Below are 57,671 nucleotides of genomic sequence, written 5' to 3'. Positions count from 1 at the left end.
AGTACATGGGTTTGTGTCAGGTTATTGGTAAGCGAGACCAATACAAGCGCTCGCTCCCAATCTTTTTTCTCATCTCTATGATGCTGTATTAGGCGAGCGCCTACTTCACCCGACTGACCAATATACAACTCATCTTTGTTTTCCCCAGAGACTAAAAAATACAATCCGACCTGTTTAGCCTCAGGCAGTGCTACAAACTCAGCAATATCGCTTCGGGGTACTTCAATCAACCTGAGTATCGAAGTTGTTTGTTCTGCAATACGAATACCGGCTGGATCACCGCTAGGTAGAAATATCTGAATAGTACGAGGCTGTTTATTTGATGTCATGCGGCCTCCATGTCGTCAGTTTTCACCCGGCGTTTACCCGTGAGTAGCTGCTGCATCAGAGCTTTTTTCTCTTGTTTCAGGTGATCCAGCTTCTGCTGCAGGATGGTGATTTCCTGATCGGCGGTGGAGAGAACAGCAGCGATTTTTTGTTGCTCCTCTTGTGAAATAGGATAATCAACCGATAGTGCCTCCAAATCTTTCTTTTGGATATTAGGAAGACCAGATCCAACTCGAAGTCTCATGATTTTGGATTGATTGAATTTCAAAAGTTGGTATGTGAAGTTCAAGTCAATTTTAAGGTTCTTAATGGCGTAGCAATGACCGCCACACCAAAATCTGGTCGATTGGAATCCTACAAAACCACAAGAATTTCCACCTTCGCTGACTGTGGTGGTGTTGGCTTCCGTATTATATTTACTCGTATATCCAGAAGGCTCAATGCCGCCATTTATCACCGCATATTCGCCAGATTTTGAAAGAGTGTCTTTATTAAGTTGATTCCCTTTTGATATTTGGAGGAGCTTTTTGAGATGATGGCTTTCCCACTCCCCGCTAAACCTCTCTCCATTCTTATCCAGCAGGCGTTTTTTCCCTGTCAGTAATTGCTGCATCAGCGCTTTTTTCTGCTGCTGACTGTTGGCAAACAGTTGTTCGGTAGTGGTAATGGCCTTATCCCAAGTAAACAGGATTTGGGCGATTTTCTTTTGCTCAGAGAGAGGGGGGAGGTTAACCGGATACTCTTGAATTAGAGTTGTATCCAGCCGTCCCGTACCATGACCAGCTGTACTCACGAGCTGGCGGATTTTGTGCTTTTCCGCAACTAGCAGGAAAGATAGAAATAATCCATCCACGGATGAAACAGGTATAAGTGCCTTCACATCCTGATTAAACGCCACCTCTCTGGTTGCATAGCCAACAGGAAAGTTTTTCAACAAAGTCATCCCTCTAACAAGAATCAGAGACGAACCTTGTGGAGCTTTCTTCGCAACGTTAAACCCCTCACGACTCAAGGTATCAATACTATCTACCAAGTAGTGTGTTTTCAGATCCTTGCCTGAGACCCAAGGCTCTGATCCGCCCCAATATTCAGCTTTTTGTTTGCTAGGAGTTCCGCCAGACATAAATTTGGCCAGATCTCCTATTTGGGCTGGCTTCCACCCCTCAGGCACCATAACCCAGCTCCTTTAGGTACTCAGACCATTCCGCTTTAAACCATTCCATCAACATACAATCACTCATGGGCATCATCTCCCAAACCCAGTGCATCAGGATTTTTAATGGACTTTTTCTCTGAAGAAGCCAAACGACGTTCCACTTTTTTAACATCTTCCGCTGGTGGCAGGTGTTCAGGTCGAATGCCGCGATTTAGTAAGGTATCGCGTACAGCCTGATTATTGGTAACGTGCTCATGGGAGATTTGTTGTTCCCGTGTCATCTGTTGCCCTCGGGCATTGTGAATAGTGATCTCGGTAGCAAAGTCTTTTGCTTTAAGAATAATGGTCGGTGCAAAATCAGCTAAGGGACGATTATCCGGCACCTGCCACTGGGCTTTCATCGCTTTGGTATTTCGTCCAAACAGGGCAGTATCACCTTTGCTGCGGATCAAAGCGAAGTTGTTATTGCCTCCAGTTTGTTCATAGATCACATCGGAAAGCTCTTTTTCAGTGGCTGACAATTTCTGTCTGGCCTGAACCCGCTCTGCTTCTAACAGACGCTGTTCGATTAACTCGGCTTTGCGGGTTTGCATGGCGAAATAGGTTTGGGCGAAAGCAATCTGCTGCTTACGGGAATCACCATTCTGAGCAATCAGGTAGCAGGCGTAGCGGGTGAGCATCACATCGTCGATTTCACGCTGGCTGCCGGAGCCAAGCTCGACCATTTTCCCGACGTCAGCAAAATGGTCGGGCACCTCATGGCCGCTGACTTCACAGGCGGTTTTGGCTTTGGATATCACGCTGACAAAGTTGTCCCACTTGCCATAGCCCAGCAGGTGCTGAAGGTCTCGCGCTAGCCAGTACTCCACACCGCCTTCTGTTTGCTGGGCATGGCCCTCAAAGGTTGCTGTAAGGGACTGAATTTGTTGCTGTTCCATAGCCTATGCTCCTTGTTTTTCAGCTGCCGAATAGCCTAGTTCGGCTAGGTACTTATCCATCTCACCTTCCAGTTCATTCAGCTGTGCTTTCAGCTTCTCACGCTCGGCGCGCACGGCCATCAGGTCGATCTCTTCCTCTTCCTCGAAGGTATCCACGTAACGGGGGATATTCAGGTTGTAGTCGTTCTCTTTGATCTCATCAAGAGTGGCTACATAAGCGTACTTACCGACGTTTTCACAGTTGCGGAAGGTGTCCACAATTTTGCTGATATTGGCTTCGGTCAGTAGGTTCTGGTTTTTGCTGGCTTTAAACTCGCGGGAGGCATCAATAAACAAGACATTCTGTGTGGCTCTTTCCTTTTTAAAAATCAGAATCGCGGCGGGAATACCGGTGCCGTAGAAGAGTTTTTCCGGTAAGCCGATCACGGCATCCAGCAGGTTTTCTTCAATCAGTTGTTTGCGGATTTTACCTTCGCTGGAACCACGGAACAAAACGCCGTGTGGCACGACGACCCCCATACGGCCCCCGGGTTTACCTTGAGAAGCAGGTTTGAGCGTTTCGATCATATGCAGGATAAAGGCGTAGTCGCCCTTGGTTTTAGGCGGCACGCCACGGCGGAAGCGGCTGAACTTGTCGTTGGCAGCTTCATCATGGCCCCATTTATCCAGCGAAAATGGCGGGTTGGCGGTGACAAGATCAAACAGCTTGAGGTTACCGTTCTGATCCAGCAGCTTAGGGTTGCGGATGGTATCGCCCCATTCGATTTTATGATTGTCCTCGCCGTGCAGGAACATATTCATTTTTGCCAGCGACCAAGTGGAGCCAATCGCTTCCTGGCCGTACAGGGCGTAGTTTTTACTGTCGTGATTTTTGCGGATTTTGCTGGCGCACTTCATTAACAACGAGGCCGACCCACAGGCTGGGTCGCAAATGCTGTCGCCCGGTTGTGGGTCTAACAGCTCGGCAATCAGGTCAGACACTTCCGGCGGGGTATAGAACTCACCGGCTTTCTGACCGCCGCTAGCGGCAAAGTTTTTAATCAGGTATTCGTAGGCGCTGCCGATCACGTCCAGCGTGCCAACGCGGCTGGGTTTCAGATTCAGGTCATCTTTGGCAAAGTCTTCCAGCAAGTGACGCAGAATGGTGTTTTTCTGCTTCTCTTCGCCCAGCCGATCGGTATTGAAGGAGATATCCTGAAACACGCTTTTACCAGCATCCTTTAGCTTGGTGCCGTTGGCTTCTTCAATGGCATGCAGCGCCTGATCGATGCGCTCACCGTTACCCGGCTCGTGACGCTTTTCGTAAAGGCTGTAAAAGCTGGCAGAAGATGGCAGAACAAAGCGCTCGTTCTTCATCATCTCTTCGATCAGCTCCGGCTCGTCACCGTATTCCGCTTTGTAACCATCGTAGTGATCCTGCCAAACGTCTGAAATGTACTTCAGAAACAGCATGGTCAGGATAAAGTCTTTGTAGGTATCGGCGCTGATAGTACCTCGGAAGGTGTCGCAGGCGTTCCAGAGGGCTTTGTTCACTTGCTCTTGGCTGATGGCTCGGTCTTGATTGATCTTATCGGTACTCATTTATTTTGATTCCTTAAGCAATTGCTGAAACATGCCTTGCATTTGGGTTTCACGATTTTTTAGCAGGGCCTGTGTCAGCGCCTGTTCCTGCTCCCACAGTTGATTGATATGCAGGATTTTCTGTTGCGTTTCCAGACTGGGAATATCCAGTGTTAACTCTTTTGCCATTTTAGCGGTCAGCATCACAATACTGCTGCCTTGGCTACCGGCACCTTCTGCCAGCCAGTATTGCATGGCGGGTTGATTCAGAGACCAGCAGAGAAATTCAGGCAATACAGCGTTATTGGGTGTAATAACTAGAAACTGGCCGCTGACGGCAATGGGTAACGCATCATCATGCTTTCTGGCGATACATGATGCCCGAAAATACCCACCTTTAGACCCTCTGGCTGGTAAAATAACGGAACCCGCGCCGACAAAGACTTTATCTTTCCCTTCCCACTGAATTCTGGGCAACTGCTCGGCACACAAAACAGCGGTATTTGTCGCCTCCCACGCACGGCGGGCATCTTTAATTTGAGCGATATGTGCATTACCGCCGTCTGTCAGCTCCGTCACCTTGCCACGAAAGGTGTAGCCGGTACGGATCGTTGCGATCTCAGCTAATGTTCTTTGATTAGTGATAGGCACCACTACTTTCTCCTGTATCAATCAGGTGCAGCATAGAAAAATATTGCAGTAGAGAGCTAATAGCTTTTAGATAATAGCCGAGAAACCTTTTCTTCTTCAATTCTTTTTTTACAGTACAGTTTCTATGAAATTTTTATATTGTTGACTAAAAATATGGTAAGGCAGGGCTATCTAGAGAATGAATCTAGCGGGTAAGGTACTGCTATCACCTAACCTCCGCTAAAGAAGAAAGGTGTTAATCGCAAGTAGATGGCGTTAATCACAAGTAGACGGTATTAACTGCCGGTATAAAAGCGACATTCTATGCCGCGCAGGCAGCAGCGGATGCTTTTGGCTGAAACGGCATAAAACGTACTTGTGCAGAGCTGAAGTCATGATCCGTATCCAGTAACAGGGCATCTGCGGCTTGCTGTTGGATTAGCAGAACACCCTCGGCAGAAAGTCGGGCTGGGGCTAAAACCACGCGATAGTGTTCCGCTTCACCGTTGCTGAGCATAAAGAGTGCATCACCATCTTTAACATGGGCGCTGATACGCACATTGCCGGTGACGCTTTCCCGTACGGTGTGAATCTCATCCCGAGCACACTGCACCGATGGCCCGCCATCAAATAGATCCACGTAGCCGGTAAACTGGAAACCCTCTTTTTTCAGCATATGTAACGCTGGCGCTGAGGAGTCGTTTGGCTTGCCGATTACGTCCCGAGCTTCTTGCGGTAGCAAGTTGATATAGATCGGATATTTGGGCATCAGATCAGAGATAAACTGGGTGCCTTTAAGAGCCACGGTGTGAACCGCTTCTTGAAAATCAATACCGAAAAACTGCCGCCCAAGATTTTCCCATAGGGGCGAATCACCGGCCTCATCTTGCCAGCCACGCAGTTCAGCCATAACGGTATCGCTAAAGCGTTCAGGGAAATCAGCCATCGCCAGAAAGCGAGCACGGGATAAAAACTGCCCCATACCCGGCTTACGATATTCTGGGGAAACAAACAGAGAACCCACTTCGGTTGCGCCGGTGTAATCATTCACCATGCTGAGCACACGGGACTGACGGGTCACAGAGAGGTCACTGCAACTGCTGACCAATGTCGATATTTTATAAGAGTAGAAAGGGCGATCTAAACCAATGCCGGTGTACACAGCCGTTGAGCCGATGACACGACCTGAAGCAGGATCTTCCAGCACCATAAAGTAAGTGCTCATCGGATCGTTTTTACCTTGCGCTGAAAACGCACGCTCGGTGGCTGTAATCTTGTTCAACCAAGCTTCACGGTCTGCTGGCATAGAGGTCATTCCCCGTCCCACGGCTTGAGACAGTGCCATTAGATCATCAAGATCTGCCAATTGGCATGGACGAATAATCAACATAAGCCTTCCTACCCTAAATAATGGATTAAGCCAGTCATCAATTTTGCTAAAAAAAGCAGCTGTTTAGCACTTTAAAAGTGGCTATTTAATGGCTTAAGTTTAGTGTCGAAATTGCAAAATAGGCTGTTTGATTTCAGTCAAAAAATGCAGATATTGCAGAAAAACATCCAACCTACCAAATAAAATTCGGTGACAACAAAAAAACTTGCACCGACCCCATCACAGCCGCAAACTAGCGTCTAAGCTGCAAAAACTGCGACAAAGCTGACTCTATTAAGGAAGTTCAAATCTGATTAGAGTTAAAAAGAGGGTCGCCCATCATAAAAACAAGCCTAAAAGAACCGATAACATGCAACTGGACAATATTAGCCAAAAGATTCTTTCGACTCTGCAAAGCGAAGCCCGTATCACCAATCAAGATCTTGCTGACCGCGTGGGTTTGTCTCCTAGCTCTTGTCTTAATCGGGTACGAAAACTGGAAAGTGCTCAGCTGATTGGGCCTTATTTAGGCACGCTGAATTTGCCGAAGATCTGCCGTAGTGTAGAGGTTATTGTCACGGTAAGTTTAAAAGACCAAAGCACTGAGGCTTTTCGTACCTTTCAAACCGCAGCCCAAGGCCATCCAGAAGTGGTCGAATGCTATACCGTTAGTGGTAGTTTTGACTTTTTTCTACGTATTGTCGCACCAGATATGGCCCGCTATAACGCGATAAATGATCAACTTTTAGATATACTACCCGGCATGGTGAATATCAGTAGCCATGTGGTGCTCACCACCGTAAAGCCGTTTCGCGGCTATCCTCTTGATACCTTAATTGAGGAATAGAGTACCTATAAAAACAACCAAGAAAGAATCCGAAAAATAGCCAAAAAAATAGACACGGAGGTTCTATTGCGATGTCCCATCAAGCAATAATCTATTCAAGTCAAGCTGTAACCCATTCAACTCAAACGATAAATTTGGCCATTCAAAATATGACGACTTATACCGTCGTATAAATTGATTTACATCAAAAGAATGCTAAGTGCGCCAGATCGACAATTGTTGCAAACCCCGTAAACTTAGCCGGATTCACCCGTCTGTTACAGGTAACATCCTTGAAGATTCATTCGTTTGACATTTCTAAGCAATATCAAAACACTCTTATTTGGATTACATCCTTATTTGCGATCTCATTTTTGCTGATTATTACTCTTGTCTGGGCCGCTGCAAAAACGATTGACGCTGAAGATATAAAGTACACCCAAGAATCGATTCAAAACACCGTTGAACGTGCTCAAATCCAGCTACTGAGTCAAGTCAAAAAATATGCGATTCAAAATGAGGCCTATACCCAATGGGTATCTCTTCCACAACCTAACCCGGGATGGATTGCCAGCAATTTTAGCAACCACCTGTACAGCGGGCTATCGGTCGGATGGGTTATTGTCAGAGATGATCAACAGCATCTGATTTTTAGCAGCTACGAAGGAAAAGCCAATAGTCTGCCACCTAATTTCTCAGATATAGAAAAAGCCGTATTATCCATTCCAGCGTTATCTACTCGATTACGGGTTATCAATGATGAACTTTGGGCCTTCGCATCTCACCCTATTATGCGGGAAAATTCATCAAGCTTAGTGCAAGATCAACGCCATTCTTTTATCTTTGCCCAGCGGTTGGCTCCTTTGCTGTCAGAGCGTATTAGAGCGCACACTAAAATCGAGGATTTTTATCTATGGCAAGAACCCATTGCCGTGCTGCACTCCTATCCCATTCTTGATCATAGAGGCATAACCCAAGCTCATCTATCATGGGAGCCAGCAAATCCTGGCACCAAACTGTTACTGCAGCTATTACCCTGGGTATTTCTTATGCTGCTGTTCTTGGGCGGTGCAACTATATGGCTAATCAGGCGCATATCCTCCCAAGGCAAGCAAAGCCTTCAAGAGATGGAGGAGTTTGCAGAGACCCGTAAAGCGTTATCGGATCAGCAAAATAGCATTCAGAAATTGCGCCAACGCTTTCAAGAACAGCCAGACCAACACGCATTTTTAGAGGAACTTATTGTTGAGGGCCAGCAGCTAATTCACTCGGAAATAACCTCTATTTGGCTGATCGATGAAGATGAAAAGTACGCTATCTGTGAAGCCAGTAACTCATCCATGAACGGTGAACAACTGCCGGTAAGCGTGATCGAATACTGCCTTTCCCAATTACAAGAAAAACCCGTTATCACCTTCAATTTAACATTAGAGCTTACCCAGCAATCGCCTAATAATGCTAAAGCTATTCTCGATTTTTTTGCCGACTACCATGTGCAATCGGTTGCCATGGCCGCTATTTATCTGGGTGGAACCCTTAGGGGTGTTTTAACCTTTGGCAGCCTGCATTATAAAAGCTGGAGCGATGCTGAAAAAAGCGCCTGTTCGGCACTTGCCGGTGTTATTGCCCAATATGCCGAGGCTTTTCAGCGGCGTACAGTTGAGGAAGATTTTTATCAAAAAACCTGCTTTGATGATGTCACCGGTCTTCCCAGAATTGCGTATATCCACAAGCACTTTTCTTCACAGTTAAAAAGCAGTTATGGCTATATGGCTATTTTTCGCGTTCAAGGGCTGCACATTATTAATGAACTACATGGCCTTAAAGCGGGAAATGAAGCTTTCCAACAGCTCGCTGAATTTATGCTTAAATTAGTGTCCAGCCAAAATAAAGGCGCAATCCTAGTGCGCTTACCAGCCAATAGATTAGCGTTATTTTCGGAAGATAGTCGAGAAAACACCCTGCAGTTTATTAGCCACCTGATTTATACCGTCAATGATAAATCATGGCTGGTTAACCGTAAAAACTACAGCTTGCAGCTACAGGTTGGCTTGGCTTGCTACCCAGAAGACGGCTCCGATATTGAAACCCTACAGCACAGAGCCAGACTGGCACTACAGCATGTGCGCCGTTCAACGTCAGGCATCAACTTTGCCCTTTACTCCTCTGATGTTCACCTTGGCTTAAAAGAGCGCACCAGTGCCATACGGGAACTGAAAACGGCGATTGACAAAAAACAGTTTGAATTATTCTTACAGCCCCAGTTTGACCTGCAAGGTCAGGTCGCTGGAGCAGAAGCACTGATTCGCTGGAACCACCCCGCGAAAGGTTTGCTAACACCGTATCACTTTATTGATCTAGCAGAAGAAACGGAACTTATCTTACCCATTGGCGACTGGGTTCTGCATAAAGCCTGCTCTTTGCTAGAAACCCTGCCTATTTCTCTATCGGTTAATATATCCGTATTACAGCTAAAACAAGATAACTTTGTTGATCAACTTGAAGCCCTGATGAAGCGCTATCATGTTCCACCCCAGAAGTTAATTTTAGAAGTTGTTGAGTCTCTATTAATCGAGCAAGAGATCAAAAACAAGCTAGTTAAGATTCGTGCTTTAGGTGTACAGCTTTCATTGGATGATTTTGGTACCGGCTACTCATCCTTAAGCTACCTCCACGATCTCAAATTTGATGAACTTAAAGTGGATCGTAGCTTTATTCAAACATTGGATACTCAAGACGATGCCCCGCTAGTGCGTACCATTATTGCAATGGCCCATACACTTAATATGCGCGTGGTGGTTGAAGGGGTTGAAACAGAAAAGCAGCTTGAATTTGTGCGCCAGCAAGAAGCCGAATTGACTCAAGGTTTCCTCCTTGCAAGACCAGAACCGTGGGATCATTTTATCGCCCGTATGAGTATTCCCATACTGTCGTTAAGCTCTAAAAAAACCTAAACCCCAAAAAGGCTCTAATCCTTGTAGGCCATTACACAACTAGCCCTTAATAAGAACAAGATGAGAACAAAATGTCCCAAGATAAACAGCTAATTATTGAAGACCTTACCGAAGGCACCGGTACCGAAGTGAAAAAAGGCGGAGCCTTGGTGACGACTCACTATCGCGGCTGGCTGGAAGACGGCACCGAGTTTGATAACTCCTACGACAAAGGCCAACCATTTCAGGTAGTGCTGAGCCGTAAGAAAGTAATCGCCGCTTGGGTAGAAGGCTTAAAAGGTATGAAAGTCGGCGGAAAACGCAAACTACAGGTACCTGCCGAGATGGGTTATGGCGAACGGGGCTTTGGTGATAAGATTCCACCTAACAGCCATCTGATTTTTGAGATTGAACTGCTGGAAGCGCTGAATCGGGAGTAAGTCCCTCTGCACAAAAAGCCCCGACCTTTTCAGGTCGGGGCAAGAAAGCTCGCAAAAAAGCTGCGCACAAGAGGCTTAAAATGAATCTTCGCAGGGAAGATCAGGGGTCGATCAAGCCCGCTGGAACGGGTACACAGATCCCAGCTTCAGGATCTGAGTCAGCTCATCCAGTGCGGTACGGGATTCGATCAGCAGCTGAGGATCAGCCAGATCGGCGTCCACAATGCGATCACGATAATGACGCTCTACCCAGTTGTTCAGCGTATCAAACAACTCATCACTCATACGGGTGGCCGGGTTGAATGCCGCCAGTTCCGCTTCGTTCATTGCCACACGCAGACGTAAGCAAGCGGGGCCACCGCCGTTGCTCATGCTCTGTTTTAGATCGAATACTTTGAGTTCATCGATCGGGCTACTGCCATTGAGCAGCTCAGACAGATAACTCCAAACCCGTTCGTTGTTCTTACACTCCTCCGGTATCACCAGCAGGGTGCGGCCATCCGGTAGGCTCAAGAGTTGGCTGTTAAACAGATAGCTCTGAACCGCATCTTCTACGGATACACGGTTAGCGGGAACTTCAATAATATTAAAGCGTCCACCCATCGTATCGGTTAGTTGTTGCTTAACCGCCGCCTGATCCAGAAACGCCTGTTCATGGCAAAACAAGGTGTCACGATTACCCACAGCGATCACATCGTTGTGGAAAACCCCCGCATCGATCACATCCGGATGTTGCTGTGCATAAACCACATGACTATCACTCAGACCGTGCAGGCGGACGACGGCCTGAGAGGCTTCCAGCGTATGACGCGCCGGGTATTTTCTGGGTTCTGGACAGTTCTTGGCTTCTGGATAACGACTGTCGAAAGCACTACGACCGAAAACAAAAAACTCAACCCCCTGCTCGCCGTACGCGTGGCAGAAACGGGTATGGTTCGCTGCACCTTCATCACCAAAGTGCTCCACACCCGGCAGCGCCGGATGGTGGGCAAAGTGATTCTGGTCTGCAAAGGTCGCCTGCAAAATACGGCCTGTGGTTTCATGCTCAATCGAGCGATGAAACTTATTGGTCAGGTTAGCCGGTGTAAAGTGCACCTTGCCATCTGCAGTATCAGCACTTGGAGATACCGTAGCGGCGTTGGCCGTCCACATGCTGGATGCGGAACAACAGGCGGCCAGAATACGTGGCGCTTCTTTTGCTGCCTGCGCCAGCACATCGGCATCGGAACCGGTAAAACCCAAACGGCGCAGGGTAAACAAATCAGGACGCTCCTGAGGTGCTAGCACCCCCTGAACCATGCCCATATCGTGCAGGGCTTTCATTTTTTGCAAGCCCTGCAACGCCGCCAGTTTTGGGTTAGATGCATGGGTTCCGTTGCTCTGGGAAGCAACGTTACCGAAAGACAAACCACTGTAGTTATGAGTTGGCCCGACCAGACCATCAAAGTTTGCTTCAAATGCTTTCATCATCCACCTGCTATTGAATACGTTTTATTTGAGGGTCAGGCCTGGAGATAGGTTCTCCGGCAATACCAGATGATCCGCTTCCATCCCCGCTACAGGGTAAGAGCAGTAATCCGCTGCGTAGTATGCACTTGCGCGGTGGTTACCGCTGGCACCGACACCACCAAACGGAGCACTGCTTGCTGCGCCGGTCAGCTGTTTGTTCCAGTTGACGATGCCGGCACGGATACGGTCGTAGAAGTAATTAAAGCGCGCTTCACTATCACTGAATAACCCAGCAGACAGGCCGTATTGGGTGTTGTTGGCCTGACGGATCGCCTCATCAAAATCGCTGAAACGGATCACCTGTAGCAGCGGGCCAAAGTACTCCTCATCAGGTAACGTATCGGCCTCAACCAAGGCAGTCACATCGATCAGACCCGGTGAAAGAAAACCAGTACCCGGCTTCAGCTTTTCAAGCTTAACCAGAGGGCTGGCCCCTAGAGACAACAGATTCTGTTGTGCGGCGACCATACCATCAGCGGCAGTTTCGGAGATCAGGCTGCCCATAAAAGGTGCGTCTTCATCAAACTGACCGCCCACTTTGATCAGGCTAACCGTTTCCTGCAGCTGAGCAATAAACTGATCGCCCCACTCACCAACAGGTACAAACAGGCGACGGGCACAAGTGCAGCGCTGACCACTGGTGATGTACGCAGACTGAATCGTCTCGTGTACCGCAGCTTTCATATCAGCCACTTCGTCGATGATCAGCGGGTTGTTGCCGCCCATCTCCAGTGCCAGAATCTTGCCCGGATGTCCGGCAAACTGCTCATGCAGAATATGACCCGTGCGGGAGCTACCGGTGAAAAACAAACCATCAATACGGTCGTGGCCGGCCAAGGCGATACCGGTATCTTTCTGCCCTTGCAACAGGTTAAGAACCCCCGCTGGCAGACCGGCTTTCTCCCACAGCTGCACCATAAATTCTGCAACATGAGGGGTCAGTTCACTGGGCTTCAGCAGCACGGTATTACCCGCCAACAGTGATGGTACGATATGACCATTCGGCAGATGACCGGGGAAGTTATAAGGGCCAAACACCGCAACCACACCATGAGGCTTATGACGCAGAACCGCACGAGCACCGGCAACGTCACTCACACGGCTGCCGGTACGTTCGTTATAAGCGTTTACCGAGATCGCGATTTTGCCGATCATGGCGCCTACTTCGGTACGGGTTTCCCAGATCGGTTTACCGGTTTCCGTGGCGATAATCGTCGCCATCTCTTCTTTGTTATCACCCAGCAGCTCAGCAAAGCGACGCGCAATCGCTTCACGGTCAGCAAAAGGCGTCATCGCCCACTCGACAGAAGCGTCACGGGCTGCGTTGACCGCCAGCTCAACCTGTGCCGCAGAGGCCTCTTTACCCTGCCAAATCACCTCGCCGGTTGCCGGGTTCAGGGAGGTAAATTCTAAACCTTCACCGACAAGCCATTGGCCATTAATCAGATGTGATGCAGTCATTTCAAAATCTCCTTCCAGAGGCCATAGGTACAATACGTACGGTGGTGCCTTCTGTAATCTGAAGTGCGTCGGCAACCGCTTGTGGCAGGCCGACAATATGGTTTCCAAAACTGTGCGAGCCAAAACTCTGGCTACCTGCTGCATCCACAGCGGTCATGCAGCAGCGAAAATTCGTAAAATCAGTGGTACTAACTAAATAGAGCTCACCCTGCGGCTGGTGTTCGGCTTTCGCATCCAGAATATGGGCTTTTACATAACGGCTCTCCTGCACCGCCCGCACATCATTGGTGCGGGAAACGAGGGTAGGGCCGCCGTCAAAAATATCGATATAGCCGGTATAACGCAGGCCTTCTGCCTCCAACAGCTTACGGGCTGGGGTGGTTGCGTCGTGGGTTTTACCGATCGCTTCCTGAGCATCCTTTGGCAGCAGATTGGTGTAGATGGTGTTCTTCGGCATCAGCTCAGCAATAAACACCTTATCCATAGAAGACAGTGTGTCCGCTTCGGCAAAATCTAGAGAGAAGAAGTGACGACCCAAACCCTCCCAAAATGGAGACACACCCTTGTCGTCGGAATAACCGCGCATCTCAGCAATAAGGTACTCGTTAAAGCGCTGAGGAAATTCAGCCAAAAACATAAAGCGAGACTTAGACAGCAAAGCACCATTTTTACTATGGCGGGCTTCAGGGCTTAAAAATAATGTACACAACTCAGAGTAGCCGGTGTGATCGTTGGAGATGGTCAGGGTATGAATCTGGTTATAGACATTCAGTTCACGGGACGCGTGTACCAGTGTACCAACTCGATAGTTATACCAAGGATCGCTTAAACCAACGGCAGCATCAATGCCGCAAATCCCAACCACTTCACCGGTATCGGTATCTTCCATGACAAACAGGTACAGGGCTTCATCGGGAATAGCACTGGGCTTAAATGCTTCCAGAGCACTTTCAATTTTACCCGTGACCTGCTCATCGTTATCCTGCAAGGAGGTAAAGCCTGCACCAGTTTTGCGAGCAAGTTCTCGCAAGGCATTATGATCATTAGCCTGAATGGGACGAACCACCATCATGGCGGGGTACTCCTCAAAATCTTAGAAAGAAGCTCGATAGAAAGTTCGAGCAAGTTATTATTATTGACCTGACTTTAAAGCCATAACACGCTTGCGTTATCGCCGGATTTTAGCTCTAGCGCTGCAGCTTGATCCGCTGAAATAGTCGGTTTATCCGAGTTCAGCGAGCCTAAAATACAGCGGTAGTTTTGTAGCTGATTGTTGCTAATTAAGGCGAGGGGCTGGTCGTTATTAGCGACAGCAAGATCATTCTTTATATCACCATCCTCTATACCATTACCCTCGATAGAAACAGCAAGAGTATGGCTTTGATTGACGCTGCGTACAGATTCCGTTCGAGCTTCTAATGTGGGGCCTGCATCAAAGATATCCACATAGCGGCGGTACTCAAAGCCCTCATCTTCTAGCAAGCGTTGCACATCGCGCATATCATTACGCGCTTGCCCTAATGCGGCTTGAGCATCAGGGTGCAGCATAGGTACATACACCGGATAGTGGGGCATCAGATCGGCAATAAAGCCTTTGGAATTAATACCGGTGAGATAATTGGCCTTGTTGAAATCCATATTGAAGAAATGACGACCGAGGCACTCCCAGAACGGTGACTGATTTTTCTCATCCGCCACCCCCTGCAGTTCCACAATCAGGCGAGGAGAGAAACGCTCAGGGTGTGCTGCGATAAACAGCATACGGGCACGGGAAAGCAGATGAATCGTCTCTGATTGTCGATGTTCTTTGCCTAAAAGCCGGTCATCCATAAACAAGGTATAAAGGCGAGAAGCTCCCGTGTAATCCTGACAAAGATGCAGCGCCGGTACTCGGTTATGGATCTGTAGCTCACTGGAAGCATGGACCACATCATCAATACGGTAGCTGTAAAACGGCGACGTAATCCCAACCGCCGCCTCAATACCAGAAACCCCCACCACTTCACCGGTTTCCGTATCTTCCAGCGCAAAGTGATAGCTCTCACCCGCCGGACGCTCAACCTCTTTACGCAACGATTGCTGGGTATTGCTGATCAGCTGACTCAGATGATCACGGTTATCCGGCAGCGTGGTCATGCGGCCGCCGGAGATCACTGCAAGGCGTTCAAGCCCTGCCAGATCGTGAAACGCTAAAGGACGCAGTACCAGCATCAACCTTTCTCCTTCTGAACACCCAGCCAGCTCAGATCATCTGAGGTGGCCAGTTTCATTAGCATCAGAGCGCTCAGCTTGGCCCGCTTGGTAAAGCTGGCGACTTTGACATACTCATCAGCGGAGTGAATTTTTCCACCCTGTACCCCCAAAGTGTCGATATTGGGAATACCTGCCGCCGCCAAATTATTTCCATCGCAACAGCCACCCGTTGGCAGCCACTGAATTTGCATACCTAAATCTGCACCACACTCTTTAGCCAGTTGAAACAGCTTTTTATTAGCAGGGGTCAACACCTTAGGCTTACGGGTAAAGCCACCGTGCAGCTCAATAGTGATACCGTCTCGATGGTTGATCTGCTCAAGAATATCCGCTAACTGTTGCTCACACCAAGCCTCATCCTCTGGCTGCTCTAGGCGGATATTAAATTTAGAAACGCACAGATCCGGCACAATATTGACTGCCCCGCCGCCTTCGATAAAACCAGGGTTGATCGTCACGCCATCACGCTGACCGTTCAGGTCATCCAGCATGACGATAAAGTCCGACATAGCACGAATCGCATTACGCCCCAAATGATGTTCACGCCCCGCATGTGCCGCACGGCCACGAATCACAACACTGAAGTTACCGCTGCCTTTACGCTCACCAGCCAAATTGCCATCGGGGAAACTTGGCTCGTAGATCAAACCTAAATTAACGCGCTGTGCCGCTTCGGCAATCAAAGGGGCAGACGCGGCAGAGCCGATCTCTTCATCGGAGTTAAACAGAATCTCCCAACCGATAGACTCAGCAAACGGACTGCGCTCCAAGGCCTGAATTGCCGTCAACATCACCATCAGGCCGCCTTTAAGATCAGCAACACCGGGGCCATTCAGCGTATCGTCATCCAGCCAGGTGATGGTCTGGAAGTGGTGATCAATGGCAAATACGGTATCCATATGGCCGCAGAAAAAAATCTGCAACGGCGCTTCCGGACGCTTACGAATACGGATCGCATCCCCTAGGGGAAACTCTTCAGCAACACCTTGATTGTTTACACTCTGATAAGGCGCAACCTTAATACGCTCAACCTCGCCACCTAAAGGCTCGCAAATACGGATCAGCTCATCGCCCACACGGTTTACACCGGCGGCATTCAGACTGCCTGAGTTGATTTCAGAAAGGGCAATGGTATTGGCCAGCATGGTGTCGTGCTGTGAATCGATCCACTCAAGCCATTGGGTAAAGTCGTTACTCATCTCAAGACATCCTATTTTGCGTTGTCTCCATTATTGTTGAAGCAGGCAAGAGTTTCTGTCCGGGATGCGACCTTTTTTTTAGATTGGGGGCCTAAATCACTCTAGATTTTGCCGAGCTTATGGGTAAAGATATCCTCAGTAATCCATTGAAAATACAGGACGTAATATGTCACTAAAAAGTCACGAATTAGCCTTACACAAACTCTTCAGTAGTGATTACTCTTTTGAAATCCCAGACTATCAACGTCCGTACTCATGGGAAGAAGATCAAGCAAATCAGCTTTTTGACGATCTTTTCGATGCATACAACAGCAAAGAAGATGAGTATTTCTTAGGTAGCATTGTAGTAATTAAGAAAGAAAACATTGCAAAATCAGAAGTTATTGACGGTCAACAACGCCTGACCACATTGACTATTTTACTAGCTGAATTGAGAAACTCTCTATCAGCAGACAGCGAGTTTCAAAGAGGAATTCAGTCATTCATTATGCAGCCTGGCGATCTATTAAGAGACATTCAAGCACAACCCAGGCTTAAAATAAGACAAAGGGACAGCTCGTTTTTTTCTACAGAAGTACAAAACCCATTAGACCTAGATAGGCCTTACAGCCCTCCTGTGAACGATGCTCAAAAACGAATAGATGCAAACAAAAAATTATTCATAAAGCTATTAGATAGCAAGCCTATTGAAGAAAAAAAATATTTCACACAGTTTATAATCAACAAGTGCCATATTGTATTAATATCAAGCGACAACTATGAATCCGCTTATAGAATATTCTCCATCATGAATAGCAGAGGGCTAGATTTAACTCTTGCAGATATCCTTAAATCAGAGCTCATAGGCAATATTGAAAGCCATTATCGTGATGAGTACACTAACCGATGGGAAGAAACTGAAGAGCGTCTAGGAAGGGAAGTATTTAATGATCTTTTCTCTCACTACAGAATGATTGTGAAAAAACAAAAATACGAATCATCAATCATTAAAGAGATCAGAGAGCATATAAGCAGCAAAAAAATAAATCCCATCGAGCTTCTCAGAGATCAAATATTTCCTTATGCAGATATTCTTGACGACATAATAAAAGAAAGATTCGATAACAAAAAAATAAACAACCATATAAAATGGCTAAAAAAATGCAACAACAAAGACTGGATACCGGCTGCCATATTAATAATAAAGAGAATGAATGAAAAAACCGATTCCGAAGAAATAGCAACAAAAAACATGGCAGAACTAGAAAAAATAATGTTCAGTATGTTCTTGACCTCAACCTATGCATCAAAACGAATAAGAGCAATAGGAAAAATAATATATAAAATCGAGTCTGGAGAAGCTATTAATTTTGACCCCACAGAAAAGGAAAGCACATTAAAAGCACTTAAAGAAGATGTCTATAAGTTGCAGCCACGGCTACGAAGACTAGTTATGACAAAAGCTGACTCTCTTCATGGAGATCAAGATAGGAGCTATGACAATATTACAGTCACTATCGAACACATCCTTCCTCAGTCACCAAAACAGAATTCACAGTGGGTTAATGAATTCGATTGGAGTGATGATGAAAGAAACGAATGGGCACATAAAATAGGCAATCTAGCTCTTCTTAGTAGAAAGAAAAACTCCTCAGCAGGAAATAAGGAATTCCGAGATAAACTTGACACATATTTCCGTTCAAACAACCAGGCAACTACATTTCCTATAACACTAGGCCTTTTTGATAAACAAATGTGGACTCCAAACGATGTTAAGGAACGACAAGATCAAATAATCCTTAAATTTGATGAATGGTTGAGTTAACGCTTTGCAATTTTCTTAAGGAGAAGCTTATCTCCTTCAGAGGACTCAATATCGCTCTCTATGCGACCTTCTCGATCTTCATTAATATGCACGACCATATCTTTAAGCATATCCCGTACATGATCATCCGCCAGTGCGTAGAACACATGACGGGAGCAGCGCTCACCGACAACCAGTCTTTCCCCGCGCAGCAAACGTAGGTGGTGGCTGACCAGGGTCTGGGACAGCTTCGATATCCCCCACGGATTTCGGCTCGTTCAGGCAGTAGAACAGAATTCGTAACCGACTGGGGTCGCCCAGCAGGCGGAAGGTTTCTGCCAGAATGGTGCTGTCCTGCAGGGACAGGGTGTCATGATGATGTGGTGTCGACATAGTCTCTAACTCCTCACTTAATGTTGATGCTGAAGTGAATGATCATGGTCGTGCTCATAGTTGTCGCCAGAAGGCTCCGATAAACTGCAAACACTGGAACTGCCTTCATTCCAGTCTACGGCGACGGTCACGTGTTCAATCCGGAACTTGTTTTTTAGCTCCTGCTCCACCGCCTGAGTGACCTCACGTGCCATGGCATCGCTCTCAGGACGCAAGCGCACGTCCCGGAGTCGCGTTGTCCGGTGCGCCTTCCAGCAGGATATACAGGGATTTCGCCAGCAACGCCCAGGCACTGCGCAGAATCAGCAGGGAGACCACCACCGACAGAATCGGGTCGATAGGTGTCCAGCCGGTAAAGTGAATAATCACCGCAGCGGCTACTGCGCCGATGGAACCTAACAGATCGCCCAGCACATGCAGCGCAGCACCCTTGATATTGACGTGTTCGCTGTCATCCCGGGGCAGAATCCAGAACACCAGAATATTGACCACAAGACCTGCAATCGCCACCGCCATCATAGGCCCAGCCAGTACTGGCTGAGGCTCGCTGAAGCGCTCCCAGGCTTCAAATAGAATCCAGCCGACAATCAAAAACAGAGTAATAGCATTGATAAAACCGGCAATCACTTCAAAATGCAGATAGCCAAAGGTGCGCTTGGTGTCGGCTGCTTTGCGGCCAAAGAGCCTGAGACCAGGCCACCGATCACCTCGACGATCATAAAGCTGAAAAATTAGAAAGAAAAAGAGCAGTATCTTGCACTCGTTAGCCCCGGAAACTTCCGGTGCATGGGAATGATGATAGTGCGAGTGATTATGAAAGCGGGGCATAAGTGACCCTTAACGCAAGGGGCGCTAAAACCCGATTAAGGCCATCAAAACAAACACAAAAAAACGGCCATGGGTTTTCACCCATGACCGTTTTAGCATTTTTAGCATTACCGCTTTATTCGGGCTAGATTCTTACGCCTCAGCAGCTTCCACTACCTTAGCAATGGCATCACCCAGCTTCGCCATACCTTCGCGGATATCCACTTCTGGGATAATCAGTGATGGGGCAAAACGAATCACGTTAGGGCCGGCGACCAGCATCATAAGGCCTTGCTCACGGGCTGCGGCTAAGAATTCACCCGCCTTGCCGTGCCATGCTTCGATCAGTTCTGCACCGATCAGCAGGCCGCTGCCACGGACTTCTTTGAAGATACCAAAGCGCTCATTCAATTTGTTCAGTTCTTCATTGAAAAGCGTATTACGGGTCGCAACGCCTGCCAGCACTTCCGGCGTGTTGATGATATCCAACACTTTCTCAGCGACCGCGCAAGCCAATGGATTACCACCGTAGGTGCTGCCGTGAGTACCAAAGCCCAGACTTGGAGCCACTTTATCGCTGCACAGCATCGCGCCGATTGGGAAGCCACCACCCAGAGATTTAGCCGTTGTCAGTACATCCGGCACAACGCCACTTTCCATATAGGCATACAGATGACCTGTACGGCCTACGCCGGTTTGCACTTCATCAAATACCAAGAGGGCATTGTGCTGGTCACATAACTCACGCACCCCTTTCAGGAATTCAGCATCACCTGGAATCACACCGCCTTCACCTTGGGTTGGCTCAAGCACGACTCCACAGGTTTTATCGGAGATTAGCGCTTTAAGTGAGTCCAGATTATTAAACTCAGCATGCTCAATAGCACCCGGAGCCGGTTCAAAACCTTCACGGTATTTTGGCTGACCGCCCACAGAAACGGTAAACAGCGTACGACCATGAAAACCCTGTTTGAAAGAGATAATCTCGTTCTTCTCGGCACCAAAGTTATCGTAAGAATACTTACGTACCAGTTTGAAAGCGGCTTCGTTAGCTTCCGCACCGGAGTTACAGAAGAAAACCTTGTCCGCAAAGGTCGCATCGGTCAGTTTTTTCGCTAAGCGCAGTGCTGGCTCGTTAGTGAATACGTTGCTCAAATGCCAAAGTTTATCCGCCTGTGCCTTTAGAACCGACACCAGTTCAGGATGACAATGCCCCAAGGCATTTACCGCAATGCCACCGGCAAAATCGATATATTCGTTGTTATCCTGATCCCATACGCGAGAACCTTCGCCGCGCACCGGCACCATCTGCTGCGGGTTGTAGTTCGGTACCATAACGTCATCAAACAGTGCGCGTGTAACCTGCTGTGTAGTCATATCAATCTTTACCTTGTTAACTCGAATGCCATAATCGAACGAGCTGTTTTATCATTTACGGCGCAGTCACTTTGAGGTTAATCCATGGCAACCAAGCACTGCGCTAAGTTATTTTAAAGCACGCTTTTAATATCCCGTGCCCTTTGGCTTAGTCTAAATAGGCTTAATCTAAACCGGCTATGCTCTTTCCAGATAAAACCAAAGAATCTGTTATTTACAGTATCGGCAAAAGCGCTTTGGGATAACATAGCCAGATTTGTTATAGAGCGACACAAACTTGCTCTAAGCTGACATTTCGTATTTTTCAGGCGGTCATCAATCGCGGAAACCGCTATTCTTAACCGATTCAAGCTCCCCAGAATTATTCTGTCTGAGACGAACATTCAGGAGACAAGCCCTTTGCAATCTAGCCAGTCAGGATCCACCGCTGGAGAATCAAGCAAACCAATAGGACAAACCGCCAAGGCAAAGCCAAAACGCTATGGTTTTTTATTGGTGCCAAACTACTCCTTAATCGCCTTTGCATCAGCGATTGAGCCGCTACGTATGGCAAACTGGATCACAGGTGACGAGCTCTATGAAACCACGCTAATCAGCCATGATGGCGAAGCGGTCGCCAGTAGCTTTGGTGTGCAAACCTTGGTCAATTACGGTCTGGATGATTTACCTGAACTGGATGCCATTTTTGTCTGTGGCGCAAGCCCTATTGCCAGAACCGGTAATGATGCCATTATCGCGTGGTTGCGTCAGCAGCGTAGTAATAAAATTGCTATCGGGGGAATCGGGACAGGTTCTTATATTCTGGCCTGTGCTGGGCTTTTAAACAACCATAAAGCGACGATTCACTGGTGGGATATCGACAGCCTGCGAGAAGATTTCCCCCATACCCAAGTTACGAATAATCTATTTGAAATCGACGACAAACGCTATACCTGTAGCGGTGGCACGGCGGCAATGGATATGATGTTATTTCTGATCCGCCAACAGCATGGTATGGAGTTAGCCGCGTCAATCTCGGAGCAGTTTGTTTGTGAGCGTATACGTACCGGCGATGACCCTCAACGTATCCCGCTGAAAACCCGAATTGGTGCCAGCCAACCTAAGCTAATCGAAGCGGTTCAGCTGATCGAAGCGAATATTGAAGAACCGTTAAGTGCGGATGACCTCGCTCGTCATGTGGGTGTTTCCCGTCGACATCTAGAACGACTATTTAAAAAACATCTGCAAACCGTACCCTCTAAATACTATCTGGAGCTGCGTTTAGAGCAGGCTCGAAAACTATTACGGCAAAGCGATAAACCGATTCTACAGGTAGGCTTAGCCTGTGGTTTTGCCAGTGCCTCTTATTTTAGCACCGCGTACCGCAATCATTACGGACTTACCCCGCGGGAAGAGCGTAAGCGATTGCAGGAGCAAGAAAGCTCTAGCCCATCCTACCCTGTTGTAACGCAGCGCTCCCAGCTAATCTAGAGATCGCGACTTAAGCGATGCCCTAGTGAAATGGTGCCTGAGCTAAATAAAACATCAGAATAAATCGCTTTACACTCGAAACTGTTGCGTCAGTTTTTTTAGTAGTTCGGCACTACGCGCCAAGGCGTCGCTCGCGGAAGAGATCTCTTTAATCGAAGTGCCCGTTTGGTTAGACAAAGTATGAATCTTAGCCACGTTCTGATTAATATCATCGGCTACTGCGTTTTGCTCTTCAGAGGCACTAGCCACCTGAAGCATCATACCGTTAACATCAGTAACCGTCTGGGCTACTTTTTCTAAACGAGATACCGTAAGCGTTGCCCGATTCGACACCTGTTCTGCCTGTGTCACACTGTCACCCATCACATGAAGGGCTTCATCGGACATTATTTGTAAGGTTTCAACAATAGCGGAAATCTGTGCGGTTTCTCTGCTGGTACTCTGGGCCAGCACCCTCACCTCATCCGCCACGACCGCAAAGCCACGGCCTTGCTCTCCTGCTCTGGCAGCTTCAATGGCTGCATTTAGCGCCAGCAAATTGGTTTGGTCAGCAATCTCTCGAATGGTGCTGACGACTTGAGAAATATCATGGGCATGCTGATCCAACTGCTCAATTTTTTCACGGGTTGAGTTAAGGCTAACCACAACATTTTGCATCTCTTGAACCGCCGAGCCGACATCGTTTACACAATGACTCAACTCATCTTTAGCATGTTGAGAGCTATTGGCTGCACTAACAGTATTACCTGTTACCTCACCCACCGATGCTGTCATTTCTTGCACCGCTGTGGCTACCTGAGAGGTGCTGTCATGCTGATGATGGATTAACTGGGACGTTGCTGCGGCAACCTGTGACAACTGTCCTGAGGCCGCTGCCTGTTCATGGGCTGCTGTTGCTATCTCGCCCACCACACCGTGCAGTTGACGACTCATCTCACGCATGGAGGCATAAACACTGTCCTCATGTCCTTGCTCAGTAAATGAATAAGTAAGATCGCCATGGGCAACACGATGGGCAATAGCAGCCATCTCCTGCGGCTCACCACCTAAAGGCCGAGTAATGCTGCGGGTGATAAAAAGGGCAACGGCCACAATAATTAACAGGGAAACCGCTAGAATACTGCCGATAAAAGCCACTTGTTTATCAACGGATGAAAACGCTTCACTTTGTTTAATCTCAGCCAAAATAAGCCAATCTAAGCCTTTAAAACCCAAGGGCGAAAAGGCGGACAAGACCATGTCACCGTTAAAATTTTCAACCAAATCAACACCTGACGCGCCCTGCTTTGCTCGTTCAACCGCTACGGTTTTTACCTGCCCCATTCCTGGCTTAGTAAAGGATGTCGCTACGCTATAGGCCTCAGGGTAAAGCGCAGAATCTGAGCGCATCAGTCCGTCGCTACCCACTAAAAAGGTTTCTCCTGATTCACCCATTCCGGTGCGCTCATTCATAATGCTATTTAGGCGAGCCAGTGGAAACTGAATAGCCAAAACGCTCACGATACGTCCGTTAGTATCAAATACTGGCTGAGCAACAAAAGCGGCTGGAGCCATATAGGAGGGTAAATACTGCGAGAAATCGATAAAGACAGGGGTATCACCAGCCTTATTTTTCAGTGCCGCACGATATGCTCTAGCCAAACCACTATGGGAGTAAGGCCCTGTATTTAGGGACGTGGCAAAGTCGATCTCTTTATAAACGCTATAAACGATATTGCCACTATCGGGGTCAATCAGAAAGATATCGTAAAACTCAAATTGCTGGCGCACTTTGCTTAAATAGGGATGAACCGTCCCATGGATTTGATCGTAACGGCTGCCAGTATCAGCACGAATCAATTTATCTTTCTGGCCTAATGGATTTGGGTTGTTACGAATATAAGTGTTTTGTAGCACCAGCTCTTCATTTGACAGGGGTTGTACTAGGGATTCTACTAAGGGAGGCTGTTCTCCACTAACCTGACGTTCTAGCTCAACCATAAAACCGGTTTGATATGATTGCTTAAGTTGCTGACGAATCCTAGACAGTTCATTATCGTCAAGATTACCAGCCACAAATGTAAAAGCGATACTCAGCTGGGCAGCATTAACGGCCACAAAGGGGTTCTCCGCAATCGCCATCACTTGATTTTCTATGGAGTGAAGGTAGCGTTGGACTGCTGACTTTTTAATCTCACGAATCGATTCTAACTGGCTTGCATTCGATACTTTAAGGGCTTCAGAGCTGGTATTAAGGCTTAGTCCACCGATAAGTAAAGCTGGAATAATTCCAGTCAAACACGTTAAGGCAAGCAGCCTCGTTTTAAGAGACATTTTGGTGATTCTCCCTGAATATAATCGATATTCCATTGTTGGATTCGCACAACTAAAGCGCACTCAAAAAAAACAATGCACCACTGTTGCGCCTTAGCTAACAGCAAAGCACTGTAAATGAGTCATTAAGTCGTGACTAAAGGGCTACAGGGGGGCAAGACAAACAAATGCAGCAAGCATCCTGCCAACTGGCTTTATTCTGAGAATAAAGCCAATCAGATAATGACAGTTTGATGGCTATTCAGTGATAGTTTAATGATGATTTGATGAGGATTTTTGATCCATAGGCAGATTAATGGACACTCTACGGATGATCCATAAAGCCGACGATATCCTGCACCATCTCATGGTAGTAAGGGTTCCATGTTAGTCGAGCATGTACTTTGTCTTTTTCCTGATAACCCCAAGCGGAATACCAAACGTCAGCACCCTGACGACAATTTAACTCCGCCTCATCTTCTTGGCCGTTATTACACTGCCGCTGAAGCCCGCTAACCCCGTAGAGTGGGTTTTCAGGGCTGAACAACAGACTCATATGAGAGCCATTGCTGATACGGTATTCAGGTAGCCTCATGGACCTTAGGGTCGATTTTAAGGTGGCATCGGGTGAAGCCTCACCAAACCATGTCAGCATTTTTGGCCCATTAAAGCGGGTTTTATAACGCTCAACCGCCAGCGGAGTATCCACCACGCTATCCGCTTCACTCAAGGCCATAAAAACGGGTATCGTCAAGGTATGCTCGTCTAGAAGAGCGATAACCCGCTCCGATGTTTGATAAAAAACACCCGCACCATTCATCGCTAAAGAATCATACTTCACCAGATTTTCTTCTAGGTCTTGATCTGCCCAATCGACAAAATATTTCACCCACGGGGCCAAGGCGACCATCTTACTTTTAGCCTTAAATGCAGGTGCAAACAGTAATAAGCCATCAACTTCTGGGTTCTCAATCGCCTCACTGGTGACTAGGTTTGCACCAGTGGAATAACCACCTAACCAAACGTCGTCATACTCAGCGGCCAATAACTGAGTGTGATGGTGAACCGCAGAAACCCAATCCTCAAGCTTAGGGATCATAAGATCCTCAGGCTTAGTGCCATGCCCTGCCAGCAAAATAGTGCGCACAACATAGCCTTTTTCAACCAAACTATCCGCAAGATCGTTAAAGGAATACGGCGAATCACTAAGCCCATGCACCAAAAGTACCGCTTTATTCGATGGCTGGTCAGGCTTGCGTTCAAAGGGGCTGTTTAATAACACCTCTTGTTCGGATTGGTCTGATATAAAGTGACGGTTAGCGCGAATCCATGCTTGAGTTTGTTCAACATACTCTGCAAACGTGCTCTGTTGGAATTCAGCTTGCGGTACGGGATCTTTGGCACAGGCGGTTAAAATAGGCAGTATAAAAAGCGCTAAAAGATAGGGTCTAAACATCATCGCGGTAGTGTTCCTTGGTCGACGTGTTGAAGGAATTCAAATAAAGACTAGAAGACAGCCACACCAAAAAAGCCGCCAGATACGACTTTACTCTTTCTCTAGGTCTCGGTGCGATTGATTAGCCTCTTGTCGAATCTGCTCTAATCGCTGTTTAGACTGCTGATCACGGGCAGCTTCAGCCCTAGCCTCTGCAGCAAAATTATTATTAGAATCAGATACACAGCCGGTAAGCGCTATAAAGAAAAAAATGGTTAAAAATCGAATCATGATAACTTCCTATCAATACGTTAAAGTCATATCTAACACGTTAAGGTCACATCTATTATTAATTTGGCAATACGTTCACTTCACCTATCATCCAAGTAGACCCGCCCTGAAAATCATCGATCGAGTGCCGATTAATGATTTAAGTTCCCACAATGATTTCCGCCGCTTTACTGGCAATCGCTAGCGTTGCAGCAGTCGTGTTACCACTAACCAGTGTTGGCATCACAGAGGCATCGACTACCCTTAAATTATCAATACCATGGACTTGAAGCGCTAAGTTAACGACGGCCTTATCATCTTGCCCCATTTTACAGGTACCTACGGGATGATAAATACTCTCTGCGTATTGGCGGATATAGGCTTCTTTATCCGCACGAGTTTGGCATATCTTACCCGGTAACCACTCTTTTCGGCCAAATCGAGCCATTTCAGGCTGATTAAGTAATTCTCTAGCGCTATCTAGTGCTCGAATCATACCCGCCATATCTTCAGGTTCGGCCAGATAACAGGGCTGTAACCGTGGGGCGTCTGCTGCGTTGCTGGATCTTAATCCAATATAGCCTCGGCTTTTGGGCCGTAATAAGCAAGCACGAAGTGTATAACCAAAATGGCGAAAAGTGGGTGTCAAATTGAGACCATGATTGACCTCAAGGGCTGGAATAAAATGGTGCTGTATATCTGGACGGGAATGATCAGTATCTGTGGCTAAAAAAGCACCGGCTTCAGCAAAGTTGGAGGTCAGCACACCGGTTCGATTTTGATAATCCAATACCCCCTTTAAACCCCTAGGCCAGAATAGAGGGTTAAGTGAAATACCTCTGCGCCCTTTTTCTAGCCAACTAACACTGATATCTAAGTGATCCTGTAGGTTTTGCCCTACGCCTTCAAGTTTATGGTGTACGTTAATACCTTGCTCGGCTAAAGCCTTTTCCGGCCCAATACCAGACAACATCAATATCTGAGGACTATGTAAAGCACCCGCAGCAAGGATTACTTCACCAGCGACAGGTAGATAAAGATCCAGTCCCGCTACTTGGTAATAAACACCACAAACTTGCTGCTTTCTGAGCTTAAGCCGTTGAACCTGCGCCTTGGTAATAACCGTTAAATTATCACGATGATAGGCCGGATCTAGAAAAGCTTTGGCACTACTGCAGCGGGAACCATTACGCTGCATAACATGATAAGCGCCAACACCGGCTTGTACTGCTCCATTAAAATCACCGTTAAGAGGCAAGCCAAACTGCTGACCGGCTATTAAATAAGCGGCAGAAAGAGGATTAAAGCAACGCAAGGCCTGCACATTTAGGGGGCCATTATCTCCATGCCAGAAATTAGCACCGGCTTCAAAGCTTTCCATACCTTTGAAATGCGGCAAAAGATCCTGATACCCCCAACGGATATTCCCATCATCACAGCCTAAAACATCAGCCCAATGATCAAAATCGGCTTGTTGGCCCCGGGTATAACACATTGCGTTAATTGAACTAGAGCCCCCTAGCGTTTTACCTCTAGGCCAAAACAACTGGCGCTGATTGAGTTCAGACTGAGGTTCTGTATACAGCGACCAGTTAAACCTTTTGCTGCGCATTAGCGCCAAAATACCCGCAGGGATATGTATCAAGGGATTACGATCAGAAGTACCTGCCTCAATAAGCGTTACTTGACAGCTTTTATCTCGACTCAACCGCTCAGCAAGTAGGCAACCAGCAGCACCACCTCCAACAATGACATAATCCATAATGGCTTCACCCAACTTATTTTTATTGTTAAACAAGCAGATTAGTCAAAGCCTATAGAAACATCAAACAGTTGTTTGAAAATGCAAACCTAAGTTAATAAACCACTGGCTCGATTGATACTCTGTTTTAACGCCATCTCTAATACGCCACGCTCAGGGGTAATCAAGGTGAAACGTTTTTTTGATCGGGTGATGCCGGTATAAAGCAGCTCTTTAGTGAGCACCGCATTAATTTTGTCCGGCAAAATAAGGGCGGTGTGCTCAAATTCTGAACCTTGGGATTTATGCACGGTCATCGCAAAAACCGTTTCTACACTTTGTAGACGGCTAGGCAATATCCAGCGAACCCCGCCTTTACTATCAGGAAAAGCAACGCGAAATCGACGAATACCTTGATTGTCAAAGGGCAGCTCCAAGCAAAGGCCGATATCACCATTCATCAATTTTAAGCTGTAGTCATTTTGCGTGACCAATACGGGGCGGCCCGAATACCACTGCTGCTCTGTAGAAGCGATTAACTGGCGATGTGCGAGTAGCTGTCGAATCTTAAGATTAAGTCCTTCAACACCAAAATCGCCTTGGCGAACGGCTGATAATAATTGGAATTTTTTATGCTGTTCAAACAACGTTAAGACCCAATCATCAAGCGTTTCTGGCGAGAGCTGAGGCAGCTCTTTTAACATCTGCAAATAAGGTTTGTAGCCGGTAATAATTTGCTGCTCGAAGGGTTTCCAGTCTCGCTCATCCTGATTCGATTGCAGCTCAATATGCTGTAGTTCCTCAGGGTATTGCTCAAAGTAATACGTTAAGCCCGATAGGCCTGATGCAAAAATCTCCTGCAGATTAACCCATTTGGCAAAATCCAGCAGCCCCTTCCCTTCAGAACGGTAGCAGTAGCGCAGCATCGTGGTCGCCTGACTAATGCGCTGAGCCAATGGCGAAAGCCATGCACTGTTGTTTGCCTGATTGCTGTTAGGATGATTGCTGTTTGACTGACAGCTGTCTGTAGCCTCATTCTTTTTAAACTGATAGCCATCATCTTTAAACCGATAGCGATCCTCAACCTGCTGCCCTGTAGCCTCCGTAATAAAAGCACAGGTTTCAGCGCTGTAATGCCCGTCTTCTGCCTGTTGGCAAAGGTCTCCCAGTACCGACCCAGCTTCTACCGAGGCGAGCTGATCTTTATCCCCTAGCAGAATAAGACGAGCATCAGGGCGCAAGGCCTCCATCAGCTTAGCCATCATCTCCACATCAACCATCGACGCTTCATCCACAACAACGATATCAGCCGGTAGTGGATTCGCTTTATTGTGCCGAAAATGCCGAGTATTGGGCAGGCTACCTAAAAGCCGGTGTAAGGTGCTCACCTCCGTTGGAATCGAAGGCTGCCATTGGGCCATTTGTTCTGGCGTTAAGCTATCGCTATGCAGGTTTAATTGCTGAACACTCCCTGCAATGGACTCATTTAATCGTGCAGCGGCTTTCCCTGTCGGTGCCGCTAAACGAATGATCAAAGGCGATAACCCCTCTGATAACTGCAATCCCTGCAATAGTGCCAGTAAACGTACCACCGTGGTGGTTTTCCCTGTGCCAGGGCCGCCGGTAATAATACTAAACCCGCTGCGAGCAGAAAGGCCACAGGCGATTTTCTGCCAATTGGGTGCCAGCAGATCGCTGCCGTCGCCAAAGATCGTATCCAGTAGCGCTAATGTCTGCGGTGGTAACGGAATAGTCTGTAATCTCTGCCCAATCCCTAAACGTACAACCTGTTCGTACTGCCAATAGCGATGAAGATAAAGCAACGGCTTATCCTTGCTTCCCGTAAGCACCATAGGCCTTGCGTTCGAGATATTTGGTACTCCGTTACCGTCGTTAAAATCTAGCGTGGTTATTGCCGGACACTGGCGCAGCCATTCAGCCCACAATGCAGGTGAAGGTATTTGAGCTTGTATCTCTGCTAACTCCCGCTTAATACGACTTGCCGCATCAAGATCACGGATATTTGATAACAATACTTGATCACCTGCGAGTACCTCCGCAAGATCCAAGCAAACATGACCGTGGGCGGTGCGTTCACTCACCAAAAGACAGGCTAGCCATTGGGCAGAGGATGTAAAACCGCCCACCTGTTGATCAATAAAACGAGCAAAGGCCAAATCCAAAGCTCTGATAGCCCCTTTATCAACCCAAAACTGCAGCCGCTCCTGTAGCTCTGCGAATATCTTTTGATGGCGCGAGGTTGTCATAGAGACGCTCCTTTCGAATCTTTACCCTGATCACTCCCCTTATGGACATCGGTAGAACCGGCAAAGAGCCTATCAAGCTGCTCAATTAAGGCCTTGGAAGGACGATCATAAAATAAACCCTGCCCTTGAGATTTCCATCCCCTAAGAAAGACATAAACCGCCCCACCGATATGGGTCTCATAATCGTAATCTGGCAGGCGAGCTTTTAACTGGCGATGCAAGGCTAAGGTGTAGAGTACGTATTGCAGGTCGTAGCGTTTTTTAAGAATCGCCTCCTGCATTTTTTCTACAGTGTAATCACTATCATCCTTGCCCAACTTGTTCGATTTCCAATCCACGACATAATAGCGGCCTTGATACTCCACCACTAAATCTATAAAGCCCTTCAGCATACCGTTGAGCCTATTCGGCTGAGCCATAGGCCGAGGTGCTTGATCCAAGGTCATCTCCCGCACCAAACGGTCTAAATGATGGCTAGACACATTTTGGCTGCTAAAAAGAAACTCCATTTCCACCATCATCTGCTTGGTTGATAAATCCGCCAAGCTGAGTGATTTTGGTACGGCTTGATCACCATCAGAATGATCCATATAGTGAGAAAACTGCCAAGTCATCGACATAAAGTCTTTTAACCACTGGCTTAATCCCTTAGCGTGATGGCCAATATTACGCAGCTGACATAAACGGTAAATATGATCATCACGAAGATCATCATCTTGGTAAACCGCATTAAAGCCTTTCAAAGGTTGTTTGCTGCCAACATTCAAAATACTACGCTGTTCAGCAGACCACTCAATCACATGGTGTAAAAAAGTCCCCCACTCTGCACCGCCCGGGAACTGATGCATAAACCGCTCTTCATCAACGGGCAGTATCGGTGTTTCCTTAGGCTCATCGGTCATCTCGCTGGCGGTCACCTCAAAAGCGGTTTCTACCTCATCTTGATCAAGCCCTTCGTTTCTTTGCTCAAGCCTTCCACTTTGTTGATCAAGTGCTACGGCATAGTCCGCAGGCTCGCTTAGTTTGCCAAATTTAATACTGGAATAGCTGGCGATCCACCAATCATTAAGACGGCCTAAACCCTCTGTTTTACGGGCATCTGTCAACGTGCTTAATTGAGCCGGTTGATAACAATCATCCGTAATAGCAGGGGGTTGCTCTAACCATGTGATCTGGTCGCAACCCTCCGCCAATGTTTGATAAGCTTCTAGCACTTGATCCGCTTCTTTAATTTTCTCACCACCATTTAACAGATACCCCATGGCGGAGCGTTCAACGTTGGGTGTTTTGCTATTGCCCTCTTTAAGCGCGCCAACACCAAGCCACAACAGATGACTGGCACGAGTCAGAGCCACATATAACAAGCGCATATCTTCGCTAAGCCGCTCTTGGTCGGCCAAATCCCAAGCCTCACCAAATACCTTATTATCTGAGATCTCTTTAAAATGATGGTGACCTGAGAGCCAATTAACAATGGATGTTTTACCATCAACAACCTTCCAGCTTCCCATAAAAGGCAACATAACCAAGGGGTACTCTAAACCTTTCGATTTATGGATGGTGATGACTTGAACCAAATCCGCATCGCTTTCTAGGCGCAAAATCTGTTGCTCATCTTGGGCAGCAATTTGTTCAGAAAAATGACGTATAAGCGCCTGATCACCCCGAAGCTCCACCGCTGCATGTTCCAGCCACTCAGCCAAGTGCAGCAAGTTCGTTAAGGCGCGTTCTCCATCGGGATTCGCTAATAGTCGCGCCGGTAGCTGGTAACGTTCCAGCAATTCACGCACAAGGGCGAGTATTCCTTGCTGATACCACACTTGACGCAAAGAGATAAAGGTGAGCATCTGCGCTTCCCAGCCCAGTTCATCCTCCCGCCAATGGGCTAGCTGCTCTAGGGGTAAATCTAACGTATTCGTACCCAGTGCCCCGCGGACTTTTTGCTCATTGGATGGCTCCGCACAGGCCTTTAACCAGATCAGCAAATCTTCGGCTTCTTGGCTGGCAAAAACCGATTCTCGATCAGACAAGTAAACACTGGCCACTTGGCGGCGGTGGAGCGCATCCCGTACCAATTTGGCTTCTTTTCCGGTACGTACCAAGACCGCAATATCTTTAGGCTGTAGCGCCGTTTCAAGCTGGCCATTCTCACCATCAACCGAAAACCCCGCTTGCTGATGCTGCCCATCATTAAGCCATGTAACGATCTGTGTGGCGGCAATCTCTGCAACTTGCTCTCGATAAGCGGTTTGAGCGATCAGGTTGCTACCGCTATCGTCACCTTCCGGTGAAGACGCGAGAGAATACACCGGAAATAGCGTTAGCGGTGCTACCGGCTGGCCTTGAACAATAAACTGATCCTGACGACCGGCCGCTTCCACTTCCACGTAGGGAATGGGGTTCTCCCCTGTTTCTGGCTTAAACCGAAAAGCGCCACGGGGGTGCTGTTCTGCATGCTGAAACAGATGATTGCAGGCCTTAACAATCCCCTCTGTCGATCGGAAGTTTTTTGCCAAGGTGTACTGTCGATGACCCGTGGCGCTACGGGCGGCTAGATAGGTATGAATATCCGCGCCACGAAAACTATAGATAGCCTGTTTAGGATCTCCGATCATAATTAGGGCAGAGGCAGGATTATTCTGTTCAACCTGATAGATGGCATCAAAAATTCCATATTGAATCGGGTCGGTATCCTGAAACTCATCAATTAAAGCCACAGGAAAGCTATTCACCAAGGCCTTAGCAAGATGCCGCCCTTGATCACCATCATTAAGAGCGCGCCAAAGCTGAGTTAGCAGATCATCAAAACTCATTTCCGCGCGCTGCTGCATACGTGCCGCAAACTCTGTTTTAACCCATTGATAGGCATGGGCTTGTAGAACCGCCTTTAACGGAAGATCAAGGTTGCCCTTAGCCTCTCCATAAAGGTCATCATCTGTACCGTAAAACAGTTCATTGGTGGCGTCGAAGGCGCGAAAGGCTTCAATCTCAACCTCTTTATTTTTCTTAAACGTGAAAGCCCCTGTAGCAAAGTTTTTCAGTTTGCTTGGGGCCTTATTTTCACCGCTGCCATCACTGCTGCCATTATCACTAGGACTGCCCTTGGCCCAGATATAGATTTCATCCAAAAGCGCTTTAAATGTCTCAGGTCGTGTGCTGCCATGGCGCGTTCCATTTAAGCGCTCTCGGATACTATTGAGGTAATCACAAATAGCATCCCAATCCTCTAACCATGCTTGTTTGGCAGCATTCTCTCGTTTGGCCTGTTGCTCTTTTTTCTCTTGCTCAGCGTGAAGTAACGCGACAACCTCATCAAACGACCTTATTTTCAGTGGTTGGCCGCCATAGCTGATGCCATCGTGCTGACTCTGTATTAGGTTATTTAAAGATGCCTGAAGATTTGCCGGAGCGTTAAAATGTGCCTGAACCAGCGCAACAGCACTCTCTTCAAGCCGGTAGAAGTGTTTACGCCAATAATCTTTTACGACTTCAGCGAGCAGCTCGCTTTGATCCGTGACCAACTCTCGATTAAACAGACCTCGGGTATCAAAGGCGTGTTCCACGAGCATACGATTACACCAACTGTGGATCGTCGAGATGCTGGCTTCATCCATCGATTCCGCTGCGATTTTTAATCGCCAAGCACAGCCAGGCCATTGCTCTGGGGGAAAGTCTGCTTTAAGTCGCTGCAATGGTTCATTATCACAATCCCCAAGAGTGGCCTGCTGAAAAACATCTACCGCTTCAACAAGGCGCGCTCGAATTCGGTCTCGTAACTCTTCGGCAGCGGCTTCTGTGAAGGTCACCACAAGAATCTCTTTCGGGGTTAATGCCCGTGTAAAGCCTGAGTGCTGATCCTTGAGTTCAGGCTCTAAAGTTGATTTTAAAGCCGGTTCTAACGCTTTGCCATGTCCCAGTATCAAGCGGGTATAAAGCAGAGCCAAGCTAAAGGTTTTCCCTGTACCGGCACTGGCCTCTATCAGTCGGCTACCTTTAAGCGGAAAGGTTAGAAAATCAAATACCTCACTCATTTCTCAACCTCCTCTTTATGGCAACTGGCTTTATGGCGACCGGCTTTACTGTCAGTCATATCTTGATCGCTGTTCGTCAGCTTCAGATTATCTAATATCGGTTGGTAAAGCGTTTGGCTGAGTTCGGCAAAACGACCGTCTGCAACAAGGGATTCAAAGTCCGGCCAAAGGCGGGCATAGCCTGGATGATCGGATATTTCACCGCCAACCTTATAAGCACCTTCATAGGTTGATGCCACATTCTTTGCCTCAAATAACGCTTTAAATGCGGTCTTACACGCTAATGGAATGGGCGCTTGCATCCCCGTCACCCAGCCTCGGGCCAGATCCAGTAACAGGTCTTTTGCCTGCCCAGATTCCATAGGGCTGAAACAAACCGGGGATTCACTTTTAGCCCCAAATAGATAGGTACGTGTGGGCTGACTCAACTGAGCGAGCAGATGCTCAGGCCAGAATTTGACCAGGTGATAGTACTTTTTCTCACCGGCTTTAAAGAGATTGCTCGGCTGAAGAATAATACGCACAGCCTCTTCGCTATCAGGGGCATCAGAAACGCTATGCTGAGATAAATCATTTTGATGTGCCTGATAGCAATCCAATACCTGTCCTTCCAAAGTAATATTAGGGGCCACTTCAAGCTGATACACAGGACTACTGATCGCAACGGGGAAAGCCTCTCGCAAGCTGGCATAGTACTGACACGGGGCGAGTAGATCGTCACGCAACCCTTCTTCTATCAGTGCCGCAAAGCTCCCTATGGGCAAGCTACCCGAACCGCGCAACCGATCAAACGCCTGCTGCAAATGTTGCTCTGCCGGTACGTTCGGTTCATTCACTTGCTGCTGCTTAAACTGCTCGACAATTTGGCTATGCAAATGCCATTGCCCTAAACCATCTAGGTTAAAGGTTTCATCATCTTCTGCGGTTTCCCCATCATCAAACCAGCTCACGCCAAGGCGCTGCTTATAAAAGCTTTTCAGAGGATGGCGCAAGAAATCTGCCAAATCTTTTAACGTAAGATTCGCCTCCATCGTTAGAGAGGGCATCGCCAGTACACCGGTGGAGTTAGGCTCTAGCGCATTATGAATCTGCCGCCATTCATTGGCGTAGGTAAAGAGCCTTTTGCTCTTCGCATCTGGCTTAAAATATTCACGACTAAAAGGTTGCAGTGGATGCTCTGTGGTAAGCGCCTGTATCAATGGCTGGCCATTGGATAAGCGCCAGCCCGCCTGCAGATAATCCCGTAACTGACCCACTAAAACAGAAGGTGGTTTAAAGGAGTTATCACGAATATTACGGCCAACCCAAGAGATCACCAATTTTTGCCGCACAGAGAGCAGGGCTTCCAAAAAGAGGTAACGGTCATCTTCACGGCGGGAGCGATCTCCGGGGCGATAATCATCGCCCATTAAATCGAAATCAGGTGTTTTCTGGCTACGAGGATAATCACTATCGTTCATACCCAGCATCCAGATCTGCTCAAAGGGTATCGCCCGCATCGGCATTAACGTGGCAAAGTTAACAGCACCCCCTAAGAATTTTTGGGTAAGCGTCGGCTGATCAATATTAGCCATTAACTCATCTCTGGCGACTTCAAGCGGTATAGATAAATCCTCGGCTTGCGCTAATTCACAGGCTTCCCGCCATGACTCTAAAGCTTTACGGATACTTTCAATCGCCCATAAATCACCTTTATCTTGGGCGGTAAAAAAAGCCTCGCACAACTGCGTTAATTCAACCTCCCAGTCTTTTGGGCTTTTCGGCTGCTGTAGGTTTATTCGCAGGGCCATAATGCGCTCAACCAGCAAAACCAAAGGCCCTAACAAGCCTGCCTCAAGGCCTGCAACTTCATCGTAGGGTTCAATATTCTGCCAAGGCGCCGTCTGCCCTGTGGCATAACCCAGTAACATTCTCTGTAAGCCAAATAGCCAAGTATTCTGCGCTTTAGCTTCGCCTAGACCAATCTCTTGTCGGTGCTCGCTATCCAGCCCCCAGCGAATGTTCGCTCCCTTAATCCATTGATGCAGGCGTACTAGGTTATCCGGCTCTAAACCAAAACGTGCCAACAGTGCTGGGGTATCTAATAGATCAAGTAATTCACTCACGCTAAAACGCGCATCCTTACTACCCAACAGGGTTTCAAAGGCGATCAAAAGGCTATTTCGGCCTCGCTGACTTTGATCTGACACATGAAACGGAATCTTGCGTTTGTCATACTTGCCATTAGCATCGGGGTGTTGATAACGACCAAACACCGCCTGAATATGAGGGGCGTAAACGTTGATATCCGGTACCATTACCAAAATATCCCGTGGATTTAGATGACCGTTTTTTTCAAATTCGTTGAGCAGTTGATCATGCAGAATCTCCATTTCCCGCTGGGGGCTATGGGCCACAATAAACTGTAAACTTTGATCCTCTTCAGGGTTAATCTGGTAATAAGCCTGCTCGCTCAACTGCTTACGTTCATCAAGGCTGCGCAGTTGGTAAATATCATCTTGTAGCTGCTTTAATAGCGGTAAAGTATGGGAACGGAGCAGAGATGAAGGATCATCGGATGATTCAAATAAGGGCGGCTCAAACAGATCAATGCTATTGAAGTAAGCCTTATACTGTTCTGGCTGATCGTTTTCATCCAGTAGATGCAGATAATCACGCCCCTGCTTACCCCAAGAGGCTAATAATGGATTCCCCTGTAGGTGTAGCTGATCAAGCGGCAACCCTTCCGGTAACTTACGTTCGCGGATGCGTGAGTACTGCTTTAACAGTGCCTTACCTTCTATAAGGTCCCCCCAGTAATGGGGGCTTGGGTTGTGGACAAAAAGTAAGACTTGAGAGAATTTAGCGATGCTTTGTAAAAACTCCAGCACGGTATAAGGCAGCGCAGAAATACCAAAGACAATCACCCGTTTAGGTAACTCTTCTGGCGCTTCCGTTAGCGCCTGGCAACGCTCAACAATTGCCCGGTGAACCGCCGCTCGACTTTTTAAGGCCCAGGTATCATTTTCTAGGCCAGCGCCATTAATTCCAGCACCGCTAGCGCCAGTATCAAGATCAACATCAGATACCTTAACCGAGGCTTGAATGGTTCGGGTTACTAGACGCCAAAGCTCTGGTTGCCAGCGTTGTTCCTCATCAATAGGCTGCTCAGGTGGCTCCTTGCCCAGTTTAATCAACACATCTTTGCCCTGATCCCATGCCGCTAGCCAGTCGGAACGGTATACCTGATATTGATCATATAAATCGGCGAGTTTTCCAGCGAGCTGATGGGTACGGCGCGGGTCCGCATCTTGCTGTAAAAAGCCTAGTAAAGGTGTCAGTATTTCAGGGTTTTCTACCGACTGCTTTAGCTGCTCAATATCAGAGAGCAGCTGATACAGCGTCCACGTTAAAGGGGCTTTATCAAAGGGTGATGCGGCGGGAATATCCGGTTGAAAATGACGGTAACCTTGCCATAGAAATCGCCCAGGCAACTGAACGTTCATCGCAGCAGCAATACCACAGCCACCGTTAACGTCATCCTGTGCCAGAGCCATCTTGAGCCACTGAGCAATGCCGTTACTTTGCACTAGAATTTGCTCATCTTCTAAGGGAGGTAGCGGATATCTTTTTATCCATCCGGTCATCACATCCCGTAATGCTTCAAGGTGATTCCCTTGAATCACCATCATGCCGGTAGGCCCATTCATCCCCGTCATATCGATCCCTTTTAATACTGATATGTTTATGCTACTAAAAAACGTGGCATAGGATGTCGCCCGAATAAAAATAAATTAAAGACGGCATCCTTAGCCGATATTTTATTCCGCGCGTTTAAGTCTTAGTTTGATCATGGTTTGTACGGTCAAACCTAGAACCAGTAGCATGGTATAAAGGAATAAACCATTGGAACTCAACTGCATATCATCTTGGTAGAAATGTCCGGCCAACATCACCACGGCCACAATAGTTATCACAATAAAACCATTGTTGAGGGTCAGGGCCGCAAGGGTTGTTTTATGGGCGGGTAAGCCCACTTTACGAGACTCAATGAATAAAGACGCAAACACAATAGCACCCAGCACAGAAGCCAGACCCACACATGCCATCGCTGATAAATTAAATAAACCACTAAGGCCTAAGCCTAAGAAAATGGCGAGGACTCTTTCTAAAGAAAACAGAAAAGTAGTAGAGAGTTGAGTTTCTTGTTTTTGCTGCACCATTGTTCATCTCCTAAGGTTAGATCATCAAAATAAAAATCAAACCATAGAGTTACACAGGTTGGTGTTTCGTCAAAATATGATTCGCAAAAAAGGCTTAATTTAGAACTGAAATAAGCAGCCTCAAATGAGAGCCTTCACAAAACGTCTCCACTACTACATCAGCAATTAACCGTTAAGCTCCATTAGTCGACTCAAAAATCTTATCCGCATTTGCTTCAACAAAGCCTTGATAGACAACGCCTTCGGCATTCGGGTAACGCAGAGCAAACTCGTAGAAACAAGTAGGTATCTCATGCTTCTCTCCATTGGCAAATTCGACCTGCTGACGATCAGCCATGGTTGAGCCTTGTTCTAACAGTGTCGTAGGTGTGCCTTTCACTTCACCACCAACGGTATTAACACCATAGCCTGCCTCTTTAACACGCTCCAACACTCGCTGAATCTGGGCTGTATCCTTCAGCTCCGCCACACTGGTTAGGTGGTTGATACTCACGGTGAAATGATTCACACGAATACCAATGGCAAGTAACCAAGCACCGTACTCTGTTTCCTGCATGAGTGTTTTATAATCCTCAAAAGTGGGGGCGCTCCAGTGACGGCCCGACCAGAAAACACTTTGATCGCTTGGTATTTCGGTAATGTCTGCACTGTATTTAGCCAAAATATCTTGAGACTTTTCACTCAACTGCTCGGTTAATAGCTCTGAAATAAAGATTTTTGGCACTGAGGCATCAGGGTGAATATAGCTGCGCGCCCGTAGTTTTTTCGCTTTAAATTGATACTCATCTTGTAAACTGTAACCCATTTGCAGCACTAAGGTTTCCAGATTATCCAGCTGCAACGGCGTATGGGCAAACGTTCGAAAAGCGACATGATCATTAATCACTTCGCCATCGGTATCCGCAAAGGTTTTCCGAATCACCTCTGCTTGAGGTGTCATTGAAATATAGTCTTGCCAAAGATTTTCAAAAAACTGAACCGGAGTCATAAATCACCTAATTTGCTTAATCTGCTAAGAGTGCGATTATCATTATTTTTCCACCGGAAAATTTATTTTCCCGTGGTATTAGCGTTCTTCATTTTGAGTGCTAATATCCGGCCAGACAAACAAAAAAACTTACCCCCCAGGTCAAGCTAAGCTTAACTCAACCGCCCTAGGGTGCTGCTGTAACCACCCCTGCATCCAGCAAAGAAAAGCATGAACACGGGGGTTTTCCCTAGAAGCCTCAGTTTGAACCAACCAATAACCCGGCAGAAGTGCAGGGTTTAAACGGCTAATAGGCTGAATACCTAACGGTGCGACCAATCGACCCGCATCAATACCTGCCTGAGCATCACCGACGGAGATCATCGCCACGCCCAACCCTAGGTTAGCCGCCTCCAGCAACCCCGCATGGCTATCAAGGGTAAACACCTGCTGATCCACCACCGCATCAACCTTAAGCGTTGCAAGCACCCGCTCCCATAGGGAAACCGATAGAGAAGTACATAACAGTCGATGATGGATCAATTCACTGGCTTCATTAAGAGGTGTTCGCTCTAACAGCTCTGGGGCGCAAACCAGTAATTTATCATCGGTAATCAGCAGTTCTTGGCTTGGAAAGCCCCAGTCACCAAAACCCCATTGAATCGCAAGATCTAGATTTTGCTGCTGGAAATCAGGAAAAGGAACCGTCGTTGTCACCCGTATCAACCAGTCTGGATGATCCGCTTCAAATTCAGGCAGTTTAGGCAACAGGCAGTTTACGGCAAACCATGATGATGCGCTGATTCTTAGGGTTTGTTTCTGCTGCTGATCCCGAACCTCTGTTACACCCCTTTGAATAAGTGCTAAACCGCGCTCGGTATAATCTAATAACTGACGGCCTGATGACGTGACTTTGATGCCTGAAGCTTGGCGCTCAAAAAGCGTTAAACCCAAACCTATTTCAAGGGATTTTATCTGTAGGCTGACCGCTTGCGGAGTAATAAATAACCGCTCTGCTGCCTGCTTAAAGCTACCTAAACGGGCCGCAACGGCAAAAATCTGAATGGCACGAAGAGAGGGTATATCTTGCGACATGCTAGTTATTCGTCCTGATCATAAGCTTAATTAAGTCATGCGCACAAAAAACCCCAATGCTTTCACATCGGGGTTTTAGTCATACGACCATCATATTATAACCGTCGTACGAACCGACTCACGGACTAAGCGTCGTAAGGATCACGTAGTACAATAGTCTCTTCGCGGTCAGGGCCCGTTGAGATAATATCAACAGGAGCGCCTACTTGCTCTTCTAAGAAAGCAACATAATCACGGGCAGCCTGAGGTAGCTCTTCCAATGTTTTTGCACCAACCGTGGACTGTGTCCAACCAGGCATTTCAACATAAACAGGTTCTACATCACCGAATGCCGAAGCATCAACAGGTAGCTCAACTAAAGAGCCATCTTTTAGTTTGTAGTGAGTACAGATTTTGATGGTTTCTAGGCCATCCAGTACGTCTAGTTTAGTCAGGCAGATACCAGAAATAGAGTTCACCTGAACCGAATAGCGCAAAGCTACGGCATCAAACCAACCACAACGACGGGCACGGCCTGTTGTTGTACCAAACTCATGACCTTTTTGTGCTAGGTGCTCACCGCAAGGATCAAACAGCTCCGTAGGGAAAGGGCCTGAGCCTACGCGAGTGGTATAAGCCTTGGTGATACCCAAAATGTAATCAAGGTAAAGAGGACCAAAACCAGAACCTGTTGCTGCTCCGCCTGCCGTTGTATTAGAGCTGGTCACAAACGGATAGGTACCATGATCGATATCTAACAAAGAACCTTGAGCACCTTCGAACATGATGTTGTCACCGTTTTTACGGTAAGCATGTAGTTCACTGGTTGCATCACAGACCATTGGACGCAGCTCTTCAGCCATCGCTTTACAGTCAGCAATCACTTTATCAGCATCAACAGGCTCTTCTTTGTAATACGCTTCGATCATAAAGTTGTGATAAGCCACAATTTCACGAACTTTAGTTTCGAATACTTCTTGGTTCATCATATCGCCAAGACGCAGGCCACGACGGGCAACCTTGTCTTCATAGGCGGGACCAATACCACGGCCTGTTGTACCAATTTTATTAGCACCACGGGCAACTTCACGGGCTTGATCCAAGCGTACATGATATTCCAAAATCAGCGGACACGCGGCACTCAAACGCAAACGATCACGTACGGGTACACCGCGTTTTTCCAACATGCCGATCTCTTCTAAAAGCGCATCAGGAGCCAGAACCACACCGTTACCGATAATGCAGGTGACGTTGTCACGCAAGATACCTGAAGGAATCAGGTGTAGCGCGGTTTTTTCGCCATTGACCACTAATGTGTGGCCTGCGTTGTGGCCGCCCTGAAAACGGACAACAGCAGCTGCTGATTCTGTTAGCAAATCAACAACTTTACCCTTACCTTCGTCACCCCATTGGGTGCCCAGTACTACGACGTTTTTACCCATTACTGCCTTCTCATTCACTCGAACTCAGACTGTAAACAGTCTCGCCCATACAGGCTGATTAAAAAATTCGGTTAATTGGTTCTACAACCCACTGGCCATTCTTAAGCACCAGTTTGCTGTCACAACCCATCTCAAGTGCACTGATATTCTGATCAGAAAGGCCGTTTACCACACGCACGCCGTCATTACGTAAAGCGCAGATGGTAGACAATAAATCCTGATCATCGCTGTAACCTGCCGGTGCGTAAACACCGAATACGGGATCATTTTTTTGTAAGAGTTTTGCCAGAATTTTCAGGTCAGCACTAAAGCCTGTTGCAGGCCGTGCGCGTCCAAATACTTTTCCAGTTTCATCGTAACGGCCACCTTGTGCAACCGCATGGGAGTATCCCGGAATATACGCAGCAAACACCATACCCGTGTGGTAGTTATACCCACGCAGCTCCGCAAGATCAAAGTTGATCTCAACATTTGGGCATTGTTTTGTGATTACATTTGCAATCTGTTCCAAGCTGGCTAGAGCCTCTTTAACCGATGCAGGAGCATCGGCTAATTCAACTTGTGCCTGGGCGAGAACATCTGCGCTTCCATTCAAACGTGCAAGACGTGAAATCATACATCTCACAGACTCATTAGCAATATCTCTTGCCACTATTTGATCAATTTCGCCATAAGCTTTATGAAGAATAGCATCAAACAGTGTTTTTTCCTGGTCGGCAGAGAGGCCGGCCTCACGAATCAATTCTCGATAGATGCCAACGTGTCCCATATCGAGATAGATCTTGCTTGCTCCAGCCGCAACTAAAGCAGAAATCATCAGGACTAGAATTTCACTGTCACTTTCCTGCCCATCATCGCCAAATAGCTCAGCACCGATCTGAATCGGACTACGAGAACCCAGCATATTACCAGACTTAGTGCGTAATACGTTGGCGCAGTAGCAGAAACGAGCAGGGCCCTGACGTTTCATTGAGTGGGCATCCATACGTGCAACCTGCGGTGTAATATCCGCAGCAACACCCATCATGCGACCCGTCAATTGATCCGTCACCTTGAACGTTTGCAGATCAAGATCATTACCGCTGCCGGTCAGTAAGGACTCTAAATATTCAGCTGGTGGTGGAAATACTAAGTCATAGCCCCAGGTATGGAAAAGATCCAGTAACTCGCGACGAAGCTCTTCTATCTGCCGTGCTTGGGGTGGCAGTACCTCTTCCATTCCATCAGGAAGCAACCAACGATCTGCAATGGTCATAATTCAGCCTGTTCTTTATCTGTCTCTGTCTAAATCCAGCATTGATAGGCTTTATGGCTCAGCTTACCAACCCTAGTCAAACCTGCGCACACAAAAAAACCGGGATGAACCCGGTTCGCCACATTCTAACACGATTAAGATTTACGACCATGTTTTGAGGCCGGTTTTATAAAAAAATACCCTACCGTTATAAAACGGTAGGGTATTGAAAGAACCTTCAAGCGTCTTAAGATGAGACTATTGAGATTTCTTCATATAATTGAAGAACTCACTATCAGGCTTAAGAATCATGATATCACTCTTGCTTGAGAAGCTATTACGGTAGGCTTCCAAGCTACGAATGAAAGAGTAAAACTCTGGGTTTTTAGTGTAAGCACTCGCATAAGTTGCCGCTGCGGTGGCATCACCTTCACCACGAATACGCTCTGATTCACGGAAAGCCTCAGCCAAAATAACCTGACGTTGACGATCTGCATCAGCACGAATACCCTCAGCCAACTCTTTACCCTGTGAACGGTGTTCACGGGCTTCACGTTGACGCTCTGTATTCATACGCTCAAATACCGCGTGACTAACCTCTTGCGGTAGATCGATGCGCTTAACACGGATATCGCGAATCTCAATACCTAACTCTTCTTTCGTAACGGCGTTAAGCTTTTCAGTTAATTCATCCATTAACTCATCGCGTTCACCGGAAACGACTTCGTACATGGTGCGCTCACCAAACTGGTTACGCAGGCCTTCATCCACACGAGGTGCTAGAAGTCGCGCTGCAACCAATTCATCACCTGACGTTGCTTGGTAGTATTCCTGTACATTGGCGATACGCCATTTAATAAAGGAGTCTACAATAACCGCTTTTTTCTCCAACGTTAGGTAACGCTGAGGGCGGGAATCCATCGTCAAAATACGCGCTTCAAATTTACGAATGGTGTTCAGAACAGGGATTTTAAAATGCAAACCTGGCTTGATATCGGCTTCGATAATCTCACCAAACTTCAGTTTAATCGCACGCTCAGTCTCATCCACAATATATAAGCTGTTAGCACCAACCAACGCTAGAACCGCGATCAGAATGAGTGCTGAAATAGACTTAGACTGCATTATCGACCCTCCCTACGTGGCGCCGTGGTGTTAGCGCTTTTCTCGCGTAAACGCTGTAAAACGCGATCAGCCAACTCATCAACCTCAGTATCTGAGCTTAAACCAGCGCTACTGCTGAAACGACTTTGATCCGTTGAACTCATACCCACTGAAGAGTTTACATTTGAGCCACCGCCAACCATTTTGTCTAGAGGGATGTACATCATGTTATTTCCACCCTCAACATCAACCAGAACCTTGCTGGAGTTGGCCATAACCTGCTCCATTGTTTGCAGGTAGAGACGATCACGGGTTACTTCAGGAGCTTTATTGTATTCAGTTAACAGTTTAGTGAAACGATCCGCCTCACCTTCTGCACGAGCAATAATTTCTTGCTTGTAACCGTTAGCTTCTTCAATGATACGCTGAGCTTTACCACGAGCTTCTGGAATTACACCATTAGAATAAGACTCAGCCTGGTTCTTAACACGCTGTTCATCTTCTCGGGCTTTAATAACATCATCAAATGCCGCTTGTACCTCATCAGGAGCAGAGGTACTTTCTACGTTCACCGAACGTATTTCTAAGCCAACACCGTAGTTATCAAGATATTGCTGCAAACGAGCACGTACGCGTTGACCTAATGCCTCACGACCTTCCGTAAGAATATCGGTCATTTCAGACGAGCCGACTTCATGGCGAAGGGCTGAATCGGTAGCGTTCTCAAGGCTTTGCTCAGGATTACGCACATTCAGCAAAAAGTCTTTAGGGCTACCCACACGATACTGAACCGACAGGTTTACCTGTACGATATTCTCATCTTCGGTCAGCATTAAAGCACGACGGCTTAGGGAGCGAACCTTAGTGACATTAACGGTTTGAACAGCATCAATCAGCGTTGGGTTCCAGTTAAGACCAGCACCAACAGTGTTGTAGTATTCACCAAAACGCAGAACAACCGCTCGTTCAGATTGATCGACACGGTAGAAACCAGAAACAGCCCATACGGAGGCTGCAACCACTAGAATAATCCCAAGTAGACCAAAGCTTGCGGCTGATGATGGACTGTTACCACCGTCATTACCTGAGCCTGAACCACCAGAACCACCTTTTTTACCGCCTAAAATACTGCCTAAGCGGTCATTAAATTTTTTCAGGGCTTCATCAAGATCTGGCGGTCCTTGTTCTTTACGGCCACCATTTTTATTATCGCCACCCCAAGGGTCACGATTATCATCTTTATTGCCACCCGGCTCATTCCAAGCCATATCTATCTCCACTCTCCGAGAAAACTGAATTCAGCTTCCGTTAAAGTTATGAATTCTTTATGGCATCTTAGGCGCTTTAGATCAACGTCAAATGATTTAGATCGCTCTTAAGCACCTAACCTTCACCTGTACACCTAAGATACAAAAAATGGCTTACTGAAAACTTAGAGTTCTATATCACCTCTTAATCTGAAGAGGTCTCTAAGTTTGAATCTAACATGAAGTCTTCCACGCCATAATTTGGGAAATAACGTTTCGGATCAACACCTACACGAGACAATATCTGAATAAAGTCAGATTCTGGCAAACGAACTTGCACAACAAACTGGCCTTGCTCATCAATCGTTTCGTCAACAATGGCCCCTTGCTGATACAGCATCGCCCTTAGGCGACCTTCTGCAGGGGTTAAGATAAGCTCACCCTTGTAGATATCATCACAAAGACGCTCACCGATCGCTTGTAAAACAAGATCCAATCCCTGCCCATTGACCGCAGAAATCCAAACACGTTCCGGCTCACCTTGATCATTTCGTTCAATACGAGGTTCATAACCCGGCATACGATCAATTTTATTGTAAACAAGCAATCGTGGAATATCGTCTGCTTTGATCTCTTCCAGAACCTTGTTCACTTCGCGAATATTGCCATCCCGCTCATCATCAGCCGCATCAATAACATGCACTAATAGCGTTGCTTCCTGAGCTTCCTGCAAGGTTGCACGGAAAGCTTCCACAAGCTTATGCGGTAAGTGACGAATAAAGCCTACCGTATCCGCTAAGACAACAGGACCTGCATCAGGCATCACAATACGACGTAGCGTAGGATCTAGCGTTGCAAACAATTGGTCAGCGGCGTACACCTCGGCATCGGTCAACGAGTTAAATAGCGTTGATTTACCGGCATTGGTATAACCGACCAGAGAAATAGAAGGAATCTCTGCCCGACGGCGAGAGCGGCGGTTTTGATCCCGCTGCCGACGTACCTTACCTAGGCGCTTATTGATATTACGGATACGTTCTCGTAATAAACGGCGATCCGTTTCAAGCTGAGTTTCACCCGGCCCTCGCAGACCAATACCACCTTTTTGACGCTCAAGGTGAGTCCAGCCACGAACGAGGCGCGTTGACATATACTCAAGCTGAGCGAGCTCAACCTGCAATTTGCCTTCATGGGTTCGGGCACGCTGGGCAAAAATATCCAGAATCAACCCCGTACGATCCAACACACGGCACTCAAGTGCCTGTTCGACGTTACGTTGCTGAGAAGGGGATAAGGCGTGATTGAAGAGAACAACTTCAGCTTCATGTTCTTCGACAGCATGACGGATCTCTTCGAGCTTTCCGTCGCCGACAAAGTATCTGGGGCTGGGTTGGGTCCGGCTGCCTTCGATCAAGGCAACCGGGTCAGCACCTGCTGAACGCACCAGCTCCAGAAACTCACCCGGGTCTTCCCGGTCTTTCTCATCCGGCAAATGAATATGGACAAGAACAGCTACTTCACCAGAATCAGGACGTTCAAAAAACAAGCATTACTCCGAAGATTATTCAGTTCCCGCTTCGCCTGGCACTTTTTCTTGAGCCGGTAGACGAACATTGCGAGAAGGTACAACTGTTGAAATGGCGTGTTTATAAACCATTTGGCTGACGGTGTTGCGAAGCAAAATAACAAACTGATCAAAAGACTCAATCTGACCTTGCAGCTTAATACCATTGACCAAAAAGATAGATACCGGCACACGTTCTTTACGAAGGATGTTCAGGTAAGGGTCTTGTAGAGACTGCCCCTTTGACATACCGCTCTCCCTAATTTTTCATTATTGATTATTAGATTTAATTTTATTTATATTGTGCTTAATGCAGTAGGTTAAAAACAACCTCTAGCCACCGCCAATTGTTTCTGCGGTAATTTTTATCATACCAGTTTAAATAAGGCTTGACTCTAATTTTTTCAAGGCCAGATCCCGCAAATTCGGGGCTTCCGTTGGCAACCAATGCAGCTCGGGCCAGCTGCGTAACCACGTCACTTGACGCTTAGCCAGTTGGCGCGTTGCTACAACCCCTTTATGCACCATTGTTTTGTAGTCATACAAGCCATCAAGATGCTCCCAAACTTGTCGATAGCCGACTGAGCGTATTGAGGGCAAATTCAAATTAAGGTCTCCCCGCGCTCTTAGCGCTTCAACCTCTGCAATGAAATTCTGCTCTAGCATTAAATGAAAACGCTGTTCGATACGTTGATGCAGTAATCTGCGATCCGTTGGGTTCACCGCCAACGACAGCACTCGAAAAGGAAAACTATCGCGGTTTTGTTTTTGCGCCTGCCAGTGTTCCGTTAAACTTTTCCCTGTCAGTTCATAGACCTCTAATGCCCGCTGCAATCGCTGGGGGTCATTAGGGTGAATACGCTGGGCTGAGATAGGGTCAACCTCAGTAAGTCGATCATGTAGCGCCTGCAAGCCATCTTTTTCCGCCCAAGCATCCAGCGCTGCTCTAACGGAGGCATCAGCAGAAGGCAGATCCGCCACACCGTCGTATAGACGCTTGTAATACATCATAGTTCCACCGGTAAGCAGAGGAATCTTTCCCTGTTGATGTATCGCTGTCATTTCACGTAGAGCATCGACACGGAACTCTGCCGCGGAGTAGGTTTCACTAGGATCACGAATATCCATTAACCGATGAGGGGCTCGGGCTAAGGTTTCAGCATCAGGTTTAGCCGTTCCAATATTCATCCCCCGATAGATCAGCGCAGAATCAACACTGATGATATCGCAGTGATGCTCTTGGCTAAGATGTACCGCAAGATCGGTTTTACCCGCAGCAGTCGGCCCCATTAAAAAAATAGCTAAAGGTTTATCGGCCTCATTAGCCGCCGGTATCGACAAGTCAGTTACGTGAGTCATAAAATAAATTTATCTCTTAAAAACGCTATCGCTTAAGCTTACAAAGCAAAAGCGCCGCAGGGTTGTCTCTCTATTGGCCACGAAGAAAAAGTTTATCGAGCTCATTCATGCTAAGTTTTGTCCACGTTGGGCGACCATGATTACATTGACCGCTGCGCTCAGTGCGCTCCATATCCCGTAATAATGCATTCATCTCAGGTAGCGTGAGTCTACGGTTCGCTCGTACTGAGCCATGACAGGCCATCGTGGCAAAAATCTCATTAATGTGCGCTTGAATACGATCACTGGAGCCGTACTCCAGCAAGTCCGACAGCATATCGCGAATCAGTGGTTCAACATCAGATTCCATTAACATAACCGGCAACTGGCGTACCACTAACGACTCCGGCCCCATCACTTGCAGCTCAACGCCTAACTGCTGAAACAGCGCTTGATGTTGTTCTGCGCAATCCGTTTCTTTCTCGCTCACCGCCATAGACAGCGGCACCAACATCGGCTGAGATTTCAGGGCATTTTCTTGATAGGAGACTTTTAAGCGTTCATAGGTGATCCGCTCATGGGCGGCATGCATATCAACGACGATTAAACCATCCTGCGCTTCCGATAGGATATAAACCCCATGCAACTGGGCAACCGCAAAGCCTAAGGGCGGTGCCGCAGAAGGATCAGACATTGGCATTGCCCGCGCTTGATCCGAAAGCTGTTGATAGCTGCTCATATAATCAGAAACACCTTGATTCTTAGAGCTACGATCATCCTTAGAACTATAGTCATTAAAAGCGATAGCAGTTTGGTCTCGCATCGGCTGCTCTATTGCCTGAGTTGCGCCAATATCTCCGTCACCAACATCGCCAACATTACCGCCGCCGACACCAGAATCAGCCGTACCGCTGCCCATTCCGGCATAAGCCATATTCGTCGGGGCGGTAGCGCCTTCGGCATCAGGTCGAACCTCAGCCAATGCACGATGCAAAGTACTAAATAGAAAATCATGTACGAGGCGACCATCACGGAAACGAACCTCATGCTTCGTTGGGTGGACATTGACATCAACAACCGCAGGATCAAGCTCTAAATATAAGACAAAGACCGGATGTCGTCCGTGAAATAACACATCCCGATAGGCTTGACGGATGGCGTGAACCACTAATCGATCTTTGACCACTCGTCGATTCACAAAGAAGTACTGCTGGTCGGCTTGGCTTCTTGAATGCGTTGGCAGGCCGACCCATCCCCAAAGCCTTAAACCTGTGACCTCAACATCAATATACAGAGACTGATCCATCAGATTTTTACCCAGCAATGAGGCCAAACGTTTTTCCTGCTCGGCCTGACGCGTGCCTGCCGATAAACTATGCACCGGTTTTTGATTATGACGCAGACTTAAGGCGATATCAGGGCGACTTAACGCCAAGCGGCGAAACGTTTCCTCGATATGGCTAAATTCTGTTTTTTCCGTGCGCATAAACTTACGGCGGGCAGGTGTATTAAAAAACAGATCTTTAACCTGTACGCTAGTACCACGGAGGTGAGGAGCAGGCGTTACTTGCGTCGCCATATCACGCCCTTCAGCAATCACCCGCCAGCCTTCACCGGTTTCCAACGTGCTTGAGACTAAATCAAGCCGAGACACCGAGCTGATTGAAGCCAAAGCCTCTCCACGGAACCCTAAACTATGTACGCCTTCCAGATCATCCAGCGTCAGAATCTTGCTGGTCGCATGACGACTTAATGCTAGCGGTAAATCATCAGGTTCAATACCGGAGCCATTATCACGGATTCGAATCAGTTTGGTGCCACCCTTTTCAACCTCAACGTCAATTCGAGTTGCGCCAGCATCAATCGCATTTTCCACAAGCTCTTTAATCACCGACGAGGGGCGTTCGACAACTTCACCGGCGGCAATCTGGTTAGCAAGACGAGGGCTTAAAACTTGAATTCTGCTCATAGGGACTCAGTTATGGTTTCACTTGGCATCATTAGAAAAGACGACGACGTTGTACTAAAAAAGTTGTACTAAAAAAATAGCCCAAGCGATTGTTTAAGTCGCTTAGGCTTGATGATGTAGTCAATATTGAATGGCAAATCATGGGCTTTAAAGCTTAATCATAATAAAGCTAGAGTCACAATTCTAAGAGCGCGGAATCTGCAACCGTTGGCCGACATATAAAGTATCCGAACGTAACTTATTGGCCTTACGCAATTGGCCAACAGAAATACGATTTCTTTCAGCGATAGCGGAAAGCGTATCACCTCTAGCCACAACATGCTGATTGGCCGTACGGCGCTGTTTTTCAGCCGCGAGCAACGTACCGGGCAGCGGATTAACGTTAAAATGATCTTTAATACCTTTAACGATCGAACGTGCCATTTTCCATTGATAGCTAGAACTCTGTAAGTTTTTAGCTTCGCTTGGATTTGAGATAAATCCTGTTTCAATCAAAATGGAGGGTATATCAGGTGACTTCAAGACCATAAAAGCGGCCTGCTCAACGTCTCGTTTATGGAGCCGGTTCACACCACCTATCGACTTCAGTACGGTTTGACCTACTTTCAAACTGTCTGACAGGGTGGCGGTCATGGTTAAATCCAGCAGCACCTCAGCCAAAACACGGTCTTTATCATCTAAGGTTAATGCCCCATCAACACCACCGATTAAATCAGCGCTATTTTCAGAGTTCGCAAGCCAACGAGCGGTTTCACTGGTCGCCCCTCGCTGAGATAACGCAAAAACCGAAGAGCCACGGGGACGGTGATCTTTAAAAGCATCTGCATGAATCGAGATCAAAAGATCTGAACGGTATTTACGGGCGCGCTCGGTTCGAGCCCGAAGCCCGACATAATAATCGCCTGTCCGTATCATCGCAGGGGTAAAGCCGCGCTCTTTTTTCAGTAGAGACTCCACTTTTTTAGCGATGGCGAGCACAACGGTTTTCTCTCGCACACGCCCAGGGCCTATGGCGCCAGGATCTTCACCACCATGCCCTGCGTCAATAGCAATCACAATATCTCGCACACCAGCAGGGTTCACTTTAGGTTGGCTTGGAACCTTAGGCTTGGCTATTTTTTCTTTATAAACCAAATCAACCACTAAGCGGTCGCCGTATTGTTTGTTAGGTTTTAATAAAAAGCTGCGCGGCTGCACTTTATTGGTCAAGTCTAAAACAACACGAATATCTGACCCTTTTTTAACCGCCGTACGTATTTTCCCAATAGGTGTGCCTTTTAACGACAGCGATTCAACCTCTGTTTTTATGGCGGCATTGTCGAGATCAATCACCAGCCGATCAGGGCCGCTTAAGCTGAACACCTTATGGGCCACAGGCTTATCAAGATCAAACACAATACGGGTATGATCTGGGGCAGGCCAAATACGCACATTTTTCACCGTTGCAGCCGCTGCCGATTGCCCTATCAACAGCAATCCCAACAAAAGCGCTATGGCACCGTAACTTCGGGAGAAAGTGATCCCGTGCAGATGTGACCAGCGGTATAAGCTGACGAAGCCTAGCAGACGTTTATTCAAAGCAGTCATAGTCATCAATTACGTGATTAAAGGTCATCAAACGGTTCTTCATAAGGAGGTTACTGATGAATGTATTGTACGGAGCTTCGCTAAAATTGCAGCCCCTTTTACGGTAAAGGCCTCAACACATGCGGCTCTGCCATAACCATCCTTGGTTAATGTTAGCTCAATATCTGGCGTAGGTAGCACCCCCATGCCCTTATCCGGCCACTCGATCACGCATAGCGCCGTCTCATCAAAGTAATCCCGTATTCCCATATATTCGAGCTCTTCAGGGTCAGCCAATCGGTAAAGATCAAAGTGATAGACTTGGCCGCAATCTAGGGTATAAGGCTCCACAAGGGTATAGGTTGGGCTTTTTACCGCTCCTTGGTGGCCATAAGCCGCTAAAATACCACGGGTTAACGTGGTTTTCCCCATTCCCAAAGTGCCTTGCAAAAAGATCACCCCCGTAGCATCACAGGCTTTTCCAAGCTGTTCACCAAAAGCGACCTGAGCCGCCTCATCCGCTAGACGCACTTGAAAAAAATCAGATGTCATTTTTTGCACACTCCGGATTAAGTAATACTCGAATAGGCCGAATAAGATCAGCGGCTAACAAACCTCGTTCACCAAACTTCTTCGCCAGTTGGTCTGCAGCCAAGCCATGAACCTGAGTACCAAGGCAAGCAGCATCGTAGCCGGAAAGCCCTTGGGCTCTCAGCGCGCCCACAAGACCAGCCAGAACATCCCCCATACCACCGCTTGCCATACCGGGATTACCACTGCTATTCACTGAAAGTAATTGACCATCATAGATCAAGGTGCCTGCGCCTTTTAATAGCACAGTACCCCCAAATTTCTGCTGGATAAGCCTTACGGCATTGGGCCGGTCTTGCTCAACATCCTCGATACTCGTACCCAGTAAGCGAGCCGCTTCACCGGGATGGGGTGTTAGCACCCAGTTTTTAGCCGACGTCGGTAAACGCTCCATAAATGAGGGCTTAGATGCCATTAAGTTCAATGCGTCCGCATCAATAACTTTAGCGCAACCCGCAAGCATCACCTTCTGCCATAGTTGCTGTCCCCAACCCTCTTGCCCTAACCCTGGGCCCACAACGACGACATCACACCAAGCCAACCATTGATCAATTTGATGTACCGATGTTAATCCTGTCACCATCATTTCAGGCTGACGAGCGATCAAGGCTGAAACATGCTCAGGGCGTGTCATCACCTTGACTAAACCCGCCCCAGATCGAGCGGCTGTTTGAGATGACAGCATCATCGCACCAGCTAAACCGATATCACCACCCACTAAGAGGATACGCCCACAGTCGCCTTTATGGGCTGTACGACGACGGGGCTTAATTAAACGGGCAATATCTTCCGGCGAGATCATCTCTGCCGTTTCACTAACCTGAGAGCGTACAGATTCCGGCACAAGAAGCGGTTCAAAACGACGGATACCCGCTAATGCAGGCCCTTGCCCTGTCCATAGGCCAATTTTTTTTCCAATAAAGGTAACCGTAAGATCCGCTTGAACAGCACAGCCCAAAGCTACGCCACGGTCTGCACATAAACCCGAGGGGATATCAATGGAGAACACCGGCTTTGAGCAGCTGTTAATCTGAGCAATAGCACGATCAAAAGGAGCTTTAACCCTTCCCGTCAGGCCGATACCTAATAACGCATCAACCACGACCTGCCCTGTGATCACCGCATCCGGCTGCCACAGTTCCACGTTAACGCTGTGCTGAATGGCCCATTGATACGCTTCTGCTGCCTCCTCTTTCAGTGTTAGAGGATCGGTTAGCGCCAATAGTTGCACGCGTAAACCGTGGCGCCGGGCTAATGCGGCAATCACATAGCCATCACCACCATTATTACCGCCACCACATAACACCGTCACCGAACGGCATTCCGGCCATTGACGTGTTAAATGTCGAAAAGCGGTTCGACCCGCTTGCTGCATCAAGTCAAACCCCGTTGTTCCTGCAGCGATGGTTAAGCGGTCCAATTCTCGAACTTGCTCAGCACGATACAGGCGTTCATGGGATGGCCAAACTATCATCGGTATATTTCCTGTAGTGTCGGGTGATTGGCTTGTTTTGCCGTAGAGATACGTTAAGCTTGTGCGCCTTAAAATTATAGCCTGACAGAGGTAAGCACCAAAGATGTTTACCTCACCGAAAGTAGGATATTTTACCAGTATCCTCTTCTGTCTTGCCGCGCACTCCTGCCAATAATGACTAACTGGCCTATAACCATGCCTGACGATGCCCAAAAAATCGATACCGTACACACGCTATCTCAAAGTGATAAAACCGCTTTAGCAGAGAAGATTCGTCACTGGGGTCGTGAGCTAGGTTTTCAAAAAATAGGCTTTGCCGCACCGGATTTAGGCGAGCATGAAGCTCATCTTCAAAAATGGCTTAAAGCAGGTTATCACGGTGAGATGGACTATATGGCAAGCCACGGCAATATGCGAAGCCGTCCCGAAGAGTTAGTTGAAGGTACCCGCACCGTCATTACCGCAAGAATGGATTATCTGCCCGCCGATGTGGAAACGACTCGCCTTTTAAGCCAAGGTAAAAAAGCGTATATATCCCGCTATGCTCTGGGGCGGGACTACCACAAGCTGATCCGTAAACGTCTAACCCAATTGGCTAAAAAAATTGAAACCGAGATCGGGCACTATGGCTATCGGGCCTTTGTTGATAGCGCTCCCGTTTTAGAGCGCGCCTTAGCCATGCGCTCAGGCTTGGGCTGGATCGGCAAAAATGCGATGGCGATTCATCCCAAAGCAGGCTCTTTCTTTTTTTTAGGTGAGGTGCTGGTCGATTTAGCACTACCGATCGATCCATCTTATCCAAAGGATCACTGCGGCTCCTGTAATGCCTGCCAAGTGGCGTGCCCAACCGGTGCCATTGTGGATAACAAAGTTGTCGATGGCCGCCGCTGCATCTCCTACCTGACCATTGAGCTAAAAGGCTCTATTCCGACAGAGCTACGCTCAGATATCGGCAATCGTATCTTCGGCTGCGACGACTGCCAACTCGTATGCCCTTGGAATCGATTTACGAAACCGACCCAAGAAAGCGACTTCACCCCAAGGCACAGCTTAGATAACGTCGATTTGATCGACCTGTTCATGTGGGATGAAGCCACCTTTTTAAGTAAAACCGAAGGCACCCCAATACGCCGCGCCGGTTACGAACGTTGGCTACGCAATATCGCCGTAGCGCTTGGCAACGCGCCGTCAACATCTGACGTTCTTACCGCCCTGAAAAGCCGTCAACAGGATGACTCCGAAATGGTCAAAGAGCATGTTGAGTGGGCACTGCAGCAGCATTGTCACTTATAAAAAAACAATCATCATAAAAACAACCTCGCATCAATATAAATAGCAATAAAAGGAATACTCAATGGCCGAGCAAGGATTACTTAAAAGCAAAGATAACCTCCATCGCTGTTGGTGGTGCGGTGAAACCGATGAGCTGTACCGCAACTACCACGATACCGAATGGGGTTTTCCGGTTACAGATGATATTCGCTTGTTTGAAAAGATCTGCCTGGAAGGGTTTCAGGCGGGGCTAAGCTGGATCACTATTCTGCGTAAGCGGGAGAATTTCCGAGCCGCGTTTGCAGGCTTTGATTTTCATTTGATTGCCCAGTTTAATGAGCAAGATGTAGACCGACTGGTGCAGGATGCGGGGATTATTCGCCATCGCGGTAAAATTGAGGCGACAATTAATAATGCCAAGCGAGCGATAGATCTAAAAAAAGAGTTTGGATCATTAGCTGCTTATTTTTGGCATTACGAGCCTAGCCCTGAACAGCGTCCTACCCAGGCGGATTACGCAAGCATCAGTCCCATCGCTCAAACAGAGCTTTCACAACAGTTAAGCAAAGATCTAAAAAAACGAGGCTGGAAATTTGTCGGGCCAACGACCTGCTATGCTTTTATGCAGGCGATGGGCTTAGTGAACGATCACTTAGAGGGTTGTTTCAATCGCGATGCGGTTCTTGAGGCACGCGCCAATCTGAAAAAGCCATCATAAGATGTGAGTCAGAATGATCTATATCGATTCAAACTGCTACGACCCACACTGAAACCTAATTATAGCACTCTTAACAGGTCATCTTGCTAGCTAAATTAAAGCGAATGACCTAAGATAAAAATTAGTTTTAAGACATCTAAGAGGCTCAATCCATGAACACCATTCGCCCAATACTGGCAGACAACACGACCAGTATTTCTGAATTAAAAAAGAACCCTATGGCTGTAGTTGACGAAGCCGACGGCTTTCCGGTTGCGGTGCTAAATCGTAACCAACCAGTATTCTACTGTATTCCAGCAGAAGCATACGAAGCTCTGATGGATAAATTAGAAGATATGGAACTTGCTCAAATCGTACAAGATCGTGAGTGTCAGGAAGAAATAGAGGTCAGCATTGATGACCTATAAACTTGTCTTTAAACGTGACGCAGAGAAAGAGTGGAGAAAATTAGACGCAACAATACGCCTGCAGTTTAAGAAAAAACTTATTGATAGATTGAAAGAACCCAGAGTTGAGTCTGCTCGTCTGAATGGCATGAAAGACTGCTACAAGATCAAACTCCGAAGTGCAGGATATCGACTGGTGTACCAAGTGCGCGATAAGGAAATAGTTGTGTCAGTTGTAGCGGTAGGAAAGCGTGAACGAAATCAAGTGTACAACATCGCATTGAAGCGTGTTTGAGAAAGCAAGCAGATACAGTCCACTAGCACCTCTATCATGGAGAACCACCATTCGCCTTTTGACATCCTCCCTCCACTAAATCAGACAAGCTGACTCTAGTGGGGGATTCCTACTGCTAGACGGCCATGTCCGGCCGCGAGAATATTCTTGGCTGCGTTAACATCGCGGTCGTGCGTGACACCACACGCACTGCACGTCCATTCTCTTATTCCAAGCCCAGCGATACCCTTCGGCCTCGAATCTGGGCGTGAACCACAGCTCGAACAGGTTTGGGTGGTGTACGACTCGTTAACCTCTTTAAAAACAATGCCTGCGTGAGCGCATTTATAGTCCAGCATCGTTTTTAGCATGTGCCAGCCAGCATCTAATACTGACTTGGCCATCTTGGTTTTGGTTAATGAGGAAGATTTTACATTGCCCACGTAGATTTCACCGCAGCGATTCACCAGCTCGTGGCTAAACTTGTGCAGGGCATCTTTGCGCCGGTTGGCAATTTTGGCGTGAATTGCCTTCACACGTTTTTTCTTTCTAGCTCGCTGGGCAACGGCCAGCTTAGGTTCCAGATTTCGATAGAACCGGCCAGCTTCAAGCTTTGAACCATCCGAACAGGTGGCGGTATCTTTAAGTCCCAGATCAATGCCGATACTTTCTTGACCGCTTGGGCGCTCCAACTCGGCATCCACCACGACGTTGAAATACCAGCGCCCTCGGGCATCCTCGTTGAACGAGCCTGCCCTGAACTTATACTGGCTTAATCCGTA

General features: G+C 47.4%; 46 protein-coding genes (1 of these 46 running past the window's edge). 9 read left to right on the top strand and 37 right to left on the bottom strand.

Going from position 1 to position 57,671, the window contains the following annotated elements:
* From G517_RS0103155 to G517_RS0103130, 6 genes are all read right to left on the bottom strand, one after another.
* On the bottom strand, positions 1 to 329 hold the beginning of the coding sequence (locus G517_RS0103155; protein WP_028303196.1) for a GIY-YIG nuclease family protein. Its footprint begins 565 nt before the window's first position; 329 of the gene's 894 nt are visible here — the first part of the coding sequence; the start codon lies at positions 327 to 329; its stop codon lies off the left edge, out of view.
* Entirely contained in the window at positions 326 to 1,501 is a 1,176-nt protein-coding gene (locus G517_RS20410) for a restriction endonuclease subunit S (protein WP_084632038.1), read from the bottom strand. The genes G517_RS0103155 and G517_RS20410 overlap by 4 nt, the downstream gene beginning before the upstream one ends.
* Positions 1,502 to 1,560: 59 nt before the next feature.
* Positions 1,561 to 2,421: a DNA damage-inducible protein D gene (dinD, locus tag G517_RS0103145; RefSeq protein WP_028303194.1), complete on the bottom strand. Its 861-nt coding sequence runs from the start codon at positions 2,419 to 2,421 to the stop codon at positions 1,561 to 1,563.
* Positions 2,422 to 2,424: 3 nt separating this feature from the next.
* Positions 2,425 to 4,002, bottom strand: coding sequence for a type I restriction-modification system subunit M (locus tag G517_RS0103140; protein ID WP_036590241.1), 1,578 nt, complete (start codon positions 4,000 to 4,002; stop codon positions 2,425 to 2,427).
* The gene (locus G517_RS0103135; protein WP_245543183.1) at positions 4,003 to 4,632 is read right to left on the bottom strand and encodes a restriction endonuclease subunit S; all 630 of its coding nucleotides are present in this window, start codon (positions 4,630 to 4,632) and stop codon (positions 4,003 to 4,005) included.
* Positions 4,633 to 4,933: 301 nt separating this feature from the next.
* Entirely contained in the window at positions 4,934 to 6,001 is a 1,068-nt protein-coding gene (locus G517_RS0103130; RefSeq protein WP_028303191.1) for an arginine N-succinyltransferase, read from the bottom strand.
* Between the two features lie 349 nt (positions 6,002 to 6,350).
* Here G517_RS0103130 and G517_RS0103125 point away from each other — a divergent pair, with 349 nt between their 5' ends.
* From G517_RS0103125 to G517_RS0103115, 3 genes are all read left to right on the top strand, one after another.
* Positions 6,351 to 6,827 (top strand): Lrp/AsnC family transcriptional regulator, encoded by a 477-nt coding sequence (locus G517_RS0103125; protein ID WP_028303190.1) that lies wholly within the window; start codon positions 6,351 to 6,353, stop codon positions 6,825 to 6,827.
* Positions 6,828 to 7,099: 272 nt separating this feature from the next.
* Complete coding sequence (locus tag G517_RS0103120) at positions 7,100 to 9,760, top strand: EAL domain-containing protein (protein ID WP_028303189.1); 2,661 nt, start codon at positions 7,100 to 7,102, stop codon at positions 9,758 to 9,760.
* A 71-nt stretch (positions 9,761 to 9,831) separates the two neighbouring features.
* Positions 9,832 to 10,179 carry an FKBP-type peptidyl-prolyl cis-trans isomerase gene (locus tag G517_RS0103115; protein ID WP_028303188.1) on the top strand — a complete coding sequence of 116 codons (348 nt, stop codon included), beginning with the start codon at positions 9,832 to 9,834 and terminating at the stop codon, positions 10,177 to 10,179.
* Positions 10,180 to 10,290: 111 nt separating this feature from the next.
* Here G517_RS0103115 and astB read toward each other — a convergent pair whose 3' ends face one another.
* The 5 genes from astB to G517_RS0103090 form a co-directional block, all read right to left on the bottom strand.
* A complete protein-coding gene (gene astB, locus G517_RS0103110) occupies positions 10,291 to 11,646 on the bottom strand; it encodes an N-succinylarginine dihydrolase (RefSeq protein ID WP_028303187.1) in 1,356 nt (451 codons plus the stop codon).
* A 24-nt stretch (positions 11,647 to 11,670) separates the two neighbouring features.
* Positions 11,671 to 13,149 (bottom strand): succinylglutamate-semialdehyde dehydrogenase, encoded by a 1,479-nt coding sequence (gene astD / locus G517_RS0103105; RefSeq protein ID WP_028303186.1) that lies wholly within the window; start codon positions 13,147 to 13,149, stop codon positions 11,671 to 11,673.
* Position 13,150: 1 nt separating this feature from the next.
* Positions 13,151 to 14,221, bottom strand: coding sequence for an arginine N-succinyltransferase (gene astA / locus G517_RS0103100; protein ID WP_028303185.1), 1,071 nt, complete (start codon positions 14,219 to 14,221; stop codon positions 13,151 to 13,153).
* 74 nt (positions 14,222 to 14,295) lie between these two features.
* Positions 14,296 to 15,360, bottom strand: a complete 1,065-nt coding sequence (locus G517_RS0103095) for an arginine N-succinyltransferase (RefSeq protein ID WP_028303184.1) — start codon at positions 15,358 to 15,360, stop codon at positions 14,296 to 14,298.
* Positions 15,360 to 16,601: a hydrolase gene (locus tag G517_RS0103090; RefSeq protein ID WP_028303183.1), complete on the bottom strand. Its 1,242-nt coding sequence runs from the start codon at positions 16,599 to 16,601 to the stop codon at positions 15,360 to 15,362. The genes G517_RS0103095 and G517_RS0103090 overlap by 1 nt, the downstream gene beginning before the upstream one ends.
* Before the next feature lie 166 nt (positions 16,602 to 16,767).
* On the opposite strand from G517_RS0103090, the gene G517_RS0103085 reads away from it, so the two are divergent.
* The gene (locus G517_RS0103085; protein WP_028303182.1) at positions 16,768 to 18,405 is read left to right on the top strand and encodes a DUF262 domain-containing protein; all 1,638 of its coding nucleotides are present in this window, start codon (positions 16,768 to 16,770) and stop codon (positions 18,403 to 18,405) included.
* On the opposite strand, the gene G517_RS21340 is transcribed toward G517_RS0103085, so the two are convergent.
* From G517_RS21340 to G517_RS0103070, 4 genes are all read right to left on the bottom strand, one after another.
* The gene (locus tag G517_RS21340; protein WP_425413768.1) at positions 18,402 to 18,599 is read right to left on the bottom strand and encodes a hypothetical protein; all 198 of its coding nucleotides are present in this window, start codon (positions 18,597 to 18,599) and stop codon (positions 18,402 to 18,404) included. The genes G517_RS0103085 and G517_RS21340 overlap by 4 nt on opposite strands.
* 195 nt (positions 18,600 to 18,794) lie before the next feature.
* Positions 18,795 to 18,971, bottom strand: a complete 177-nt coding sequence (locus G517_RS20995; protein WP_245543182.1) for a hypothetical protein — start codon at positions 18,969 to 18,971, stop codon at positions 18,795 to 18,797.
* Between the two features lie 10 nt (positions 18,972 to 18,981).
* Complete coding sequence (locus G517_RS17565) at positions 18,982 to 19,605, bottom strand: cation diffusion facilitator family transporter (protein WP_245543181.1); 624 nt, start codon at positions 19,603 to 19,605, stop codon at positions 18,982 to 18,984.
* A gap of 132 nt (positions 19,606 to 19,737) precedes the next feature.
* Positions 19,738 to 20,961 carry an aspartate aminotransferase family protein gene (locus G517_RS0103070; protein ID WP_028303181.1) on the bottom strand — a complete coding sequence of 408 codons (1,224 nt, stop codon included), beginning with the start codon at positions 20,959 to 20,961 and terminating at the stop codon, positions 19,738 to 19,740.
* A gap of 399 nt (positions 20,962 to 21,360) precedes the next feature.
* Between G517_RS0103070 and G517_RS0103065 the strand changes: the two genes are divergently transcribed.
* Positions 21,361 to 22,431 (top strand): GlxA family transcriptional regulator, encoded by a 1,071-nt coding sequence (locus G517_RS0103065; RefSeq protein ID WP_245543180.1) that lies wholly within the window; start codon positions 21,361 to 21,363, stop codon positions 22,429 to 22,431.
* A 69-nt stretch (positions 22,432 to 22,500) separates the two neighbouring features.
* Here the strand turns inward: G517_RS0103065 and G517_RS0103060 are convergent, their stop codons facing one another.
* From G517_RS0103060 to G517_RS0102960, 21 genes are all read right to left on the bottom strand, one after another.
* Complete coding sequence (locus tag G517_RS0103060; protein WP_028303179.1) at positions 22,501 to 24,744, bottom strand: methyl-accepting chemotaxis protein; 2,244 nt, start codon at positions 24,742 to 24,744, stop codon at positions 22,501 to 22,503.
* A 304-nt stretch (positions 24,745 to 25,048) separates the two neighbouring features.
* The gene (locus G517_RS0103055) at positions 25,049 to 26,182 is read right to left on the bottom strand and encodes an alpha/beta hydrolase (RefSeq protein WP_211224228.1); all 1,134 of its coding nucleotides are present in this window, start codon (positions 26,180 to 26,182) and stop codon (positions 25,049 to 25,051) included.
* A gap of 87 nt (positions 26,183 to 26,269) precedes the next feature.
* Positions 26,270 to 26,449 (bottom strand): hypothetical protein, encoded by a 180-nt coding sequence (locus G517_RS0103050; RefSeq protein ID WP_028303177.1) that lies wholly within the window; start codon positions 26,447 to 26,449, stop codon positions 26,270 to 26,272.
* A gap of 139 nt (positions 26,450 to 26,588) precedes the next feature.
* Positions 26,589 to 28,226 (bottom strand): GMC family oxidoreductase, encoded by a 1,638-nt coding sequence (locus G517_RS0103045; RefSeq protein ID WP_211224227.1) that lies wholly within the window; start codon positions 28,224 to 28,226, stop codon positions 26,589 to 26,591.
* Positions 28,227 to 28,279: 53 nt separating this feature from the next.
* Positions 28,280 to 30,436 (bottom strand): exodeoxyribonuclease V subunit alpha, encoded by a 2,157-nt coding sequence (gene recD, locus G517_RS0103040; protein WP_028303175.1) that lies wholly within the window; start codon positions 30,434 to 30,436, stop codon positions 28,280 to 28,282.
* Positions 30,433 to 34,467: an exodeoxyribonuclease V subunit beta gene (gene recB / locus G517_RS17560; protein WP_051205961.1), complete on the bottom strand. Its 4,035-nt coding sequence runs from the start codon at positions 34,465 to 34,467 to the stop codon at positions 30,433 to 30,435. Before recB ends, recD begins: the two co-directional genes overlap by 4 nt.
* On the bottom strand, positions 34,464 to 38,165 hold the full coding sequence (gene recC / locus G517_RS17555) for an exodeoxyribonuclease V subunit gamma (RefSeq protein ID WP_051205959.1): 3,702 nt from the start codon (positions 38,163 to 38,165) through the stop codon (positions 34,464 to 34,466). The genes recB and recC overlap by 4 nt, the downstream gene beginning before the upstream one ends.
* Before the next feature lie 102 nt (positions 38,166 to 38,267).
* Entirely contained in the window at positions 38,268 to 38,669 is a 402-nt protein-coding gene (locus G517_RS0103025; protein WP_028303174.1) for a hypothetical protein, read from the bottom strand.
* Between the two features lie 172 nt (positions 38,670 to 38,841).
* On the bottom strand, positions 38,842 to 39,657 hold the full coding sequence (locus tag G517_RS0103020) for a DUF1338 domain-containing protein (RefSeq protein ID WP_028303173.1): 816 nt from the start codon (positions 39,655 to 39,657) through the stop codon (positions 38,842 to 38,844).
* A gap of 141 nt (positions 39,658 to 39,798) precedes the next feature.
* On the bottom strand, positions 39,799 to 40,731 hold the full coding sequence (locus G517_RS19935) for a LysR substrate-binding domain-containing protein (RefSeq protein ID WP_051205958.1): 933 nt from the start codon (positions 40,729 to 40,731) through the stop codon (positions 39,799 to 39,801).
* 125 nt (positions 40,732 to 40,856) lie between these two features.
* Positions 40,857 to 42,152, bottom strand: a complete 1,296-nt coding sequence (locus tag G517_RS0103010) for an adenylosuccinate synthase (protein ID WP_028303172.1) — start codon at positions 42,150 to 42,152, stop codon at positions 40,857 to 40,859.
* Between the two features lie 58 nt (positions 42,153 to 42,210).
* A complete protein-coding gene (locus G517_RS0103005; protein ID WP_028303171.1) occupies positions 42,211 to 43,407 on the bottom strand; it encodes an ATP phosphoribosyltransferase regulatory subunit in 1,197 nt (398 codons plus the stop codon).
* Between the two features lie 237 nt (positions 43,408 to 43,644).
* Entirely contained in the window at positions 43,645 to 44,511 is an 867-nt protein-coding gene (gene hflC, locus G517_RS0103000) for a protease modulator HflC (RefSeq protein WP_028303170.1), read from the bottom strand.
* Positions 44,511 to 45,758: an FtsH protease activity modulator HflK gene (gene hflK / locus G517_RS0102995; protein WP_028303169.1), complete on the bottom strand. Its 1,248-nt coding sequence runs from the start codon at positions 45,756 to 45,758 to the stop codon at positions 44,511 to 44,513. The genes hflC and hflK overlap by 1 nt, the downstream gene beginning before the upstream one ends.
* 184 nt (positions 45,759 to 45,942) lie before the next feature.
* Positions 45,943 to 47,283, bottom strand: a complete 1,341-nt coding sequence (gene hflX / locus G517_RS17545; protein WP_051205956.1) for a ribosome rescue GTPase HflX — start codon at positions 47,281 to 47,283, stop codon at positions 45,943 to 45,945.
* A 15-nt stretch (positions 47,284 to 47,298) separates the two neighbouring features.
* Complete coding sequence (hfq, locus tag G517_RS0102985; protein ID WP_028303168.1) at positions 47,299 to 47,550, bottom strand: RNA chaperone Hfq; 252 nt, start codon at positions 47,548 to 47,550, stop codon at positions 47,299 to 47,301.
* A gap of 129 nt (positions 47,551 to 47,679) precedes the next feature.
* Positions 47,680 to 48,660 (bottom strand): tRNA (adenosine(37)-N6)-dimethylallyltransferase MiaA, encoded by a 981-nt coding sequence (gene miaA, locus G517_RS0102980; RefSeq protein WP_051205954.1) that lies wholly within the window; start codon positions 48,658 to 48,660, stop codon positions 47,680 to 47,682.
* A gap of 70 nt (positions 48,661 to 48,730) precedes the next feature.
* On the bottom strand, positions 48,731 to 50,608 hold the full coding sequence (mutL, locus tag G517_RS0102975; protein ID WP_028303166.1) for a DNA mismatch repair endonuclease MutL: 1,878 nt from the start codon (positions 50,606 to 50,608) through the stop codon (positions 48,731 to 48,733).
* 183 nt (positions 50,609 to 50,791) lie between these two features.
* Positions 50,792 to 52,195: an N-acetylmuramoyl-L-alanine amidase gene (locus tag G517_RS0102970; protein ID WP_211224226.1), complete on the bottom strand. Its 1,404-nt coding sequence runs from the start codon at positions 52,193 to 52,195 to the stop codon at positions 50,792 to 50,794.
* A gap of 39 nt (positions 52,196 to 52,234) precedes the next feature.
* Positions 52,235 to 52,726 (bottom strand): tRNA (adenosine(37)-N6)-threonylcarbamoyltransferase complex ATPase subunit type 1 TsaE, encoded by a 492-nt coding sequence (gene tsaE / locus G517_RS0102965; RefSeq protein WP_028303164.1) that lies wholly within the window; start codon positions 52,724 to 52,726, stop codon positions 52,235 to 52,237.
* Positions 52,716 to 54,239, bottom strand: coding sequence for a bifunctional ADP-dependent NAD(P)H-hydrate dehydratase/NAD(P)H-hydrate epimerase (locus G517_RS0102960; RefSeq protein ID WP_036590232.1), 1,524 nt, complete (start codon positions 54,237 to 54,239; stop codon positions 52,716 to 52,718). Before G517_RS0102960 ends, tsaE begins: the two co-directional genes overlap by 11 nt.
* A 195-nt stretch (positions 54,240 to 54,434) precedes the next feature.
* Here G517_RS0102960 and queG point away from each other — a divergent pair, with 195 nt between their 5' ends.
* From queG to G517_RS0102935, 4 genes are all read left to right on the top strand, one after another.
* Positions 54,435 to 55,532 carry a tRNA epoxyqueuosine(34) reductase QueG gene (gene queG / locus G517_RS0102950; RefSeq protein ID WP_051205952.1) on the top strand — a complete coding sequence of 366 codons (1,098 nt, stop codon included), beginning with the start codon at positions 54,435 to 54,437 and terminating at the stop codon, positions 55,530 to 55,532.
* Positions 55,533 to 55,593: 61 nt separating this feature from the next.
* Positions 55,594 to 56,229: a DNA-3-methyladenine glycosylase I gene (locus G517_RS0102945; RefSeq protein WP_028303161.1), complete on the top strand. Its 636-nt coding sequence runs from the start codon at positions 55,594 to 55,596 to the stop codon at positions 56,227 to 56,229.
* Positions 56,230 to 56,381: 152 nt separating this feature from the next.
* Positions 56,382 to 56,636, top strand: a complete 255-nt coding sequence (locus G517_RS0102940; protein ID WP_028303160.1) for a type II toxin-antitoxin system Phd/YefM family antitoxin — start codon at positions 56,382 to 56,384, stop codon at positions 56,634 to 56,636.
* The gene (locus tag G517_RS0102935) at positions 56,626 to 56,910 is read left to right on the top strand and encodes a type II toxin-antitoxin system RelE family toxin (RefSeq protein WP_028303159.1); all 285 of its coding nucleotides are present in this window, start codon (positions 56,626 to 56,628) and stop codon (positions 56,908 to 56,910) included. The genes G517_RS0102940 and G517_RS0102935 overlap by 11 nt, the downstream gene beginning before the upstream one ends.
* Before the next feature lie 95 nt (positions 56,911 to 57,005).
* On the opposite strand, the gene G517_RS0102930 is transcribed toward G517_RS0102935, so the two are convergent.
* Positions 57,006 to 57,671 (bottom strand): RNA-guided endonuclease InsQ/TnpB family protein (locus tag G517_RS0102930; protein ID WP_028303158.1); only part of this gene is annotated, 666 nt, incomplete at its 5' end.

Origin of the sequence: Oceanospirillum maris DSM 6286, from assembly GCF_000422865.1 — a bacterium.
Lineage (GTDB): Bacteria > Pseudomonadota > Gammaproteobacteria > Pseudomonadales > Halomonadaceae > Oceanospirillum > Oceanospirillum maris.
Note: the sequence above shows the minus strand (reverse complement) of the source record. Positions and strands in the feature narration are given on the sequence as shown.

Excerpts from the sequence above, each read along its gene's own strand:
- G517_RS20410 (WP_084632038.1), bottom strand. The coding sequence starts at position 1,501 with ATGGTGCCTGAGGGGTGGAAGCCAGCCCAAATAGGAGATCTGGCCAAA.
- dinD (WP_028303194.1), bottom strand. The coding sequence starts at position 2,421 with ATGGAACAGCAACAAATTCAGTCCCTTACAGCAACCTTTGAGGGCCAT.
- G517_RS0103140 (WP_036590241.1), bottom strand. The coding sequence starts at position 4,002 with ATGAGTACCGATAAGATCAATCAAGACCGAGCCATCAGCCAAGAGCAA.
- G517_RS0103130 (WP_028303191.1), bottom strand. The coding sequence starts at position 6,001 with ATGTTGATTATTCGTCCATGCCAATTGGCAGATCTTGATGATCTAATG.
- G517_RS0103125 (WP_028303190.1), top strand. The coding sequence starts at position 6,351 with ATGCAACTGGACAATATTAGCCAAAAGATTCTTTCGACTCTGCAAAGC.
- G517_RS0103115 (WP_028303188.1), top strand. The coding sequence starts at position 9,832 with ATGTCCCAAGATAAACAGCTAATTATTGAAGACCTTACCGAAGGCACC.
- astB (WP_028303187.1), bottom strand. The coding sequence starts at position 11,646 with ATGAAAGCATTTGAAGCAAACTTTGATGGTCTGGTCGGGCCAACTCAT.
- astD (WP_028303186.1), bottom strand. The coding sequence starts at position 13,149 with ATGACTGCATCACATCTGATTAATGGCCAATGGCTTGTCGGTGAAGGT.
- astA (WP_028303185.1), bottom strand. The coding sequence starts at position 14,221 with ATGATGGTGGTTCGTCCCATTCAGGCTAATGATCATAATGCCTTGCGA.
- G517_RS0103095 (WP_028303184.1), bottom strand. The coding sequence starts at position 15,360 with ATGCTGGTACTGCGTCCTTTAGCGTTTCACGATCTGGCAGGGCTTGAA.
- G517_RS0103090 (WP_028303183.1), bottom strand. The coding sequence starts at position 16,601 with ATGAGTAACGACTTTACCCAATGGCTTGAGTGGATCGATTCACAGCAC.
- G517_RS0103085 (WP_028303182.1), top strand. The coding sequence starts at position 16,768 with ATGTCACTAAAAAGTCACGAATTAGCCTTACACAAACTCTTCAGTAGT.
- G517_RS20995 (WP_245543182.1), bottom strand. The coding sequence starts at position 18,971 with ATGGCACGTGAGGTCACTCAGGCGGTGGAGCAGGAGCTAAAAAACAAG.
- G517_RS17565 (WP_245543181.1), bottom strand. The coding sequence starts at position 19,605 with ATGCCCCGCTTTCATAATCACTCGCACTATCATCATTCCCATGCACCG.
- G517_RS0103070 (WP_028303181.1), bottom strand. The coding sequence starts at position 20,961 with ATGACTACACAGCAGGTTACACGCGCACTGTTTGATGACGTTATGGTA.
- G517_RS0103060 (WP_028303179.1), bottom strand. The coding sequence starts at position 24,744 with ATGTCTCTTAAAACGAGGCTGCTTGCCTTAACGTGTTTGACTGGAATT.
- G517_RS0103055 (WP_211224228.1), bottom strand. The coding sequence starts at position 26,182 with ATGATGTTTAGACCCTATCTTTTAGCGCTTTTTATACTGCCTATTTTA.
- G517_RS0103050 (WP_028303177.1), bottom strand. The coding sequence starts at position 26,449 with ATGATTCGATTTTTAACCATTTTTTTCTTTATAGCGCTTACCGGCTGT.
- recD (WP_028303175.1), bottom strand. The coding sequence starts at position 30,436 with ATGACAACCTCGCGCCATCAAAAGATATTCGCAGAGCTACAGGAGCGG.
- recB (WP_051205961.1), bottom strand. The coding sequence starts at position 34,467 with ATGAGTGAGGTATTTGATTTTCTAACCTTTCCGCTTAAAGGTAGCCGA.
- recC (WP_051205959.1), bottom strand. The coding sequence starts at position 38,165 with ATGACGGGGATGAATGGGCCTACCGGCATGATGGTGATTCAAGGGAAT.
- G517_RS0103025 (WP_028303174.1), bottom strand. The coding sequence starts at position 38,669 with ATGGTGCAGCAAAAACAAGAAACTCAACTCTCTACTACTTTTCTGTTT.
- G517_RS0103020 (WP_028303173.1), bottom strand. The coding sequence starts at position 39,657 with ATGACTCCGGTTCAGTTTTTTGAAAATCTTTGGCAAGACTATATTTCA.
- G517_RS19935 (WP_051205958.1), bottom strand. The coding sequence starts at position 40,731 with ATGTCGCAAGATATACCCTCTCTTCGTGCCATTCAGATTTTTGCCGTT.
- G517_RS0103010 (WP_028303172.1), bottom strand. The coding sequence starts at position 42,152 with ATGGGTAAAAACGTCGTAGTACTGGGCACCCAATGGGGTGACGAAGGT.
- G517_RS0103005 (WP_028303171.1), bottom strand. The coding sequence starts at position 43,407 with ATGACCATTGCAGATCGTTGGTTGCTTCCTGATGGAATGGAAGAGGTA.
- hflC (WP_028303170.1), bottom strand. The coding sequence starts at position 44,511 with ATGCAGTCTAAGTCTATTTCAGCACTCATTCTGATCGCGGTTCTAGCG.
- hflK (WP_028303169.1), bottom strand. The coding sequence starts at position 45,758 with ATGGCTTGGAATGAGCCGGGTGGCAATAAAGATGATAATCGTGACCCT.
- hfq (WP_028303168.1), bottom strand. The coding sequence starts at position 47,550 with ATGTCAAAGGGGCAGTCTCTACAAGACCCTTACCTGAACATCCTTCGT.
- miaA (WP_051205954.1), bottom strand. The coding sequence starts at position 48,660 with ATGACTCACGTAACTGACTTGTCGATACCGGCGGCTAATGAGGCCGAT.
- mutL (WP_028303166.1), bottom strand. The coding sequence starts at position 50,608 with ATGAGCAGAATTCAAGTTTTAAGCCCTCGTCTTGCTAACCAGATTGCC.
- G517_RS0102970 (WP_211224226.1), bottom strand. The coding sequence starts at position 52,195 with ATGACTGCTTTGAATAAACGTCTGCTAGGCTTCGTCAGCTTATACCGC.
- tsaE (WP_028303164.1), bottom strand. The coding sequence starts at position 52,726 with ATGACATCTGATTTTTTTCAAGTGCGTCTAGCGGATGAGGCGGCTCAG.
- G517_RS0102960 (WP_036590232.1), bottom strand. The coding sequence starts at position 54,239 with ATGATAGTTTGGCCATCCCATGAACGCCTGTATCGTGCTGAGCAAGTT.
- queG (WP_051205952.1), top strand. The coding sequence starts at position 54,435 with ATGCCTGACGATGCCCAAAAAATCGATACCGTACACACGCTATCTCAA.
- G517_RS0102945 (WP_028303161.1), top strand. The coding sequence starts at position 55,594 with ATGGCCGAGCAAGGATTACTTAAAAGCAAAGATAACCTCCATCGCTGT.
- G517_RS0102940 (WP_028303160.1), top strand. The coding sequence starts at position 56,382 with ATGAACACCATTCGCCCAATACTGGCAGACAACACGACCAGTATTTCT.
- G517_RS0102935 (WP_028303159.1), top strand. The coding sequence starts at position 56,626 with ATGACCTATAAACTTGTCTTTAAACGTGACGCAGAGAAAGAGTGGAGA.